This window comes from Enterobacter cloacae complex sp. 302F9, from assembly GCF_050030335.1.
GTDB classification, from domain to species: Bacteria; Pseudomonadota; Gammaproteobacteria; order Enterobacterales; family Enterobacteriaceae; genus Enterobacter; species Enterobacter hormaechei_C.
In genome coordinates, this window is sequence record NZ_JBLGUC010000001.1 from 4,739,715 (window position 1) to 4,797,385 (window position 57,671).

At 53.9% G+C, this 57,671-nt stretch carries 47 protein-coding genes, 1 tRNA gene and 3 rRNA genes (2 of these 51 cut by a window edge); 32 read left to right on the top strand and 19 right to left on the bottom strand.

Going from position 1 to position 57,671, the window contains the following annotated elements; genetic code table 11:
- A protein-coding gene (locus ACQG0T_RS22965) for an MFS transporter (protein ID WP_017382668.1) crosses the window boundary here: on the top strand, positions 1 to 1,256 show its 3' portion. 169 nt of this gene lie to the left of the window's left edge; the window shows 1,256 of its 1,425 coding nt (coding positions 170-1,425); its start codon lies off the left edge, out of view; the stop codon is at positions 1,254 to 1,256.
- A gap of 74 nt (positions 1,257 to 1,330) precedes the next feature.
- Positions 1,331 to 2,017, top strand: a complete 687-nt coding sequence (ompL, locus tag ACQG0T_RS22970; RefSeq protein ID WP_003861929.1) for a porin OmpL — start codon at positions 1,331 to 1,333, stop codon at positions 2,015 to 2,017.
- A gap of 80 nt (positions 2,018 to 2,097) precedes the next feature.
- On the opposite strand, the gene typA is transcribed toward ompL, so the two are convergent.
- Entirely contained in the window at positions 2,098 to 3,921 is a 1,824-nt protein-coding gene (gene typA, locus ACQG0T_RS22975) for a ribosome-dependent GTPase TypA (protein WP_006808726.1), read from the bottom strand.
- 377 nt (positions 3,922 to 4,298) lie between these two features.
- Here typA and glnA point away from each other — a divergent pair, with 377 nt between their 5' ends.
- From glnA to ACQG0T_RS22995, 4 genes are all read left to right on the top strand, one after another.
- Positions 4,299 to 5,708 (top strand): glutamate--ammonia ligase, encoded by a 1,410-nt coding sequence (gene glnA, locus ACQG0T_RS22980; protein ID WP_003861925.1) that lies wholly within the window; start codon positions 4,299 to 4,301, stop codon positions 5,706 to 5,708.
- 167 nt (positions 5,709 to 5,875) lie between these two features.
- Entirely contained in the window at positions 5,876 to 6,925 is a 1,050-nt protein-coding gene (gene glnL, locus ACQG0T_RS22985; protein WP_003861923.1) for a nitrogen regulation protein NR(II), read from the top strand.
- Positions 6,926 to 6,936: 11 nt separating this feature from the next.
- Complete coding sequence (gene glnG, locus ACQG0T_RS22990; RefSeq protein ID WP_003861919.1) at positions 6,937 to 8,349, top strand: nitrogen regulation protein NR(I); 1,413 nt, start codon at positions 6,937 to 6,939, stop codon at positions 8,347 to 8,349.
- A gap of 110 nt (positions 8,350 to 8,459) precedes the next feature.
- A complete protein-coding gene (locus ACQG0T_RS22995) occupies positions 8,460 to 8,570 on the top strand; it encodes a YshB family small membrane protein (protein WP_017382667.1) in 111 nt (36 codons plus the stop codon).
- A gap of 100 nt (positions 8,571 to 8,670) precedes the next feature.
- Here the strand turns inward: ACQG0T_RS22995 and hemN are convergent, their stop codons facing one another.
- Both hemN and yihI read right to left on the bottom strand, forming a co-directional pair.
- On the bottom strand, positions 8,671 to 10,044 hold the full coding sequence (gene hemN / locus ACQG0T_RS23000) for an oxygen-independent coproporphyrinogen III oxidase (protein ID WP_252051974.1): 1,374 nt from the start codon (positions 10,042 to 10,044) through the stop codon (positions 8,671 to 8,673).
- Positions 10,045 to 10,232: 188 nt separating this feature from the next.
- The gene (yihI, locus tag ACQG0T_RS23005; protein WP_015569898.1) at positions 10,233 to 10,748 is read right to left on the bottom strand and encodes a Der GTPase-activating protein YihI; all 516 of its coding nucleotides are present in this window, start codon (positions 10,746 to 10,748) and stop codon (positions 10,233 to 10,235) included.
- Between the two features lie 578 nt (positions 10,749 to 11,326).
- Here yihI and yihA point away from each other — a divergent pair.
- A complete protein-coding gene (gene yihA, locus ACQG0T_RS23010) occupies positions 11,327 to 11,956 on the top strand; it encodes a ribosome biogenesis GTP-binding protein YihA/YsxC (RefSeq protein WP_003861913.1) in 630 nt (209 codons plus the stop codon).
- Between the two features lie 312 nt (positions 11,957 to 12,268).
- On the opposite strand, the gene polA is transcribed toward yihA, so the two are convergent.
- The gene (gene polA, locus ACQG0T_RS23015; RefSeq protein ID WP_023304655.1) at positions 12,269 to 15,061 is read right to left on the bottom strand and encodes a DNA polymerase I; all 2,793 of its coding nucleotides are present in this window, start codon (positions 15,059 to 15,061) and stop codon (positions 12,269 to 12,271) included.
- A 439-nt stretch (positions 15,062 to 15,500) separates the two neighbouring features.
- On the opposite strand from polA, the gene ACQG0T_RS23020 reads away from it, so the two are divergent.
- Complete coding sequence (locus ACQG0T_RS23020; protein WP_032620765.1) at positions 15,501 to 16,409, top strand: acyltransferase; 909 nt, start codon at positions 15,501 to 15,503, stop codon at positions 16,407 to 16,409.
- 22 nt (positions 16,410 to 16,431) lie between these two features.
- On the opposite strand, the gene dsbA is transcribed toward ACQG0T_RS23020, so the two are convergent.
- From dsbA to ACQG0T_RS23035, 3 genes are all read right to left on the bottom strand, one after another.
- Positions 16,432 to 17,055, bottom strand: coding sequence for a thiol:disulfide interchange protein DsbA (gene dsbA, locus ACQG0T_RS23025; protein WP_023304657.1), 624 nt, complete (start codon positions 17,053 to 17,055; stop codon positions 16,432 to 16,434).
- Positions 17,056 to 17,082: 27 nt separating this feature from the next.
- Positions 17,083 to 18,069: a serine/threonine protein kinase gene (locus tag ACQG0T_RS23030; RefSeq protein WP_023304658.1), complete on the bottom strand. Its 987-nt coding sequence runs from the start codon at positions 18,067 to 18,069 to the stop codon at positions 17,083 to 17,085.
- 75 nt (positions 18,070 to 18,144) lie between these two features.
- Positions 18,145 to 18,414 carry a YihD family protein gene (locus ACQG0T_RS23035; RefSeq protein WP_003861904.1) on the bottom strand — a complete coding sequence of 90 codons (270 nt, stop codon included), beginning with the start codon at positions 18,412 to 18,414 and terminating at the stop codon, positions 18,145 to 18,147.
- 68 nt (positions 18,415 to 18,482) lie between these two features.
- Between ACQG0T_RS23035 and mobA the strand changes: the two genes are divergently transcribed.
- Complete coding sequence (gene mobA / locus ACQG0T_RS23040; RefSeq protein ID WP_017694040.1) at positions 18,483 to 19,067, top strand: molybdenum cofactor guanylyltransferase MobA; 585 nt, start codon at positions 18,483 to 18,485, stop codon at positions 19,065 to 19,067.
- A complete protein-coding gene (gene mobB / locus ACQG0T_RS23045) occupies positions 19,064 to 19,567 on the top strand; it encodes a molybdopterin-guanine dinucleotide biosynthesis protein MobB (protein ID WP_017694039.1) in 504 nt (167 codons plus the stop codon). The genes mobA and mobB overlap by 4 nt, the downstream gene beginning before the upstream one ends.
- A gap of 99 nt (positions 19,568 to 19,666) precedes the next feature.
- Here mobB and rrf read toward each other — a convergent pair.
- From rrf to ACQG0T_RS23065, 4 genes are all read right to left on the bottom strand, one after another.
- Positions 19,667 to 19,782, bottom strand: a 5S ribosomal RNA gene (gene rrf, locus ACQG0T_RS23050).
- A 70-nt stretch (positions 19,783 to 19,852) separates the two neighbouring features.
- Positions 19,853 to 22,758, bottom strand: a 23S ribosomal RNA gene (locus ACQG0T_RS23055).
- Positions 22,759 to 22,941: 183 nt separating this feature from the next.
- Positions 22,942 to 23,017, bottom strand: a tRNA-Glu gene (locus ACQG0T_RS23060).
- Positions 23,018 to 23,101: 84 nt separating this feature from the next.
- Positions 23,102 to 24,643 (bottom strand): 16S ribosomal RNA (locus tag ACQG0T_RS23065).
- The 16S, 23S and 5S rRNA genes sit together here with 1 tRNA gene alongside, the layout of an rRNA operon.
- A gap of 455 nt (positions 24,644 to 25,098) precedes the next feature.
- Here ACQG0T_RS23065 and ACQG0T_RS23070 point away from each other — a divergent pair.
- A complete protein-coding gene (locus tag ACQG0T_RS23070) occupies positions 25,099 to 25,806 on the top strand; it encodes a FadR/GntR family transcriptional regulator (RefSeq protein ID WP_003862405.1) in 708 nt (235 codons plus the stop codon).
- Positions 25,803 to 27,236: a multidrug transporter subunit MdtD gene (mdtD, locus tag ACQG0T_RS23075; protein ID WP_059295231.1), complete on the top strand. Its 1,434-nt coding sequence runs from the start codon at positions 25,803 to 25,805 to the stop codon at positions 27,234 to 27,236. The genes ACQG0T_RS23070 and mdtD overlap by 4 nt, the downstream gene beginning before the upstream one ends.
- Here the strand turns inward: mdtD and rbsR are convergent.
- The 7 genes from rbsR to kup form a co-directional block, all read right to left on the bottom strand.
- On the bottom strand, positions 27,202 to 28,194 hold the full coding sequence (rbsR, locus tag ACQG0T_RS23080) for a ribose operon transcriptional repressor RbsR (protein ID WP_017694038.1): 993 nt from the start codon (positions 28,192 to 28,194) through the stop codon (positions 27,202 to 27,204). The genes mdtD and rbsR overlap by 35 nt on opposite strands.
- 3 nt (positions 28,195 to 28,197) lie before the next feature.
- Positions 28,198 to 29,127 (bottom strand): ribokinase, encoded by a 930-nt coding sequence (rbsK, locus tag ACQG0T_RS23085; protein ID WP_015570155.1) that lies wholly within the window; start codon positions 29,125 to 29,127, stop codon positions 28,198 to 28,200.
- Positions 29,128 to 29,235: 108 nt separating this feature from the next.
- Positions 29,236 to 30,126, bottom strand: a complete 891-nt coding sequence (gene rbsB / locus ACQG0T_RS23090) for a ribose ABC transporter substrate-binding protein RbsB (RefSeq protein WP_003862397.1) — start codon at positions 30,124 to 30,126, stop codon at positions 29,236 to 29,238.
- A gap of 27 nt (positions 30,127 to 30,153) precedes the next feature.
- Positions 30,154 to 31,119 carry a ribose ABC transporter permease gene (rbsC, locus tag ACQG0T_RS23095; protein ID WP_252051638.1) on the bottom strand — a complete coding sequence of 322 codons (966 nt, stop codon included), beginning with the start codon at positions 31,117 to 31,119 and terminating at the stop codon, positions 30,154 to 30,156.
- 4 nt (positions 31,120 to 31,123) lie between these two features.
- Positions 31,124 to 32,629, bottom strand: a complete 1,506-nt coding sequence (gene rbsA, locus ACQG0T_RS23100) for a ribose ABC transporter ATP-binding protein RbsA (RefSeq protein WP_015570154.1) — start codon at positions 32,627 to 32,629, stop codon at positions 31,124 to 31,126.
- Positions 32,630 to 32,636: 7 nt separating this feature from the next.
- Complete coding sequence (gene rbsD, locus ACQG0T_RS23105; protein WP_003862392.1) at positions 32,637 to 33,056, bottom strand: D-ribose pyranase; 420 nt, start codon at positions 33,054 to 33,056, stop codon at positions 32,637 to 32,639.
- A gap of 214 nt (positions 33,057 to 33,270) precedes the next feature.
- Positions 33,271 to 35,139: a low affinity potassium transporter Kup gene (gene kup, locus ACQG0T_RS23110; protein WP_006808744.1), complete on the bottom strand. Its 1,869-nt coding sequence runs from the start codon at positions 35,137 to 35,139 to the stop codon at positions 33,271 to 33,273.
- Between the two features lie 222 nt (positions 35,140 to 35,361).
- Between kup and ravA the strand changes: the two genes are divergently transcribed.
- Together ravA and viaA are read left to right on the top strand one after the other, a co-directional pair.
- Positions 35,362 to 36,858 carry an ATPase RavA gene (gene ravA / locus ACQG0T_RS23115; RefSeq protein ID WP_032646645.1) on the top strand — a complete coding sequence of 499 codons (1,497 nt, stop codon included), beginning with the start codon at positions 35,362 to 35,364 and terminating at the stop codon, positions 36,856 to 36,858.
- Complete coding sequence (gene viaA, locus ACQG0T_RS23120) at positions 36,852 to 38,303, top strand: ATPase RavA stimulator ViaA (RefSeq protein ID WP_252051640.1); 1,452 nt, start codon at positions 36,852 to 36,854, stop codon at positions 38,301 to 38,303. Before ravA ends, viaA begins: the two co-directional genes overlap by 7 nt.
- Here viaA and asnA read toward each other — a convergent pair whose 3' ends face one another.
- Positions 38,304 to 39,296, bottom strand: a complete 993-nt coding sequence (gene asnA, locus ACQG0T_RS23125; RefSeq protein WP_003862385.1) for an aspartate--ammonia ligase — start codon at positions 39,294 to 39,296, stop codon at positions 38,304 to 38,306.
- Positions 39,297 to 39,447: 151 nt separating this feature from the next.
- Between asnA and asnC the strand changes: the two genes are divergently transcribed.
- From asnC to pstA, 18 genes are all read left to right on the top strand, one after another.
- Complete coding sequence (asnC, locus tag ACQG0T_RS23130; RefSeq protein ID WP_003862383.1) at positions 39,448 to 39,906, top strand: transcriptional regulator AsnC; 459 nt, start codon at positions 39,448 to 39,450, stop codon at positions 39,904 to 39,906.
- A 90-nt stretch (positions 39,907 to 39,996) separates the two neighbouring features.
- The gene (gene mioC, locus ACQG0T_RS23135) at positions 39,997 to 40,446 is read left to right on the top strand and encodes an FMN-binding protein MioC (protein WP_271040492.1); all 450 of its coding nucleotides are present in this window, start codon (positions 39,997 to 39,999) and stop codon (positions 40,444 to 40,446) included.
- A 374-nt stretch (positions 40,447 to 40,820) separates the two neighbouring features.
- Positions 40,821 to 42,710 carry a tRNA uridine-5-carboxymethylaminomethyl(34) synthesis enzyme MnmG gene (gene mnmG / locus ACQG0T_RS23140; protein WP_017383709.1) on the top strand — a complete coding sequence of 630 codons (1,890 nt, stop codon included), beginning with the start codon at positions 40,821 to 40,823 and terminating at the stop codon, positions 42,708 to 42,710.
- 107 nt (positions 42,711 to 42,817) lie between these two features.
- The gene (gene rsmG / locus ACQG0T_RS23145; RefSeq protein WP_017383708.1) at positions 42,818 to 43,441 is read left to right on the top strand and encodes a 16S rRNA (guanine(527)-N(7))-methyltransferase RsmG; all 624 of its coding nucleotides are present in this window, start codon (positions 42,818 to 42,820) and stop codon (positions 43,439 to 43,441) included.
- Between the two features lie 615 nt (positions 43,442 to 44,056).
- Positions 44,057 to 44,437 (top strand): F0F1 ATP synthase subunit I, encoded by a 381-nt coding sequence (gene atpI, locus ACQG0T_RS23150; RefSeq protein ID WP_003862375.1) that lies wholly within the window; start codon positions 44,057 to 44,059, stop codon positions 44,435 to 44,437.
- Positions 44,438 to 44,445: 8 nt separating this feature from the next.
- Entirely contained in the window at positions 44,446 to 45,261 is an 816-nt protein-coding gene (atpB, locus tag ACQG0T_RS23155; protein ID WP_003862373.1) for a F0F1 ATP synthase subunit A, read from the top strand.
- Between the two features lie 49 nt (positions 45,262 to 45,310).
- The gene (gene atpE, locus ACQG0T_RS23160) at positions 45,311 to 45,550 is read left to right on the top strand and encodes a F0F1 ATP synthase subunit C (protein ID WP_000429386.1); all 240 of its coding nucleotides are present in this window, start codon (positions 45,311 to 45,313) and stop codon (positions 45,548 to 45,550) included.
- A gap of 48 nt (positions 45,551 to 45,598) precedes the next feature.
- Positions 45,599 to 46,069, top strand: a complete 471-nt coding sequence (gene atpF, locus ACQG0T_RS23165; RefSeq protein WP_003862370.1) for a F0F1 ATP synthase subunit B — start codon at positions 45,599 to 45,601, stop codon at positions 46,067 to 46,069.
- A 14-nt stretch (positions 46,070 to 46,083) separates the two neighbouring features.
- Positions 46,084 to 46,617, top strand: a complete 534-nt coding sequence (gene atpH / locus ACQG0T_RS23170) for a F0F1 ATP synthase subunit delta (RefSeq protein WP_426723874.1) — start codon at positions 46,084 to 46,086, stop codon at positions 46,615 to 46,617.
- A gap of 12 nt (positions 46,618 to 46,629) precedes the next feature.
- On the top strand, positions 46,630 to 48,171 hold the full coding sequence (gene atpA / locus ACQG0T_RS23175; protein ID WP_003862367.1) for a F0F1 ATP synthase subunit alpha: 1,542 nt from the start codon (positions 46,630 to 46,632) through the stop codon (positions 48,169 to 48,171).
- A gap of 51 nt (positions 48,172 to 48,222) precedes the next feature.
- On the top strand, positions 48,223 to 49,086 hold the full coding sequence (gene atpG / locus ACQG0T_RS23180; RefSeq protein WP_003862364.1) for a F0F1 ATP synthase subunit gamma: 864 nt from the start codon (positions 48,223 to 48,225) through the stop codon (positions 49,084 to 49,086).
- A 31-nt stretch (positions 49,087 to 49,117) separates the two neighbouring features.
- Positions 49,118 to 50,500 (top strand): F0F1 ATP synthase subunit beta, encoded by a 1,383-nt coding sequence (gene atpD / locus ACQG0T_RS23185; protein ID WP_015570150.1) that lies wholly within the window; start codon positions 49,118 to 49,120, stop codon positions 50,498 to 50,500.
- A 20-nt stretch (positions 50,501 to 50,520) separates the two neighbouring features.
- Positions 50,521 to 50,940 (top strand): F0F1 ATP synthase subunit epsilon, encoded by a 420-nt coding sequence (locus ACQG0T_RS23190; RefSeq protein ID WP_006177560.1) that lies wholly within the window; start codon positions 50,521 to 50,523, stop codon positions 50,938 to 50,940.
- 138 nt (positions 50,941 to 51,078) lie between these two features.
- Complete coding sequence (gene glmU / locus ACQG0T_RS23195; protein WP_063624058.1) at positions 51,079 to 52,449, top strand: bifunctional UDP-N-acetylglucosamine diphosphorylase/glucosamine-1-phosphate N-acetyltransferase GlmU; 1,371 nt, start codon at positions 51,079 to 51,081, stop codon at positions 52,447 to 52,449.
- 225 nt (positions 52,450 to 52,674) lie between these two features.
- Complete coding sequence (glmS, locus tag ACQG0T_RS23200) at positions 52,675 to 54,504, top strand: glutamine--fructose-6-phosphate transaminase (isomerizing) (protein ID WP_252051642.1); 1,830 nt, start codon at positions 52,675 to 52,677, stop codon at positions 54,502 to 54,504.
- A 277-nt stretch (positions 54,505 to 54,781) separates the two neighbouring features.
- Positions 54,782 to 55,822, top strand: a complete 1,041-nt coding sequence (gene pstS / locus ACQG0T_RS23205; protein ID WP_017383706.1) for a phosphate ABC transporter substrate-binding protein PstS — start codon at positions 54,782 to 54,784, stop codon at positions 55,820 to 55,822.
- Positions 55,823 to 55,950: 128 nt separating this feature from the next.
- Positions 55,951 to 56,910, top strand: coding sequence for a phosphate ABC transporter permease PstC (gene pstC / locus ACQG0T_RS23210; RefSeq protein ID WP_015570141.1), 960 nt, complete (start codon positions 55,951 to 55,953; stop codon positions 56,908 to 56,910).
- Positions 56,910 to 57,671, top strand: partial view of a phosphate ABC transporter permease PstA gene (gene pstA, locus ACQG0T_RS23215; protein ID WP_003861156.1) — the 5' portion only. 129 nt of this gene lie beyond the right edge of the window; 762 of the gene's 891 nt are visible here — the first part of the coding sequence; it begins with the start codon at positions 56,910 to 56,912; its stop codon lies off the right edge, out of view. The genes pstC and pstA overlap by 1 nt, the downstream gene beginning before the upstream one ends.

Here is a 57,671-nt window from a genome sequence, read left to right on the forward strand (position 1 = left end):
TTCTGGTCGCCAAGTTCTTTACCGCGTTTACCGACATGCTGACCGGGGTGCTGCTGGACTCCCGGCGTAATATCGGCGCGCGGGGCAAATTCCGGCCATTCATTCTCTACGCCTCCGTTCCGGTGGCGCTGGTGGCCACGGCGCAGTTTATGGCCAACGACTTTAGCCTGACGGTGAAAACGGCCCTCGCCACCGTGCTCTTCATGATGTTTGGCCTCTGCTACAGCCTGATGAACTGCGCCTACGGTGCAATGGTTCCGGCCATCACCAAAAACCCGAACGAGCGCGCGCAGCTTGCGGCGTGGCGTCAGGGCGGCGCAACGGTAGGACTGTTGCTCTGTACTGTCGGCTTTATGCCGATTCAGGCGCTGTTCGTCAGCCAGCCCTCACTCGGCTATCTGGTGGCCGCGCTGGTGTTCGTCACCGGGGGACTGTTCTGCATGTGGTGGTGCTACAGCGGGGTGAAAGAGCGCTACGTCGAGCTTACGCCCGATCACCATAAGCCCGGCATTCTGAAATCGTTCTGCGCGATTTTCCGCAATCCGCCGCTGCTGGTGCTGTGCATCGCCAACCTGTGTACCCTCGCCGCGTTTAACATCAAGCTGGCGATTCAGGTCTATTACACCCAGTACGTGCTGAACGATCTGCATCTCCTGTCGTGGATGGGCTTTTTCAGCATGGGTTGCATTCTGATTGGCGTGTTTCTGGTGCCTGGCGCGGTGAAGCGCTTTGGCAAGAAGCCGGTCTATCTGGGCGGGCTGACGCTGTGGGCGGTGGGCGACGTGCTGAACTTCGTCTGGGGAACCAGTTCCCTGCTATTCGTGCTCTTTTCCTGCATGGCCTTTTTCGGCACCGCGTTTGTGAACAGCCTGAACTGGGCGCTGGTGCCGGATACGGTTGATTACGGCGAGTGGAAAACCGGGATCCGCGCCGAAGGGTCGGTGTATACCGGCTATACCTTCTCGCGCAAAATCTCCGCGGCGCTGGCCGGTTTTCTGCCCGGTATCATGCTGACCCAGATTGGCTATGTTCCCCATGCCGTACAGAGCGCAGGCACGCTGCTTGGGTTGCGCCAGCTTATTTTCCTCTGGCCGTGCGGCCTGGCGATCGTTGCCGCCGTGACCATGGGGCTGTTTTATAAACTCAACGAAGCGCGCTTCGCCTTTATTATCGAGGAGATTGGAAAACGGAAAAAACAGACAGCAAATACCCCTGAGATAACCACCAACAATAAAGCGTCAGCAGTCACTTTATAACAATAAATCCGGCCAGTATGTCCTTCCTGTTTATCAGGAGGGAGGCCTTTCTGTACCTGATACATGGACTAATTATGAAAAGAATCATCACCGTACTGATCGTGTCGTCTGTGTCCTGCCCGGTTTTTGCCGGGGCCTATGTCGAAACGCGCGAAGCCTACAACACCGCCTCTGAGCTGCACGAAGTGATCCTGCGTGCGGGCTATAACTTCGATATGGGCGCGGGACTGATGTTCACCAACGCTTATAACGTGGGGAAATGGGACGAACTGAAGCACAGCTATAACGAAATTGAGGGGTGGTATCCACTCTTCAAACCGACCGACAAACTGACCTTCCAGCCCGGCGGCTTGATTAATGACAGCAGCGCAGGATCAGGTGGCGCGGTTTATTTAGATACTAACTATAAATTTACGGACTGGTTTAATCTGACGTTCCGCTATCGCTATAACCATAACAATTACGATACGCCGGACTATAACGGGCAGATGGATAAGAACGACACACATGAATTTGCCAACTACTGGAATTTCAAAGTGACGGATGCGTTTTTCTACACCTTTGAGCCGCACTTTTTCCAGCGGGTGAATGATTACCACAGCAAAAATGGCAAAGACCATCACTGGGAAATTACCAATAAATTCAGCTATAAGATCGACAGAAACTGGCTGCCGTATCTTGAGCTACAGTGGCTGGACCGATGGAATGATTACAACCGCGAGCAGTACCGGATCCGTTTAGGGTTGCGGTATTCGTTCTAATAAAAAAAGCCGCTGATCGCTCAGCGGCTTTTTCGTTGCCGGGTGGCGCATGCGCTTACCCGGCCTACGGCATAACCGAATTACTCTTCTTTCGCACCGCGCATTGCACGTTTACGATCGTTCTCGGTCAGGTGACGTTTACGGATACGAATTGACTGAGGCGTCACTTCGACCAGTTCGTCATCATCGATGAATTCCAGAGCCTGCTCCAGGGTCATCTTGATCGGTGGAACCAGAACCGTTGCTTCGTCAGTACCGGACGCACGCATGTTGGTCAGTTTCTTACCGGTCAGGCAGTTTACCGTCAGGTCGTTAGAACGGCTGTGAATACCGATGATCTGGCCTTCGTAAACTTCAGCACCGTGACCCAGGAACAGCTTACCGCGATCCTGCAAACCGAACAGCGCAAACGCAACCGCTTTACCCTGACCGTTGGAGATCAGCACGCCGTTGTTACGCTGGCCCACTTCGCCCGGACGAACGTCGTCGTAGTGGCTGAAGGTGGAGTACAGCAGACCGGTACCGGAAGTCATGGTCATGAACTCAGAACGGAAGCCGATCAGGCCACGGCTTGGGATCACGTAGTCGAGACGTACGCGGCCTTTGCCATCTGGATTCATGTTTTTCAGGTCGCCTTTACGCTCACCCAGTGCCTGCATCACAGAACCCTGGTGCTGCTCTTCAACGTCCAGCGTTACGTTTTCGAATGGCTCTTGTTTACGGCCATCGATTTCGCGGAAGATAACTTTCGGACGGGAAACCGCCATCTCGAAACCTTCACGACGCATGTTCTCAATCAGAACAGACAGGTGCAGCTCACCACGACCCGAAACGCGGAATGCATCAGCGTCTTCGGTTTCTTCAACGCGCAGCGCAACGTTGTGCACCAGCTCTTTGTTCAGGCGGTCAAGGATCTGACGAGAGGTAACAAACTTACCTTCTTTACCACAGAACGGAGAGGTGTTGACGTTGAAGAACATGGATACGGTTGGTTCATCAACGGACAGGGCTGGCAGCGCTTCGACGTTCTGCGGATCGCAGATGGTGTCGGAGATGTTCAGTTCACCCAGACCGGTGATGGCGATGATGTCGCCCGCTTCAGCGATGTCGCTCTCGATACGCTCAAGACCCAGGTGAGTCAGAACTTTACCGACTTTACCGTTACGGGTTTTGCCTTCGCTATCGATGATAGTGACCTGCTGGTTAGGCTTCACTTTACCGCGCTTGATACGACCAATGCCGATTACGCCAACGTAGTTGTTGTAGTCGAGCTGAGAGATCTGCATTTGCAGGGTGCCTTCCAGGTCAACGTTTGGCGCAGGAACGCGGTCAACAATCGTCTGGTACAGCGGAGTCATGTCTTCCGCCATGTCTTCGTGATCCAGACCGGCGATACCGTTCAGCGCAGACGCATAAACGATAGGGAAGTCCAGCTGTTCGTCGGTCGCGTCGAGGTTAACGAACAGGTCGAAGACCTGGTCAACAACCCAGTCAGGACGCGCGCCAGGACGGTCAACCTTGTTGATCACAACGATAGGTTTCAGGCCGTGGGCAAATGCTTTTTTGGTCACGAAGCGCGTTTGCGGCATAGGGCCATCAAATGCGTCAACCACCAGCAGCACGGAATCCACCATGGACATCACGCGCTCAACTTCACCACCGAAGTCGGCGTGCCCTGGGGTATCAACGATGTTGATACGGTAGTCATTCCATTTGATAGCGGTGTTTTTGGCGAGGATGGTAATCCCACGCTCTTTCTCCAAATCGTTGGAGTCCATCACACGCTCTTGAGTTTCGGCACGAGCATCAAACGTACCGGACTGCTGTAGCAGCTTATCAACCAGGGTAGTTTTACCATGGTCGACGTGCGCGATGATGGCGATATTACGCAATTTTTCGATCACAACTTTGCCTCAGGCATTTAGAAATAGCGCGTTATTGTACACGGATTAATCGCACTACAAAACAGGATCACAAACATCCCCCGCAAACAAGTATTGCAGAGATGCTTTGTGATCGCTTTCACGGAGCGGTAAAAGGGCACTTTAACGTAAATTGCACCAATATGGTGCTCGATGTTCACACAGAAGCACTATAATGGTGCAACAAATCCAATGTGGTGCAGCCCTTCTGCACTATGGTGCGCATGATAACGCCTTTTTGGGGTGTTTTAAAAGTTGGCACAGATTTCGCTTTACAGAAATACAGTAAAAATATGGCAGCCCAGCCGATTTGAAGACCTCGTTACCACGACGACAATGACCAATCTGGAGAGTTAAGTATGTCCGCTGAACACGTTTTGACGATGCTGAACGAACATGAAGTGAAGTTTGTTGATCTGCGCTTCACCGATACCAAAGGTAAAGAACAGCACGTCACGATCCCTGCTCATCAGGTGAACGCCGAATTCTTTGAAGAAGGCAAAATGTTTGACGGCTCCTCCATTGGCGGCTGGAAAGGCATTAACGAATCCGACATGGTTCTGATGCCAGATGCAACCACTGCGCTCATTGACCCGTTCTACGAAGAACCTACGCTGATCATCCGCTGCGATATCCTGGAACCTGGCACGCTGCAAGGCTATGACCGTGACCCACGCTCCATCGCAAAACGCGCTGAAGAGTACCTGCGTTCTACCGGTATCGCAGACACCGTTCTGTTCGGGCCAGAGCCAGAGTTCTTCCTGTTCGATGACATCCGTTTTGGTGCTTCCATTTCTGGTTCCCACGTCGCTATCGATGACATCGAAGGCGCATGGAACTCTTCCACCAAATACGAAGGTGGTAACAAAGGTCACCGTCCGGGCGTGAAAGGCGGTTACTTCCCGGTTCCTCCGGTCGATTCTTCACAGGACATCCGTTCTACCATGTGTCTGATCATGGAAGAGATGGGCCTGGTTGTTGAAGCGCACCACCACGAAGTGGCAACGGCTGGCCAGAACGAAATCGCAACCCGCTTCAACACCATGACCAAGAAAGCGGATGAGATTCAGATCTACAAATACGTTGTGCACAACGTTGCGCACCGTTTCGGTAAAACCGCGACCTTCATGCCAAAACCCATGTTCGGCGACAACGGTTCCGGCATGCACTGCCACATGTCCCTGTCCAAGAACGGCACCAACCTGTTCTCTGGCGACAAATACGCGGGTCTGTCTGAGCAGGCGCTGCACTACATCGGCGGTGTTATCAAACACGCTAAAGCGATCAACGCCCTGGCGAACCCGACCACCAACTCCTACAAGCGTCTGGTCCCAGGCTACGAAGCACCGGTGATGCTGGCTTACTCTGCCCGTAACCGTTCTGCTTCTATCCGTATCCCGGTGGTGGCGTCTCCGAAAGCGCGTCGTATCGAAGTGCGCTTCCCGGACCCGGCGGCTAACCCATACCTGTGCTTCGCAGCACTGCTGATGGCCGGTCTGGACGGTATCAAGAACAAGATCCACCCGGGCGAAGCCATGGACAAAAACCTGTACGACCTGCCGCCAGAAGAAGCGAAAGAGATCCCACAGGTTGCTGGCTCTCTGGAAGAAGCCCTGCAAGCGCTGGACGCAGACCGTGAGTTCCTGACCGCTGGCGGGGTGTTCACCGATGAAGCTATCGACGCTTACATCGCGCTGCGTACCGAAGAAAACGACCGCGTTCGCATGACGCCGCACCCGGTTGAGTTCGAACTGTACTACAGCGTTTAATTGATTTGTTTTACCCGGCGCATACGCGTCGGGAGTAGTTGCCGTGGAAACTTTAGCCCATCTTCGGATGGGCTTTTTTCTCCACCAACAACCTGATCTCACGCGCTTTTTACCTCTAAAACGCTATACTGCACTAAAATAGTGCAACGACTCCAGGAGACTGCTGAATGGCAACTGGCACGCTGCCCGATGCTGGGCAGATCCTCAATTCTTTGATTAACAGTATCTTGCTGGTCGACGACGAGCTGGCGGTGCATTACGCCAACCCGGCGGCGCAGCAGCTGCTCGCTCAAAGCGCCCGTAAACTGTTTGGCACGCCGCTGCCTGAACTGCTGAGCTATTTCTCGCTGAATATTGGTCTGATGCAGGAGAGTTTGCAGGCGGGTCAGGGCTTCACCGATAACGAAGTGACGCTGGTGATTGACGGACGCTCGCATATTTTATCCCTCACCGCACAGCGCCTGCCAGATGGCATGATTCTGCTGGAAATGGCGCCGATGGATAACCAGCGTCGTCTCAGCCAGGAGCAGCTACAGCATGCTCAGCAGATTGCGGCGCGCGACCTGGTACGCGGGCTGGCTCATGAAATTAAAAACCCGCTGGGCGGCTTACGCGGTGCGGCACAGCTTTTGACCAAAGCGCTGCCTGACCCTGCCCTGGCGGAGTATACCAACGTCATTATCGAGCAGGCGGACCGTCTGCGTAATCTGGTCGATCGCCTGCTCGGGCCGCAGCAGCCGGGGATGCATGTTTCAGAAAGCATTCACAAGGTCGCGGAGCGGGTGGTGAAACTCGTCTCTATGGAGCTGCCGGATAACGTCACGCTGGTGCGTGATTACGACCCAAGCCTGCCGGAGCTGGCGCACGATCCGGACCAGATTGAACAGGTGCTGTTGAACATTGTGCGTAACGCGTTGCAGGCGCTGGGCCCGGAGGGTGGCGAAATTATTCTGCGTACCCGCACCGCGTTCCAGCTGACGCTGCACGGCGTGCGTTATCGTCTGGCGGCACGTATTGATGTGGAAGATAACGGGCCGGGGATCCCGCCGCATCTCCAGGACACCCTGTTCTACCCGATGGTCAGCGGTCGCGAAGGCGGCACCGGGCTGGGGTTATCCATAGCCCGTAATTTGATTGACCAACACTCCGGCAAAATTGAATTTACCAGTTGGCCGGGACATACCGAGTTTTCGGTTTTCCTGCCGATTAAAAAATAAAGGTGACGTTTATGCAACGAGGGATAGTCTGGGTAGTCGATGACGATAGCTCCATCCGTTGGGTGCTTGAACGCGCGCTCACAGGAGCGGGATTAAGCTGCACGACGTTTGAGAGCGGCAGCGAGGTGCTCGACGCACTCACCACCAAAACGCCGGACGTTCTGCTCTCGGATATTCGCATGCCGGGCATGGACGGACTGGCGCTCTTAAAGCAGATCAAACAGCGCCACCCTATGCTTCCGGTCATCATAATGACCGCTCACTCCGACCTGGATGCCGCCGTTAGCGCCTACCAGCAGGGGGCGTTTGATTATCTGCCAAAACCGTTTGATATCGACGAAGCCGTTGCCCTGGTCGAACGCGCCATCAGCCACTATCAGGAGCAACAGCAGCCCCGTCACGCGCCGGATTTCGGGCCTACGACGGACATCATCGGTGAAGCGCCAGCCATGCAGGACGTGTTTCGCATCATCGGGCGTCTGTCGCGCTCGTCTATCAGCGTCTTGATTAACGGTGAATCAGGGACCGGTAAAGAGCTGGTTGCGCACGCCCTGCATCGCCACAGCCCGCGGGCGAAAGCGCCCTTTATCGCCCTGAACATGGCGGCGATCCCCAAAGATTTGATTGAATCTGAGCTGTTCGGCCACGAAAAAGGGGCGTTTACCGGGGCAAATACCATTCGTCAGGGACGCTTTGAACAGGCTGACGGCGGAACGCTATTCCTGGATGAAATCGGCGATATGCCGCTGGATGTTCAGACCCGACTGCTGCGCGTGCTGGCAGATGGCCAGTTTTACCGCGTGGGCGGCTATGCGCCGGTGAAGGTGGACGTGCGTATTATTGCCGCGACGCACCAGAACCTGGAGCTGCGCGTGCAGGAGGGGAAATTCCGTGAGGATTTATTCCATCGTCTGAACGTGATCCGCGTCCACCTCCCGCCGCTGCGCGAGCGTCGGGAAGATATCCCGCGTCTGGCGCGCCATTTCCTGCAAGTGGCGGCCCGCGAGCTGGGCGTGGAAGCCAAGCAGCTTCATCCGGAAACGGATGCCGCCCTCACCCGTCTGGCGTGGCCGGGCAACGTGCGTCAGCTGGAAAACACCTGTCGCTGGCTGACCGTGATGGCCGCCGGACAGGAAGTGTTGATTCAGGATCTCCCCGCCGAGCTGTTTGAAGCCACCGTGCCCGAAAGCACCGCCGGACATGCGCTGCCGGACAGCTGGGCGACGCTGCTGGCGCAGTGGGCAGATCGCGCGCTGCGTTCCGGTCATCAAAATCTGCTCTCCGAAGCGCAGCCTGAGATGGAGCGCACGCTGTTGACTACCGCGCTTCGTCATACCCAGGGCCACAAACAGGAAGCGGCTCGCCTGTTGGGATGGGGTCGAAACACCCTGACGCGCAAGCTGAAAGAGCTGGGAATGGAGTGATCTTACTCCGCTGTGTAAAGGTTACTAATTGAGCGCAAAGTGCCGTTATTTTGCGCTTTACTGTTCCGATGAGTTTTGTATGATCGTGCCCGGAAACAGGGGGGAGCATCATGCTGGAATCATTAGTGACTTTGCTTTCGAGCGGAGCAGCAGAAAGCCACACGCCACAAACTGCCGTTGCGGCGGTATTGTGTGCGGCACTGGTTGGGCTGTTTAGCTAACGAGCTGTTGATGAAAAGCCGGGTGGCGGCTTCGCCTTACCCGGCCTACATAAGTGCGAGATGTAGGCCGGGTAAGCGAAGCGCCACCCGGCATTGCAGCTCAAATCACCCGCGAGAACTGCTGTAAACGCGCCTTCTGACGCAGATAGGCATCGAAGCACATGCAGATATTACGAATCAACAGACGTCCTTTCGGCGTGACGACAACCGCACTCTCCGACACATCCACCAGCCCGTCTTTCTCCAGCGGCGCCAGAAGCTTCAGGTCTTCGGCAAAGTAATCGCTGAATTGCAGATCCCATTGCGACTCCACCTCGCGAAATTCGAGACGGAAGTTGCAGATAAGCGCCTTAATCACGTCCCGACGGATGCAGTCGTCGCGCGTTAGCGCAATGCCGCGCCACAGCGCGTTGCCGGTTTCGTCTATCTGCTGATAGTACAGCTTCAGCTCTTTCTGATTCTGGGCGTAGCAGTCGCCAATCATGCTGATGGCGGAGACGCCCATTCCGAGCAGATCGGTATCGCCCTGGGTGGTGTAGCCCTGGAAGTTACGGTGGAGAACACCTTCGCGCTGGGCAATCGCCAGCTCATCGTCAGGGCGGGCAAAGTGATCCATTCCGATAAACTGATAGCCGGTTTCGGTCAGCGAGGCGATGGTCTCCTGCAAAATGTCCAGCTTCTGCTGGGCGGAAGGCAGATCCGCATCTTTGATTTTGCGCTGAGCGGCGAACAGCGTCGGCAGGTGCGCATAGTTAAAGACGCTCAGACGGTCCGGGTTAAGCTCAGCCACGCGTTTAAGCGTGTAGGCGAAGCTCTCCGGCGTCTGCTTCGGCAGGCCGTAAATCAGGTCTATATTCGTTGAGGTAAAGCCGATTTCACGCGCATGGTTGAGTAAGGCAAAGATAAACGCTTCGTCCTGCTCGCGGTTTACCAGGCGCTGTACTTCTTTGTTGAAGTCCTGTACGCCCATACTCAGGCGGTTGAAACCTTCGGCACGTAAATGATCCAGCACATCCAGCTCGATTTCACGCGGATCGACCTCGATCGAAATTTCGGCGTCGTCGTTAAAACTAAAATTGCCGCGCAGCAGCGCCATCAGGCGGCTGATCTGCGCTTTATTCAGATAAGTTGGCGTACCACCGCCCCAGTGAAGTTGGCTGACGTGACGCCCTTTAAACAGCGGTGCGCGGTGCAGAATTTCCTGTTCGAGCGCATCGAGGTATTGATCGGCTTTGTGCTGCTGGCGGGTAACGATTTTATTGCAGCCGCAGAAGTAGCAGAGCTTATGGCAGAACGGAATATGGACGTAGAGCGACAGCGGGCGCTCGGGATAGCGCGCCACAGCTTGCTGAAAATCCGCCTCGCCGAAAGCGTCAGAAAACTCCAGCGCGGTGGGGTATGAGGTATAACGCGGCCCGGAATAGTTATATTTCTGGATCAGGGCCAAATCCCAGTCGATAGATGGTACAGACATGCTCACTCCTTCCGTTGGTGTCGCGTTCGTATACAGCGGCCCGTTCTGGTCCCGTTGCGGGACATCATTCGGGTGCGCAGCCACTTCTGTCGCCGCGACAACCGCCGTAGTTTAACGAATAACCACACCAGATAACATATAACCGGAAGGGTTATAAGCAGGACGAGTGTACCTGCCGGGTGCAAATGTTAGTTTCCACCTTTCAGCAGACGCATCATATCTTCCTGCTTTTCATCTTCCTCTTCGTCTTCTTCATCATCGTAGGACAGACCCAGCTTCTGCATCAGTTCATCAATGCGGTCCAGTTTGGCGTCCACCCAGGACTGCTCTTCAGCGGTCAGGGTTTCACCCTCTTCAAGACGTTCCAGCAGCGCATCCAGGCGCTCATCGTTCTCCAGCATATCCAGCTCAGCCTGCGGTGAAAGCATAGGTTTCTCGCTCTTTGGTTTGTGCTGCTTAGTGACCGGCGTGTCTGTCACGCCCAGTGGAATGGGAGTTTTACTGCCGATACGAGGATCTTTCTGCTGTTTGCCTTTTGCAGAAGCGCCTGCGGCACCGCCACCGTTAGCACGGCTACCCGCAGCATGGCCACGATGTTTTTTATCGCGTTTGCGATCGCGCGCTTCCTGATTCAGTTCTTCGCGCGTTTTGCGGCGTGCTTTTGCAGGGCGTTTCACGCCCGCAGCGGAGGTCGGTTTTTTCATGATGTTTTATCTTTAAGTCGTTTTCTTCAGTATAGAATTGCGGCGAAATCTAGCAGAAAGCAAGCAAAGAAAAAAGGCGACAGAGCAATCTGTCGCCTTTTTTCCTGACTCACAACCCTTAACGGGTCAGACATTCCCTGTTTGCCTGCAACAAACCCTGTTTATCCCTTGGCTACTACCGTCCGTGATACGGTTCCGTTTCCTGTTAAAAACGCCTCCAGGCGCCGGTCGTCCTGACAATCCTGAGTCTTCGCCTCCTGGCGCTCCTGACCCTTATCCTTAAGTCGTTATCCTGTTGGCATCCTCGCCCTGGCACACTTTTACCTTGTTCCCTTAAACTAACAAGCTATGAAAAGGTACAAAACCGGATTTTCAGATAATTACTCATTAATAACTCTTTGAATTTTAATATTTTGAGTTTTTTAGCGCCTGCGATTTCTCTTAAATTTCTCATACGCTTTAGGGCAGATCTCTTACATTCCGTAGGGCTTTCACTTACATGTCAATGACGAAGGGAAAAGCCTTTTGCCCGCATTCAGGTATAATCCCCGCAGATTACGATTTTTGGAGACGACCACGTGACTACCTGGAACTACCAACAGACGCATTTTGTCACCAGTGCGCCCGATATTCGCCACCTGCCCTCAGACACAGGGATTGAAGTGGCATTTGCTGGCCGCTCCAATGCGGGAAAATCCAGTGCCCTGAATACGCTCACCAATCAGAAAAACCTGGCGCGTACCTCGAAAACACCTGGCCGTACTCAGCTGATTAACCTGTTTGAAGTGGCTGAAGGCAAACGCCTGGTCGATTTACCGGGCTACGGTTACGCGCAGGTACCGGAAGAGATGAAGATCAAATGGCAGCGTGCGCTGGGCGAATACCTGGAAAAACGCATGTGTCTGAAAGGTCTGGTGGTGCTGATGGATATTCGTCATCCGCTAAAAGATCTCGACCAGCAGATGATTGACTGGGCGGTGGCAAGCGATATTGCGGTGCTGGTGCTGCTGACAAAAGCGGATAAGCTGGCAAGCGGCGCGCGCAAGGCGCAGGTGAACAAGGTTCGTGAAGCGGTGCTGGCATTCAACGGTGATGTACAGGTTGAACCGTTCTCCTCGCTGAAAAAGCAGGGCGTGGATAAACTGCGACAGAAGCTCGACAGCTGGTTTAACGATCTGGAACCGGCGACTGAAGCGGAAGCAGAGTAACAACAGGCGCGGCGATGACCGCGCTTTTTTTCGCCTGAAACTTTCTTTGCCGCAATAAAAAACGCCCCAGTCATTACTGACTGGGGCGGCTAAAATATTCAGCCAAATCCGATTACGTGAAGTAAAAGGTCTGAAAGATAGAACATCTTACCTCTGTACCCTACGTCGTTAACTCTACTCTTTTTTTATCGCTGGACAAAGCACTTTTTGTAGTTTTTTTTCATTCTTTACATAGGGAATTCTAATGATCGTCACAAAACGCGCGTACTTATGTTGCTTACTTACATAAAACGCGCGTTATTCCGATAACCCTTAGTGAGCCTGATCCCAGTTTTCGCCGCTACCCACTTCCACCAGCAATGGTACGTCCAGCTTCATGCTGTTTTCCATCAGTTCATGGATCTTCTGAGAGACCGTCTCCAGATCGTCTTTATGAACTTCAAAGACCAGTTCATCGTGTACCTGCATGATCATTTTCACGCGCGGTTTCTCTTTTTCGAGCCAGGCATCGACGGCAATCATTGCGCGTTTAATGATGTCCGCCGCAGTGCCCTGCATAGGGGCGTTGATCGCAGCACGTTCAGCACCAGCCCGGCGCGCGGCGTTGCTGGATTTGATGTCCGGAAGGTAGAGACGACGGCCATCCAGCGTTTCAACGTAGCCTTTCTCTTTCGCCTGTGCGCGGGTACGTTCCATATATTCCAGCACGCCCGGATACCGCTCGAAGTAGAGATCCATATACTTCTGCGACTCTTTACGCGGGATATTGAGCTGGCGTGAAAGACCAAAGGCACTCATGCCGTAAATCAGACCGAAGTTGATCGCTTTTGCACTACGACGCTGCTCGTTTGTCACGCTCTCCAGCGGCAGCCCAAACACTTCGGCAGCGGTTGCCCGGTGGATGTCCTTCCCTTCGGCAAAGGCCGTCAGCAGGCCTTTGTCGCGTGACAGGTGCGCCATAATACGCAGTTCGATTTGCGAGTAGTCCGCGGAGACAATCAGGTAATCCTCTGGCGCAATGAAAGCCTGGCGAATACGACGGCCCTCTTCATTACGCACCGGAATGTTTTGAAGGTTGGGATCGGTTGACGAAAGTCGCCCGGTCGCCGCCACAGCCTGGTGATAGGAGGTGTGCACGCGGCCCGTTTTCGGGTTGATCATCAACGGCAGTTTGTCGGTATAGGTCGATTTCAGCTTAGCCAGACCACGGTATTGCAGAATAACTTTTGGCAGCGGATAGTCCAGCGCCAGCTCTTCCAGCACCTCTTCAGACGTTGAAGGGGCGCCACCCGGGGTTTTCTTCAGCGGCTTGATACCCTGTTTTTCAAACAGGATGGTTTGCAGCTGTTTCGGTGAAGACAGGTTAAATGCCTCGCCAGCAAGCTCATGCGCTTTCTGTTCAAGCTCGGTCAGGCGCTGCGCCAGCTCACCAGAGTGGTTATGCAGCACCGTTGGGTCGATTTTAACGCCATTGCGCTCAATGCGGGACAGCACAGGCACCAGCGGCATCTCAATGTTCTGGAACACATTCAGCGGCCCTTCGTGCTTCTGCAATTTCGGCCACATTTTGAGATGCAGCTGTAGCGTGACGTCAGCGTCTTCCGCGGCGTAGCGGCCTGCTTCTTCCAGCGCGATCTGGTTAAAGGTCAGCTGATTTTTGCCCTTCCCGGCAATTTCTTCAAAGGTGATGGTTTTGTGTTTCAGCCAACGATCGGATAAGGAATCCATATCATGGCGGCCCGCCACGCTGTCCAGAATGTAAGATTCCAGCATGGTGTCAAAAGCGATACCACGCAGCTCAATGCCGTAGTTTTGCAGAATACCGCGGTCGTACTTCAGGTTTTGCCCGACCTTCAGCGCTTTCTCGTCTTCCAGAATCGGCTTCAGCAGTTCTAAGGCGCGCTCGCGGGAGATTTGCTCCGGCGCATCCAGATAGTCGTGAGCCACCGGAACATAGGCTGCAATACCCGGCTCCGTTGCGAATGACAGGCCCACCATATTGGCCGTAATGTTATCGAGGCTGTCCGTTTCGGTATCGAAAGCAAATACTGGCGCTTTTTTCAGCTTTTCAATCCAGGCGACGAGCCGTGACTCTTCAAGGATGGTTTCATAGTTGTCGAAGGAGAGCGCTGCCGCCTCTTCTTCTGCCTGCTCTTCGGCATCGACAACAATGGTCTCTTTCGGCTTCGCCGCAGGTTTAGCCCCTTTCGCCTGAAGCCATTTCCCGGCTTCAACATCCGCGGTCCAGCGTTTAAATTCGTATTTTCTGAACAGGCCAAGCAGTTCGTCGGCGGCGGGTTCCTGCACTTCCAGCTGCTCGCAGGTAAGCTCCAGCTCTACGTCAGTTTTGATGGTGGCCAACTGATAGGAGAGATAAGCCACCTCTTTGTTATCGGCGAGCTTTCCGGCCATGGTTTTTGCGCCACGGAAGGTAAGACCGGCAATTTTGTCGGGTTCTGCATACAGCGTATCCAGCCCGCCCAGCCCTTGCAGCAGCGCCTGAGCTGTTTTTTCGCCTACGCCCGGTACGCCAGGAATGTTATCCGAGGAATCGCCCATCAGGGCGAGGAAATCAATAATGAGCTCTGGCGGCACGCCATATTTGGCGACCACTTCTTCCGGGCCAAGAATGGTGTTTGTCATGGTGTTGATCAGCGTGATCCCGGGCGTTACCAGCTGCGCCATGTCTTTATCACCGGTACTGATCAGAACCGGGCGGCCTGCTTTTTCCGCTTCGCGCGCCAGGGTACCAATTACGTCATCAGCTTCAACGCCTGAGACCGCCAGCAGTGGCAGCCCCATCGCTTTCACCATAGCGTGCAACGGTTCAATTTGCGCACGCAGATCGTCAGGCATAGGGGGACGGTGAGATTTGTAATGCTCAAATAATTCATCGCGGAAGGTTTTACCCTTCGCATCAAACACCACGGCCGCATGGGTTGGGTGGTATTGCAGAATCAGGCTGCGAAGCATATTCAGCACGCCGTACATTGCGCCGGTAGGTTCCCCTGCGCTGTTGGTCAGAGGAGGAAACGCATGATACGCCCGATACAGGTAAGAAGAGCCATCGACGAGTATAAGTGGGTTTTCTGGGATCTGAACCATAATGTCCGTGCCTTTTATGAATTTATGGGTAAAGGATGCCACAGAAGGATGAAAACATCAGGTTTTAGCGCTTTATACAGAAAAAGATTTTGCGATCGGGAAGATCGCTCGCAAAACAAAACTGTGGATAAGTTTGTGCATATTTTTAATACAGGTGAATAACAGCTTTATAAAAGTGATACTGAAAACTTATTTATATAATAAAATCAAAGCATTGCTATAAGATCACTTAAGATCGCGCTTCACTGATGTTTATTTAGTCTATGTGGATATAAGACTTAAGCACTCTGTCTATATGCAAAAATTCGCTGCCTGGCAGGAAAAACCGCAGCCTCCTGGTGTGAAACCGCCCTGGTCTGAGCGAATTTCTGATAAGATCGGCGCCCAGCACCGGATAGCCGGCTGCTCAATTACAGCTAACTATCTGAATAAATTCATTATGTCGAGAATACTCGCAGCGATAACATTATGGTTAAGCGTCATTTTAACTATTCTGGTTACCATCGCCTGTTCTGTGCCAATCATCGTTGCCGGAATAATTAAACTTCTGCTGCCTGTCCCTCCGGTATGGCGCGCGGTGTCTGCTTTTTGTAATTTTATGATGTACTGCTGGTGTGAAGGGCTGGCGATCCTGCTGCATCTGAACCCCTGGCTGAAGTGGGATGTTCAGGGGCTGGAGAAGCTGAACAAAAAGAACTGGTATCTGCTGATCTGCAATCACCACAGCTGGGCCGACATCGTTGTATTGTGCGTACTGTTTCGCAAACACATTCCGATGAACAAATACTTTCTGAAACAGCAGCTGGCCTGGGTGCCTTTCATTGGACTGGCCTGCTGGGCGCTGGATATGCCGTTTATGAAACGCTATTCACGCAGCTATTTAATTCGTCATCCGGAACGCCGCGGTAAGGACGTGGAAACCACGCGCCGTTCTTGCGAGAAGTTTCGCGCGCATCCCACCACCATTGTTAACTTCGTCGAAGGATCGCGCTTTACCGAAGAGAAGCGCCAGCAAACTCGCTCTCCTTATCAGAACCTGTTGCCGCCAAAGGCTGCGGGCATCGCAATGGCGCTCAACGTGCTGGGTGAGCAGTTCGATAAATTGTTGAACGTAACGCTCTGCTATCCGGAAAACGACAGGACGCCATTCTACGATATGCTCAGCGGCAGGCTGACGCGTATCGTTGTCCGCGTTGATCTGATGCCCGTCAACACTGAACTGCACGGGGATTATGTCAACGATAAAAACTTCAAACGTCGTTTCCAGCTTTGGCTTAATACACTCTGGAAAGAGAAAGACGAGCAGATAGCTAAGATTAAATCTTCATACAAAAACGCCGGTCAGTGACCGGCGTTTTTCTTTATGTTTGTTACTTTTTCTCAACCAGGTATTTCACGGTATCAGCGTACTGTTGTACGAAGATATCCATGCTGGTCGTGTCCATACCACGCATATTCACCTGGTATTTGCCGTTAACATACATCGCCGGCACGCCCTGCAACTGGAAGTCAGCGGCAGCTTTTTCCTGCTGTGCCACGAGAGATTTCACCACGAAACTGTTCCAGGCAGCGTCGTAGTCTTCACCTTTAACACCGGCATCCACGAACACTTTACGGATATCTGCCGTAGTTTGTACGGTCTGGGTTTTCTGTACGGCTTCAAACATAGGCGCGGTGATCTTATCTTCCACACCCAGCGCAATCGCGACCGCCCATGCCTGAGTCAGATCTTTACCCAGTGGGCCAAGGAACTCAACGTGGTATTTCGTCATTTTGGTGCTTTCCGGCAGCTTTTTCTTCACGTTGTCAGAAACATGAAGTACCTGCTCAAACTCGTAGCAGTGCGGGCAGTAGAAGGAGAAGAACTCCAACACCTGAGGCTCGCCAGCAACAGGCTTGTCCAGCGTAATGTACTGCTTGCCGTCGGTAAACTGCGCAGCAGTTGCGCTAAATGCCAGAATCATACCAGCCAGCGCCAGCCAAATTTTTTTCATGATTAACTCTCTCCTGGGTGTGTCCAATTAATACATCGGCGTTAATTGCAAAGGGGGTTCCTGTAGAACCTTAACCTGCGCGGTAAATGTGGATATCTGGTTGCGCCAGTAATCCTCCCCGGTAAGCCAGGGGAAATTTCGGGGAAAAGCCGGGTCTTCCCAACGCCTGATTAACCACGCGAGATAATAAACAAATCGCATCGCACGTAAAGGTTCTATCAAGGCAATTTCGTCTGAATTAAAGGGGCTAAATTCTTCATAAGCTTCAATTATGGTCTCAAGCTGCATGCGCTGCTCGGCTTTATCACCGTTGAGCAGCATCCACAGATCCTGCACCGCGGGTCCCATACGTGCGTCATCAAGATCGACAAATAGTGGGCCATCGCGCCAGAGAATATTCCCGGCGTGGCAGTCACCGTGCAGGCGCAGAGTAGTAATATCATCCAGCCAGCAGGCTTTTACAGCATCAATAAGCTTATCGGTCGCCGTGAGGAAATTATCCTTTAGCGCATTCGGGATCAGCGCCGATGTTTCGAATACCTGTCGCGGCTCAATAAGATATTCCTGAACACCAATCGTCGGACGGGCAACAAACGGTTTTTTACGTCCCGTCTGATGAATGCGCCCCAGATAGCGGGCAACCCATTCCATCTGATCGATATTATCTGCCTCAAACTGTCTTCCGCCCAGGCTCGGAAATACCGCGTAGTAAAAGCCCTGATGGGTCAGCAGCGTTTGGTTATTGAATTTAATGGGTGCCGCAACGGGAACATCGTCATCCAGCAGATCGTGGGCAAACTGATGCTCTTCCTGAATTTGTTCTGCGGACCAGCGCTGTGGACGGTAAAACTTTACGACAAAGCGCTGGCGCTCTTCGTCCTGAAATTGGTAGACACGGTTTTCGTAGCTGTTTAAAGGGGTTAACCCGGAATCCACCCGAATACCCTGTTCGAACAGCGCATCCATAATGGTATCCGGGTGTAGTGTCTGGAAAGTAAAAGCCTGGTCGTTCATCCGATCATCCGGAAATTATACGAATGATTCAGGATATCATCTTGTGGCGATTTCGGTGGCTCCGCTTACAAGCTTTTACTCTTTAATTACGCCTCGGGCACGCAGTAATGCGGTTTTAAAATCCTCTTCATAATCTTTCTGAATGCCAGGAATAACAGCATCTTTAGCCGAGTCACGCATTTTCAGGTGGTAGATCAGGATGTCGTCAGAAAGGTCTGCCAGTTCGCCATCAAAACCTGACTCTTTCGCCAGTTTCTGTAAAAATTGCATCAGATTCAGCTCTGGCTCTTTTTGCCAGGCCGGCTGGAGAAGCTCAATGACTTCATTAAGACGTTTACATTTCATGGTAGTGCTCCTTTCATTTAGAGAGACACGTTAGCAGGGTCAATCCCACAATAAAAGAGGCGATATTCGTGAATCAATGCCAGGAAATCATCGGAGTTGTTCTGGCCGGGGGCAGGGCAACGCGAATGGGCGGAAAGGATAAGGGGCTTCAGCTCCTGAACAACACACCATTATGGCAGCATGTTGCTGATACGCTTGCAGATCAGGTGTCCTCGATGGCGATCAGCGCTAACCGACATGTTGATATTTATCAGCGCAGCGGGTATCCGGTTTATCAGGATAACCTGGTGGACTACCCCGGTCCGCTGGCGGGAATGCTTTCCGTTATGCAGCAGTCGCATGGAGAGTGGTTTCTCTTTTGTTCATGTGATACGCCCTTCATCCCGTCCTGCCTGGTTGAACGTCTGGTGCAGCGGCGCGGTGGTGCTCCCGTCGTCTGGGTACACGACGGTGAACGCGACCATCCAACGATCGCATTGATTAATCGCTCGTTAATATCCGCGCTGGAAGATTACCTGGCCGCAGGAGAGCGGCGCGTCATGGTATTTATGCGTCAGTCCGGAGGGCATTCCGTTGATTTCAGCGACATGAAATCGGCGTTTGTGAATGTAAACACGACGGAAGATTTGCAGATAATGCAGGAGAAGAAATGATACCCGTATTAGCGATCTCTGCCTGGAGTGGCACCGGGAAGACTACGCTGCTAAAAAAACTAATACCTGCACTTTGCGCCAAAGGCATTCGTCCCGGATTGATTAAGCATACGCACCATAACATGGATGTCGATAAGCCGGGGAAAGATAGCTATGAGCTGCGTAAGGCTGGCGCTGCACAAACGATGGTGGCGAGTAACCAGCGCTGGGCGTTAATGACAGAAACACCGGATGAAGCACCGCTGGATCTCGCTTATCTTGTCAGCCGGATGGATCACTCCACGCTGGATCTGGTGCTGGTTGAGGGATTTAAGCATGAGGCCGTGCCTAAGATCTTGCTGTTCAGAAACGGCGCCGGGCATGATGTTAGCGAACTAATGCTGGATGAGCATGTGATTGCCGTGGCCAGTGACGTTGCATTGTCGCTGGAAGTACCGGTTCTGGATTTGAATAATGTGGAGGGGATTGCAGCGTTTATTTTGGCGTGGTGTGCAGTCTGAGATCTGCCGGGTGGCGGCTTCGCCTTGCCCGGCCTGCCGTTTTTCGACGTACAAACGCAAAAAGGCCATCCTTCCGGATGGCCTCTTCACTTGTTTGATGCCTGGCAGTTCCCTACTCTCACATGGGGAGACCCCACACTACCATCGGCGCTACGGCGTTTCACTTCTGAGTTCGGCATGGGGTCAGGTGGGACCACCGCGCTACAGCCGCCAGGCAAATTCTGTTTAATCTGTATCAGGCTGAAAATCGTGTCTGTCTCTTCGCCAAAACAGCTTCGGCGTTGTAAGGTTAAGCCTCACGGTTCATTAGTATCGGTTAGCTCAACGCATCGCTGCGCTTACACACCCGACCTATCAACGTCATCGTCTTTAACGTTCCTTCAGGAGACTTAAAGTCTCAGGGAGAACTCATCTCGGGGCAAGTTTCGTGCTTAGATGCTTTCAGCACTTATCTCTTCCGCATTTAGCTACCGGGCAGTGCCATTGGCATGACAACCCGAACACCAGTGATGCGTCCACTCCGGTCCTCTCGTACTAGGAGCAGCCCCCCTCAATTCTCCAGCGCCCACGGCAGATAGGGACCGAACTGTCTCACGACGTTCTAAACCCAGCTCGCGTACCACTTTAAATGGCGAACAGCCATACCCTTGGGACCTACTTCAGCCCCAGGATGTGATGAGCCGACATCGAGGTGCCAAACACCGCCGTCGATATGAACTCTTGGGCGGTATCAGCCTGTTATCCCCGGAGTACCTTTTATCCGTTGAGCGATGGCCCTTCCATTCAGAACCACCGGATCACTATGACCTGCTTTCGCACCTGCTCGCGCCGTCACGCTCGCAGTCAAGCTGGCTTATGCCATTGCACTAACCTCCTGATGTCCGACCAGGATTAGCCAACCTTCGTGCTCCTCCGTTACTCTTTGGGAGGAGACCGCCCCAGTCAAACTACCCACCAGACACTGTCCGCAACCCGGGTAACGGGTCTACGTTAGAACACCAGCCATTAAAGGGTGGTATTTCAAGGTTGGCTCCACGCAGACTGGCGTCCACGCTTCAAAGCCTCCCACCTATCCTACACATCAAGGACCAGTGTTCAGTGTCAAGCTATAGTAAAGGTTCACGGGGTCTTTCCGTCTTGCCGCGGGTACACTGCATCTTCACAGCGAGTTCAATTTCACTGAGTCTCGGGTGGAGACAGCCTGGCCATCATTACGCCATTCGTGCAGGTCGGAACTTACCCGACAAGGAATTTCGCTACCTTAGGACCGTTATAGTTACGGCCGCCGTTTACCGGGGCTTCGATCAAGAGCTTCGCGTTGCCGCTAACCCCATCAATTAACCTTCCGGCACCGGGCAGGCGTCACACCGTATACGTCCACTTTCGTGTTTGCACAGTGCTGTGTTTTTAATAAACAGTTGCAGCCAGCTGGTATCTTCGACTGATTTCAGCTCCACCCGCAGGGGCTTCACCTACACATCAGCGTGCCTTCTCCCGAAGTTACGGCACCATTTTGCCTAGTTCCTTCACCCGAGTTCTCTCAAGCGCCTTGGTATTCTCTACCTGACCACCTGTGTCGGTTTGGGGTACGATTTCGTGTTACCTGATGCTTAGAGGCTTTTCCTGGAAGCAGGGCATTTATCACTTCAGCACCGTAGTGCCTCGTCATCACACCTCAGCGTTAATAAGGTACCGGATTTACCTGGAACCTCCGCCTACATGCTTAAACCGGGACAACCGTCGCCCGGCTGACATAGCCTTCTCCGTCCCCCCTTCGCAGTAACACCAAGTACAGGAATATTAACCTGTTTCCCATCGACTACGCCTTTCGGCCTCGCCTTAGGGGTCGACTCACCCTGCCCCGATTAACGTTGGACAGGAACCCTTGGTCTTCCGGCGAGCGGGCTTTTCACCCGCTTTATCGTTACTTATGTCAGCATTCGCACTTCTGATACCTCCAGCATGCCTCACAGCACACCTTCAACGGCTTACAGAACGCTCCCCTACCCAACAACGCATAAGCGTCGCTGCCGCAGCTTCGGTGCATGGTTTAGCCCCGTTACATCTTCCGCGCAGGCCGACTCGACCAGTGAGCTATTACGCTTTCTTTAAATGATGGCTGCTTCTAAGCCAACATCCTGGCTGTCTGTGCCTTCCCACATCGTTTCCCACTTAACCATGACTTTGGGACCTTAGCTGGCGGTCTGGGTTGTTTCCCTCTTCACGACGGACGTTAGCACCCGCCGTGTGTCTCCCGTGATAACATTCTTCGGTATTCGTAGTTTGCATCGGGTTGGTAAGCCGGGATGGCCCCCTAGCCGAAACAGTGCTCTACCCCCGAAGATGAGTTCACGAGGCGCTACCTAAATAGCTTTCGGGGAGAACCAGCTATCTCCCGGTTTGATTGGCCTTTCACCCCCAGCCACAGGTCATCCGCTAATTTTTCAACATTAGTCGGTTCGGTCCTCCAGTTAGTGTTACCCAACCTTCAACCTGCCCATGGCTAGATCACCGGGTTTCGGGTCTATACCCTGCAACTTAACGCCCAGTTAAGACTCGGTTTCCCTTCGGCTCCCCTATACGGTTAACCTTGCTACAGAATATAAGTCGCTGACCCATTATACAAAAGGTACGCAGTCACCCCATAAAGAGGCTCCCACTGCTTGTACGTACACGGTTTCAGGTTCTTTTTCACTCCCCTCGCCGGGGTTCTTTTCGCCTTTCCCTCACGGTACTGGTTCACTATCGGTCAGTCAGGAGTATTTAGCCTTGGAGGATGGTCCCCCCATATTCAGACAGGATACCACGTGTCCCGCCCTACTCTTCGAGTTCACAGCATGTGTGCTTTCGTGTACGGGACTATCACCCTGTACCGTCGGACTTTCCAGACCGTTCCACTAACACACAAGCTGATTCAGACTCCGGGCTGCTCCCCGTTCGCTCGCCGCTACTGGGGGAATCTCGGTTGATTTCTTTTCCTCGGGGTACTTAGATGTTTCAGTTCCCCCGGTTCGCCTCGTTAACCTATGTATTCAGTTAACGATAGTGCAACGGATTGCACTGGGTTTCCCCATTCGGACATCGCCGGGTCAAGGGTTCATATCACCTCGCCGGCGCTTTTCGCAGATTAGCACGTCCTTCATCGCCTCTGACTGCCAGGGCATCCACCGTGTACGCTTAGTCGCTTAACCTCACAACCCGAAGATGTTTCATCTTCTGATTGCGAAAATTTGAGAGACTCGAACACACATGAGCTGTGTGTCGTTTCAATTTTCAGCTTGATCCAGATTTTTAAAGAGCAAATATCTCAAACATGACTCGCAAGTCAGTTTTGAGATATTAAGGCAGGTGACTTTCACTCACGAACCAGCAAGTGGCGTCCCCTAGGGGATTCGAACCCCTGTTACCGCCGTGAAAGGGCGGTGTCCTGGGCCTCTAGACGAAGGGGACGTACAGTCTCAATCGCAAGACGCCTTGCTATTTACTTTTCATCAGACAATCTGTGTGAGCACTACAAAGGCAGGTTCTTTAAGGTAAGGAGGTGATCCAACCGCAGGTTCCCCTACGGTTACCTTGTTACGACTTCACCCCAGTCATGAATCACAAAGTGGTAAGCGCCCTCCCGAAGGTTAAGCTACCTACTTCTTTTGCAACCCACTCCCATGGTGTGACGGGCGGTGTGTACAAGGCCCGGGAACGTATTCACCGTGGCATTCTGATCCACGATTACTAGCGATTCCGACTTCATGGAGTCGAGTTGCAGACTCCAATCCGGACTACGACGCACTTTATGAGGTCCGCTTGCTCTCGCGAGGTCGCTTCTCTTTGTATGCGCCATTGTAGCACGTGTGTAGCCCTACTCGTAAGGGCCATGATGACTTGACGTCATCCCCACCTTCCTCCAGTTTATCACTGGCAGTCTCCTTTGAGTTCCCGGCCTAACCGCTGGCAACAAAGGATAAGGGTTGCGCTCGTTGCGGGACTTAACCCAACATTTCACAACACGAGCTGACGACAGCCATGCAGCACCTGTCTCAGAGTTCCCGAAGGCACCAAAGCATCTCTGCTAAGTTCTCTGGATGTCAAGAGTAGGTAAGGTTCTTCGCGTTGCATCGAATTAAACCACATGCTCCACCGCTTGTGCGGGCCCCCGTCAATTCATTTGAGTTTTAACCTTGCGGCCGTACTCCCCAGGCGGTCGACTTAACGCGTTAGCTCCGGAAGCCACGCCTCAAGGGCACAACCTCCAAGTCGACATCGTTTACGGCGTGGACTACCAGGGTATCTAATCCTGTTTGCTCCCCACGCTTTCGCACCTGAGCGTCAGTCTTTGTCCAGGGGGCCGCCTTCGCCACCGGTATTCCTCCAGATCTCTACGCATTTCACCGCTACACCTGGAATTCTACCCCCCTCTACAAGACTCTAGCCTGCCAGTTTCGAATGCAGTTCCCAGGTTGAGCCCGGGGATTTCACATCCGACTTGACAGACCGCCTGCGTGCGCTTTACGCCCAGTAATTCCGATTAACGCTTGCACCCTCCGTATTACCGCGGCTGCTGGCACGGAGTTAGCCGGTGCTTCTTCTGCGGGTAACGTCAATCGACAAGGTTATTAACCTTATCGCCTTCCTCCCCGCTGAAAGTACTTTACAACCCGAAGGCCTTCTTCATACACGCGGCATGGCTGCATCAGGCTTGCGCCCATTGTGCAATATTCCCCACTGCTGCCTCCCGTAGGAGTCTGGACCGTGTCTCAGTTCCAGTGTGGCTGGTCATCCTCTCAGACCAGCTAGGGATCGTCGCCTAGGTGAGCCGTTACCCCACCTACTAGCTAATCCCATCTGGGCACATCCGATGGCAAGAGGCCCGAAGGTCCCCCTCTTTGGTCTTGCGACGTTATGCGGTATTAGCTACCGTTTCCAGTAGTTATCCCCCTCCATCAGGCAGTTTCCCAGACATTACTCACCCGTCCGCCACTCGTCAGCAAAGCAGCAAGCTGCTTCCTGTTACCGTTCGACTTGCATGTGTTAGGCCTGCCGCCAGCGTTCAATCTGAGCCATGATCAAACTCTTCAATTTAAAAGTTTGATGCTCAATGAATTAAACTTCGTAATGAATTACGTGTTCACTCGTTGAGACTTGGTATTCATTTAGTGTCCGAGGACATTAAGAATCCATGTCACTTTGAGTGCCCACACAGATTGTCTGATAAATTGTTAAAGAGCAGTGCCGCTTCGTTTTCGCTGCGGCGCGGGGTGTGCATATTACGCTTTCCCGCTTCAGAGTCAAGCGTTTGTTTTGCTTTTCTCTGCTGACCCGGCGGCTTGCGTGCCGTTGTTCCGTGTCAGTGGAGGCGCATTATAGGGAGTTCTTCTGAAGTGACAAGAGGAAATTTAAAAAAAGTTTCTGACCGTGTTTTTTTTCACCAAAAGCGATGAGTTCAAGCTACAAATTGTTCTATTTGATGTATCTGCAACCACAATCACACCTGAGATGGCATAATTAACCGCATCAATATTTAAGGAATAAAAGCGATGCCATTAAGCGCACAACAGCTGGCAGCTCAAAAAAACCTGTCCTATGTGCTGGCAGAGAAACTGGCGCAGCTGATCTTAGCGGGTAAATATGCTCCAGGTAGCATCCTGCCCAGCGAGATGGAGCTGGGAGATCAGTTTGGCGTTAGCCGTACCGCCGTTCGCGAAGCGGTAAAAACATTAACGGCGAAAGGGATGGTGCTTCCACGTCCGCGCATTGGCACCCGCGTTATGCCTCAGGGAAACTGGAACTTTCTCGATCAGGAGTTACTCACCTGGTGGATGACCGAAGATAACTTTAATCAGGTCGTCGATCACTTTCTGGTCATGCGCAGCAGTCTTGAGCCTCAGGCCTGCCTGCTTGCCGCCACGCTCGGCACAGCAGAGCAAAAAGCGCAGCTCAATACTTTGATGGAAGAGATGGTGGATCTGAAAAAGCACTTTAACCGCGAGCGCTGGATAGCGGTCGATATGGCCTGGCATGAACATATCTATAATATGAGCGGAAATCCTTTCCTGACCTCCTTTGCTTCTTTATTCCATTCTGTGTACCACACTTACTTTACCTCTATCACGCAGGATGAGGTGGTGAAGCTGGATCTGCATCAGGCGATAGTCGATGCCATTCAGGAGAGCGACGGGCAGCGAGCCCTGAGTGCGTGCCAGGCGTTGCTGGCCGCGCCAACCCACCAGCAGGTAAATAAATGACAGAGAAAAAAGCACGCAGTATGGCCGGACTGCCGTGGATTGCAGCCATGGCGTTCTTTATGCAGGCACTGGATGCCACTATCCTCAATACCGCCCTTCCCGCCATAGCCCAAAGCCTTAACCGCTCCCCGCTGGCGATGCAATCCGCCATCATCAGCTACACCCTGACAGTGGCGATGCTTATTCCGGTCAGCGGCTGGCTGGCCGATCGTTTCGGCACACGCAAAGTGTTCATGCTGGCGGTGACGCTGTTCACGCTCGGTTCTCTGGCTTGCGCCCTCTCCACCTCTCTGACGGAACTGGTTATCTTCCGCGTTCTACAGGGGATAGGCGGCGCGATGATGATGCCCGTCGCGCGTCTGGCGTTATTACGCGCCTATCCGCGCAGCGAACTGCTCCCGGTGCTCAACTTTGTGACTATGCCGGGGCTGGTCGGCCCGATACTTGGCCCGGTTCTCGGCGGCGTACTGGTGACCTGGGCTAGCTGGCACTGGATCTTCCTGATTAATATTCCGATTGGTGTGGCAGGGCTGATTTATGCCCGCAAATATATGCCGAACTTCACCACGCCAAGACGCAGCTTCGATATGGGTGGTTTCTTCCTGTTTGGCCTGAGCCTGGTCCTGTTCTCCAGCGGGATGGAGCTGTTTGGCGAGAAAATCGTAGCGACGTGGCTGGCGCTGGCCGTCATCCTCAGCGGTATTCTGCTGTTACTTCTATATATTCGTCATGCGCGTCGCCATCCGACACCGCTTATCTCTTTATCTCTGTTTAACACCCGAACGTTCTCCGTCGGGATCGCGGGCAATATTGCCTCGCGTCTGGGCACGGGCTGCGTACCGTTCCTGATGCCGCTGATGCTCCAGGTCGGTTTCGGCTATCCGGCCCTGATTGCTGGCTGCATGATGGCACCCACGGCGATGGGCTCAATTCTGGCAAAATCTACGGTCACGCAGGTGCTGCGCTGGTTTGGCTATCGTAAGACGCTGGTTGGCGTGACGATCTTTATCGGATTGATGATTGCGCAGTTCTCCCTGCAATCTGCGGCGTTACCAATCTGGATGCTGATCCTGCCGCTGTTTGTGCTGGGTATGGCCATGTCGACGCAGTTTACGTCGATGAACACCATCACTCTTGCGGACCTCACCGACGAGAATGCCAGCAGCGGCAACAGCGTACTGGCGGTCACTCAACAGCTGTCGATCAGCCTCGGGGTTGCCGTGAGCGCGGCGGTACTGCGGTTTTATGAAGGGTTCGAGGGAACTAATACCGTTGAGCAGTTCCACTATACCTTTATCACTATGGGCGCGCTTACCGTGGTATCGGCGGTGGTCTTTATGTTGTTAAAACCAAAAGACGGCCGGAACCTGATTAAAGAGCGTCACAAAGAGAAGGCTAAACCGAACCGCGTTCCATCAGAACAGGAGTAAGCTGCAAACGTTGCTGTTGCAGCGTGGGCTGGGCCATGCGGTGGATCAACACATCGATGGCCAGCTCGCCCAGTTCATCTTTCGGCTGATGGATGGTGGTCAGCGGCGGCGTCATGTAGCGCGCCAGTTCGATATCATCGTAACCGACGATCGCCATGTCGTCCGGAACACGTAATCCCGCCTGATACAGCGCCTGATAAGCTCCGAATGCCATCGCATCGTTACCGATAAACACCGCCTGCGGGCGCAGCTCTTGCGCCAGCAGTTTCTGCATTGCTTCAAATCCACCGTTAAATTCGAAATCGCCGGTGATGCGATAGCCATCAGGAATGGCAAGCCCCGCCCGTTCCATGGCCGAAAGATAGCCTTCCAGACGCAGGCGCGCCGGGGTTTTATCCAGCGGGCCGGTAATACAGGCAATGCGGGTATGACCTTTATCGATCAGATGCTGAGTCGCCATATCGCCGCCCAGCAGCGAGTTATCCTGGATCAGATCGCTGGTGCCGTCGAACGGCGCCCAGTCCATCATCACCGTGGGAATAGAAGGGTAACGCTGGATGATCTCTTTCGAAGGTTGATGCGTTTCGGTACAGAGCAGCAGCAGCCCGTCGACGCGTTTTTGCATCAGCGTTTCCAGGTTACGGTTCATGCGCTGCTCATCGCCTTCGGTATTGCACAGCACCAGGCTGTAGCCGCGCTCGAAGCAGCTGCGCTCCACGCCGCGCACCAGTTCAGAATAAAAAGGGTTGGTACTGGCCGTGATCAGCATGCCGATGGTGCGCGTCTGGTTGAGCTTCAGGCTGCGGGCCAGCGCAGACGGCGCATAGTTGAGTTCTTTAATTGCAGCGTCAACTTTCTCCCGAATCGCCTCGCTGACGAAGCGATCGTTATTGATTACGTGGGAGACAGTCGAGGTAGAAACGCCCGCCATACGGGCGACATCTTTCATTGTGGCCAAGCGTTACCCCTGCTGACTTAAGAATTCATCAATCTCTTTACGCCATGGAACAGAAGGCTGAGCGCCTTTACGCGTCACCGCAATCGCAGCGGCGGCATGCGCGAAGCGGATCGCGTCATCCATTGCTTTTCCTTCCAGCAGCGCCGTTACCAGCGCACCGTTGAAGGTGTCTCCTGCGGCGATGGTATCAATGGCTTTGACCTTAAAGCCCGGTACGCGACGGCCTTCGCCATTGACGCTAGCCCACACCCCACGGCTGCCGAGGGTGATGATTACGGTGCCGATGCCTTTTTCATGCAGTGCAAGCGCGGCACGCGCGGCATCGTCATCATTTTCGACACGGATACCCGTCAGCTTTTCCGCTTCGGTTTCGTTCGGGGTGATGATATCCACCAGCGCCAGCAGCTCATCTGATAATACACGGGCAGGCGCAGGGTTAAGTACGACAGACGTATGATTTTCATGCGCAATTTTCGCGGCGGCCAGCACGCTTTCAACCGGTGACTCCAGCTGCATCAGCAGGGCTTCCGCTCCGGCGATGATTCCACGCTGCGCTTCGACGCGTTCAGTCGTTAACGCGGCATTAGCCCCTGCATGAATACCGATGACATTCTCACCTTCCGCATTGACGAAAATCAGCGCCACGCCGGTAGATTCCCCTGCAACCACGCTGACGGGTGCAATGTCGATGTTGTCGCTTGCCAGCTGTTTGCGTACGCGCTCGCCGGTATCGTCATCACCCGTACAGGCGATAAACGCGATATTCGCCCCGCTGCGTCCGGCGGCAACCGCCTGGTTTGCGCCCTTACCGCCGAACGCCACCTGATACTGATTGCCAGTGACGGTTTCGCCCGGAGTGGGGAACGTTTCAAGGTTAAGAATGTGATCGGCATTGATACTGCCAAGGACGACGAGGTTGCCTGCGGTTTTCATGTATTGAGGTGTCCATCTGAGAGCGCCACCGGTATTACCCGGTGGCGTATGCCACACTTTTCTTTTATTTGGTGTCCCTCAGGCAGCCAGCGACTGCCTGAATCGCCTTTACTGCTTAATGACCAGTTTCAGGTCAACAGGATATTTGGCCTGAACTTTTTCGCCCTTCAGCACTTTATCGGCAGTTTGCACGCCAGTCGCGCCAATTTGCTCAGGCAGCTGAGCGATGGTCGCAGCCAGTTTGCCATCATTTACTGCTTTTTCACCATCCGGCGTGCCGTCAAATCCGACAACCATCACATCTGATTTACCCGCAGTCTGGAGCGCACGCAGCGCACCGAGCGCCATTTCGTCGTTCTGTGCGAATACCGCCTGCACATCAGGATGCGCGGTCAGCAGGTTCTGCATGACGTTCAGGCCCTTTGTACGGTCGAAGTCTGCCGGCTGGCTCGCCAGCACGTTGAATTTGTGCGCCGCTACAGCCTGCTGGAAACCTTCACCACGTTCACGGGCCGCGGAAGTCCCGGCGATCCCCTGCAACTCGATCACTTTCGCGCCTTCACCTGCTTTCTTCGCGATGTAGTCGCCAGCGATTTTACCGCCCAGTACGTTATCAGACGCAATGTGGCTGACCACATCCCCTTTCGTTGCCTGACGGTCAAGGGTGATGACCGGGATCTTCGCCTGGTTTGCCATCTTCACGGCGTTACCGACCGCGTCGGAATCGGTTGGGTTGATCAGCAGGATTTTGGTACCACGAACGGTTAAGTCCTGAACGTTAGCCAGCTCTTTCGCCGGGTTGTTCTGAGAATCCAGCACCACCAGGTTGTAGCCCAGTTTATCTGCTTCTTTCTGCGCGCCATCCTTCAGGGAGACGAAGAACGGGTTGTTCAGGGTAGAGACAACCAGCGCGATGGTGTCCTTCGCCATGGCGTTAGCACTTACGGTTGCGCTCAGCGCGACAGCAGAAACCAGGGTAGCCAGTTTTTTCATGTTCATATCTAAGATGTCCTGTAGTGTCGTCAGTTACTGTTTTTTGTTGTCTACCAGTACCGCCAGCAAAATCACCACTGCCTTAACGATCATCTGGTAATAGGAGGAAACACCTAACAAATTCAAACCATTATTCAGGAAACCGAGGATCAGTGCGCCGATCAATGTCCCAACAATGCGACCTTTACCACCCGCAAGGCTCGTACCGCCCAGAACCACTGCCGCGATGGCATCCAGCTCATAGCCCGTACCCGCCGTTGGCTGCGCGGAGGAGAGGCGCGCCACTTCGATGATGCCCGCCAGAGACGCCAGCAGGCCGCACAGGGAGTAAACGATAATTTTGACTTTATTAACGCTGATACCGGACAGGCGCGTTGCCGCTTCGTTACCGCCCAGCGCATAGATATAACGACCCAGACGGGTATGGTGCAGCATGTACCATGCCGCCAGGAAGACGATAGCCATGATCCAGACCGGGGTCGGGACACCCAGCGGGCGACCGATACCGAACCAGCCAAACAGATCGGCGTTATCGGTAAAACCGGTATTAATCGGGCTACCGTTGGTGTACACCATGGTCACACCGCGCAGCAGCAGCATCATCACCAGCGTGGCGATGAATGCCTGAACGCGACCTTTCGCCACAACCACGCCGGTTACGGCGCCAATTGCCGCACCTGCCGCCAGGGCAGCGGCAACGGCCACCAGCGCGTTGACCTCAATACCAACAATCGACGCGGCGATCGCGCCGGTGAGGGCCAGCAGGGAACCGACGGACAGATCGATACCCGAGGTCAAAATCACCAGCGTCATCCCCACCGCCATAATGGCGTTGACGGAGGTCTGCTGAAGAATGTTGAACAGGTTATTGACGGTAAAAAAGTTGGGGCTCATGGTCGAGACAATCGCGATCAGCACCAGCAGGGCAATCAGCGATTTTTGTTCCATCAGCCATGCCTTTGTGAAATAGCGGCGACCAGAAACAGCCTGGGTAGTCATCTTCTTACTCCTGATTCACGCGATTAAGCTTGCCCACAGCGGCAGCCATCAGAACTTCCTGGGTGGCCTGCTCGCGAGTGAATTCACCGCCGAGATGCCCTTCATGCATGACGATAATGCGATCGCTCATGCCTAATACCTCTGGCATCTCGGAAGAGACCAGAATGATGCTCAGACCGTCGGCCTTGAACTGGTTAATCAGCTGATAGATCTCTTTCTTCGCGCCCACGTCCACGCCGCGGGTAGGTTCATCAAGGATCAACACTTTTGGGCGCGTCATCAGCCCGCGGGCAATCGCCACTTTCTGCTGATTCCCGCCGGACAACAGGCCAATCGCCTGCTCCATCGATGGGGTTTTAACGTTAAAGAGACGGATAAAATCGCTGACCGCCTGCTGCTCATCTTTGTGTTTCAGGCTGCCGCCGCTGCGGCTGAAATAGCCTAGCGCCGTCAGGGACATGTTCTCTTTCACCGACATGCCCAGCACTAAGCCGTCGCGCTTACGGTCTTCGGAAATATAGACAATGCCGTTCGCCAGGCCATCCTGCGGCGAGCGGGTGACCACCTCATGGCCGTCAAGGGTAACGTAGCCGCTGGTGCGCGGCAGTGCGCCATAGAGCACTTTCATCAGTTCGGTGCGCCCCGCGCCCATCAGGCCCGCGACGCCAAGGATCTCGCCCTTGCGCAGGGTAAAGGAGACGTCATTCACGCCCGGCCCGCAGAGATTATCCACCTTCAGGCGGATTTCTCCCGGCGCTTTCTCCAGATGCGGATACTGATCTTCGAGCTTACGTCCCACCATCATTTCAATCAGGGTATCTTCGGTCAGGGTTGCCACTTCGCGCTCGGCAATAAACTGCCCGTCGCGAAAGACGGTGACGTCGTCGCAGATCTCGAAGATCTCTTTCATGCGGTGTGAGATATAGACAATGCCGCGGCCCTGGGATTTCAGCTCACGGATCACGCGGAACAGGGATTCGGTTTCGGTATCGGTCAGGGCGTCGGTCGGTTCATCCATAATGATGACCTTCGACTCGAAGCTCAGCACCTTCGCGATTTCCACCATCTGCTGATCGCCGATGGAAAGGTCGCCCACCAGTCGGTCGCTCTTAAAGCGCAGATTCAGCTTCGCCAGCAGTTTGTCAGCTTCGGCATACATGGTTTTCCAGTCGATTTTGCCAAACCGGTTCACGAACTCACGGCCGAGGAAGATGTTCTCCGCAATGGTGAGCTGCGGGATCAGGTTCAACTCCTGGTGGATGATGCCGATGCCCGCTTCCTGAGAGGATTTCGGGCCGTTAAAGGTGGTCTCTTTACCCAGCCACAGCAGCGAACCGGCATCGCGTTGGTAGATACCGGTCAGCACTTTCATCATGGTGGATTTGCCGGCGCCGTTTTCGCCCACCAGCGCCATGACGCGCCCGGAATAGACGTTCAGCGCCGCACCGGAGAGGGCTTTTACGCCCGGGAACGACTTATCGATCCCTTTGAGTTGCAGTAATGCGTCCATGATGGCCTCAGAAGGTGACGCCAGCACAGAGAATGATATTCGCATACGGGGAGCACTCCCCGCTGCGAATCACCGCCTGACTGTCTGCGGTTTGTTGTTTGAACTGCTCGTGCGTTGTGTAACGAATTTCTATGGTGTTTCCCTGGTGCTGTTGCAGTTGCTCAATGTGGCTGAGCAACGTTTCGTGGAGTTGCGGATTATGTTGTTTGATTTCCGCCGCGAGAATGGCCGCCTCAACCTGCATCTCCGCGGTGACCACTTCCAGTACCTGCATGAACGAGGGTACGCCCTGCGTTAACGCCATATCGATACGGGTTGTGCTGCGCGGAACCGGTAAGCCTGCATCGCAAACCACCAGCGTATCGGTATGCCCAAGACGGGAAATCACCGATGAGATTTCTGAGTTGAGTACTGTGCCTTTCTTCATTTTTTGCTCCACTAGCGAAACGTTTCGCTAAAAACAGTGTAGCCGCAGAAGTGTTCAGAAAACCATCATGACGTAACGGATTTGTGATCAACGTCGAAACGTTTCGCTAAGTGAAATGCAATAGAGGAAAATTGCCCGGCGGCGCTACGCTTGCGCGGGCCTACGGGTCTGGTAGGCCGGGTAAGCGCAGCGCCACCCGGCATATTCAGAAGGGTTAAATCTCGACCTGCGTCCCCAGCTCAATCACGCGGTTAGGCGGGATCTCAAACTGGTCAGGCGCACGCAGGGCGTTACGTTGCAGAATGAGATACAGCTTGCCGCGCAGGCGCAGATACCATGGGCGCTTGCCGATGATCAGCGACTCGTGGGACATAAAGAACGACGTCTCCATCATGCGGCAACTCAGGCCTTCCAGACCGCAGCGGTGGAACACCTCTTCCACGTTCGGCGTTTCGCGCCAGCCGTAGCTTGCCACCACGCGCCAGAAGGTTGGCGACAGCTGTTCAATCTGTACGCGACGCACGTTGTGAACGTACGGCGCATCTTCGGTACGCAGCGTCAGCAGGATCACGCGCTCGTGCAGCACTTTGTTGTGCTTGAGGTTATGCATAAGCGCAAACGGGATCACGTTCAGCGCGCGAGACATATACACCGCCGTGCCCGGCACGCGCACCGGTGGGGACTTCTCCAGCGAGGCGATCATCGCCTCAAGAGAGTTACCGTGCTCGTGCATACGACGCAGCAGGCGGAAACGTTCGCTCTTCCACGTCGTCATCACAATAAACATCACCAGACCCAGCGTCAGCGGCAGCCAGCCGCCGGAGACAATCTTGTCGAGGTTCGCAGAGAACAGCGGCACGTCGATGCAGAGGAAGCCAACCAGGATCAGCCCCACGAGGAACTTATTCCAGTGCCAGTTACGGTACGCCACGGTGGTGGAGAGAATAGAGGTCAACACCATCGTTCCGGTTACCGCGATACCGTACGCCGCCGCCAGATTACTGGAGTGCTCAAAGCTGACGATAACAATCACCACCGCGAAATAGAGCAGCCAGTTGACGAACGGAATGTAGATCTGGCCAGACTCCATCTCCGAGGTATGGATAATGCGCATTGGGGAGAGATAACCCAAACGCACGGCCTGACGCGTCAGGGAGAATACGCCGGAAATGACAGCCTGAGAGGCAATGACCGTCGCCAGCGTCGCCAGGATCAGCATCGGAACCAGCGCCCAGTCCGGCGCCAGCAGGAAGAACGGGTTTTTAATCGCTTCAGGGTGTGCAAGCAGCAGAGCGCCCTGACCGAAGTAATTCAGCACCAGTGAAGGCAAGACCACGCTAAACCAAGCGACGCGAATAGGGAGTTTCCCGAAGTGGCCCATATCCGCATACAGCGCTTCAACACCGGTAATGGACAGCACCACCGCGCCCAGCGCCACAAACGACACCACTTTATATTCAAGGAAGAAATGCACCGCCCACATTGGGTTCAGCGCGTGCAGGACATCCGGGTTGGCGATAATACTGCGTAAGCCCAGCGCCGCCAGGATCAGGAACCAGGCCAGCATAATAGGCGCGAACAGCTTACCCACCAGCCCGGTACCGTGTTTTTGTATGGCAAACAGCAACGTCAGCACGATAATAGCGAGTGGCACCACCCACGTATCAAGCTGTGGCGCGACAATCTCCAGCCCCTCTATGGCCGACATTACAGAAATCGCCGGCGTAATCACGACTTCTCCATAGAAGAAGCTGCCGCCAATCAGGCCGATGATGACCAGCACGGAGGTCATTCTTGCGGACGTATTGCGCCCGGCAAGGGACATCAGGGTCAGAATACCGCCCTCGCCCGCGTTATCAGCCCGCATTACGAAAGAGAGATACTTAAGGGAGACCACCAGGATCAGCAGCCAGAAGATGAGCGAGAGGAAACCAAATACGGCGTCACGCTCTACACCAAAACCAAACTGACCGGACAGACATTCACGAAGCGTATAAAGCGGGCTGGTGCCGATATCACCGTAGACAACCCCGATCGCCGCAAGCGTTACAGCGGGTAATGATTGCTTATTATCAGTGCTCATAGACTAGTCTTTTCGTTTGAATAACAAATGTGTGCTTAGTCCCTTGGCCCACAAAAAGCGCACAGTATGCACGATTCAATGCAAAATCGTACCCCTAAATGCAGCCGCATTAATGTAGCGCAAAGAAAATAGCGCCGCACTTCAGCCTATTACCAGGCCAGACCGAAACGTCTATACTCGCTTCAATTAGCCGCCACGACGGCGAAAGGATGCAAAACTATTATGGCTCACTCACATTTATTAGCAGAAAGAATTTCCCGCCTCAGCAGTGCGCTGGAGAAAGGCCTTTACGAGCGTAGCCACGCCATTCGCCTCTGTTTACTGGCGGCGCTGAGTGGGGAAAGCGTATTTCTGCTGGGCCCGCCGGGCATTGCCAAAAGTCTGATCGCACGCCGCCTCAAATTCGCTTTCCAGAACGCGCGCGCATTCGAGTATTTGATGACGCGCTTCTCCACGCCGGAAGAAGTTTTCGGCCCACTCTCCATTCAGGCGTTAAAAGATGAGGGACGCTATGAACGTCTGACGGCGGGCTATCTTCCGGAAGCGGAAATCGTCTTTCTTGATGAGATCTGGAAAGCCGGCCCGGCCATACTGAATACCCTGTTGACGGCAATTAACGAACGCCGCTTCCGCAACGGCGCCAGCGAAGAGAAGATCCCCATGCGCCTGCTGGTGGCCGCGTCTAACGAATTGCCCGAAGCCGACAGCAGCCTGGAAGCGCTGTATGACCGTATGCTGATCCGCCTGTGGCTGGATAAAGTCCAGGATAAATCAAACTTCCGTTCTATGCTGGTAAGCCAGCAGGATGAAAACGAAAACCCGGTGGCAGCGTCATTGCAGGTCACGGACGAGGAATACCACCAGTGGCAGGAGGAGATCGGCAAGATAAAACTGCCCGATCCCGTTTTTGAGCTGATCTTCATGCTGCGCCAGCAGCTTGATTTGCTGCCTTCCGCGCCGTACGTCTCCGATCGTCGCTGGAAAAAAGCCATTCGCCTGCTCCAGGCAAGCGCGCTGTTTAGCGGCCGCGATGCTGTCGCCCCAATCGATCTGATCCTGCTGAAAGACTGCCTGTGGCATGACGCAGAAGGGATGAACCTGATGCAACAGCAGTTGGACGTTTTGATGACCGGACACGCGTGGGGTCAGCAGTCGATGCTCAATCAGCTGGGCGCGATTGCCCAACGTCGCCTTCAGCTCCAGCAGCAGCAAAGTGACAAAACCGCGCTGAAGGTGAACCGTCTTGGCGGGATGTTTGCCCGTAAACCGCACTACGAACTGCCCGCCGGGCTGACTGACGCCTCGCTCACGCTTCTTCTTCAGCAACCGCTGAAGCTGCATGATATGCAGGTTGTGCACGTGACGATCGAACGCGTTGCGCTGGCTCAGTGGCTGGATAAAGGCGGTGAGATCCGCGGTAAACTCAACGGTATCGGCTTTGCACAGCCGCTGTCAATGGAAGTCGACAGCAGCCAGCACCTTGTGATCCGCGACGTCAGCCTTCAGGGATCGCGCCTGGCGCTGCCGGGCACGGCCTCCGATACTGTTCCGGAGGAGATCAAACAACAGCTCGACGCGCTGGATAACGAATGGCATCAGCAGCACACGCGCTTCAGCGAGCAGCAGAAATGCCTCTTTATCCATAGCGACTGGTTAGGTCGCATTGAAGCCAGCTTGCAGGATGTCAGCGCGCAGATCAAACAGGCGCGTCAATGCTAACGCTGGACACGCTTAACGTCATGCTGGCGGTTAGCGAGGAAGGGTTGATCGAAGAGGTCGTCATTACCCTGCTCACTTCACCGCAGCTGGCGGCCTTCTTTGAAAAATTCCCGAAGCTCCGAAAGGCAATGACGGACGATCTGCCCCGCTGGCGCGATAACCTGCGACAGCGGTTTAAGGAGACGGAAGTCCCGCCGGAACTGACAGAGGAAGTGGCTGGTTACCAGCAGTGCCAGCGGCTTTCAACACCGCAGTTTATTGCCCAGCTACAGCAAACCCTGACGCTGCTTGATAACGTTCACTCCCCGTTTGCCAGCCAGGCCAGAGCGCTGGTCACTGACAACCCCAGCTTTACTCCCGCCCTGCATACGCTGTTTTTACAGCGCTGGCGTCTGAGCCTTGTGGTCCAGGCCACGGCCCTTAATCAGCAGTTGCTGGACGAAGAGCGCGAACAGTTGCTCAGTGAAGTCCAGGAGCGAATGACCCTGAGCGGCCAGTTAGAACAGGTGCTGGTGGAGAATGAAAACGCCGCCGGTCGACTCTGGGATATGAGTGCCGGCCAGTTAAAGCGGGGCGATTATCAGCTGATCGTGAAGTACGGCGACTTTCTGGCACAACAGCCGGAGCTGATGAAGCTTGCAGAACAGCTCGGCCGCTCCCGGGAGGCCCGGTCGGTCCCAAAGAAAGATGCGCCGATGGAGACCTTCCGTACGCTGGTACGCGAACCCTCCACCGTACCGGAGCAGGTGGACGGGCTACAGCAAAGCGATGACATCCTGCGCCTGCTGCCCACGGAACTCAGCACGCTGGGAATGACCGAACTGGAGTATGAGTTTTATCGTCGGCTGGTGGAAAAACAGCTCATTACCTATCGACTGCATGGCGAAGCCTGGCGCGAGAAGATCAGCCAGCGTCCGGTAGTGCACCAGGATTTTGATGAGCAACCGCGCGGCCCATTTATTGTTTGCGTCGATACGTCCGGATCGATGGGGGGCTTTAATGAACAGTGTGCAAAAGCGTTCTGCCTGGCCCTGATGCGCGTGGCGCTTGCCGATCGTCGTCGCTGCTACATCATGCTCTTTTCCAGCGAAGTGGTGGGGTATGAACTGACCAGCCCACAGGGGCTGGAGCAGGCGATCCGCTTTTTAAGCCAGCGCTTTCGCGGCGGCACCGATCTGGCCAGCTGTTTTCGCAGCATCATTGAGCGCATGCAGGGCGGAGACTGGTACGACGCGGATGCGGTGGTGATTTCCGATTTTATCGCCCAGCGGCTGCCGGACGACGTCGTGAATAAAGTGAAGGAGATGCAGCGCGTGCACCAGCACCGTTTCCATGCCGTGGCGATGTCTGCACATGGAAAACCCGGCATCATGCGCATCTTCGATCACATCTGGCGCTTTGATACCGGGTTGCGTAGCCGCCTGCTCAGACGCTGGCGACGTTAATTAAAGAAGAGAACCGACGCTCTCACGTACCTGCTGCGGCCAGACCCCACACTGTACCTGACCAATGTGAGAGAGTTGCAGCAGCAGCATGGTCAGACGAGACTGGCCAATACCACCGCCGATGGTCTGCGGCATTTCACCGCGCAGCAGTGCCTGGTGCCACTCCAGTTGCAGACGATCTTCATCACCGGTCACGGCCAGCTGACGCTTCAGTGCTTCAGCATCCACGCGGATCCCCATCGAAGAGAGTTCAAACGCATCTTCCAGAACCGGGTTCCAGACCAGAATATCGCCGTTCAGACCGGCATATTCGCTTTCGCCCACGGTGCTCCAGTCATCGTAATCCGGCGCACGGACGTCGTGACGTTTACCATCAGACAATTTCCCGCCAATGCCGATAAGGAATACCGCGCCCAGCTCTTTGGCGATCGCGCGTTCACGGCCTTTGGCATCCAGATCCGGGAAACGGCTCAGCAATTCCTGACTGTGAACAAAGTGGATCGTTTCCGGCAGGAACGGTGCCAGACCAAACTCTTTGCTCACGGCCGCTTCGGTTGCTTTGATCCCGGCGTAGATCGCCTCAACGGTGGATTTCAGCGTACCGACGTGACGCTCGCCATCTCCCATTACGCGCTCCCAGTCCCACTGGTCAACGTAGACAGAGTGAATCGGGGAAAGGCGGTCTTCATCGGGGCGAAGGGCTTTCATGTGCGTGTAAAGCCCTTCGCCCGCGCTGAAGTCATGTTGTCCCAGGGTTTGACGCTTCCACTTCGCCAGGGAATGAACCACTTCGAACTGGGCGTCTGGCAGTGTTTTCACTTTTACCTGTACCGCTTTTTCGCAACCAGACAAGTTATCCTGCGTCCCGTCACCCACGCGGCTCAGAATCGGCGCCTGAACTTCAATAAGGCCAAGCTTCTCTTCCAGCTGGCGGGAAAAATGGGATTTTACGAAACTGATCTGGCGTTGTTTTGCGATGTAAGCGGTTTTCATTATTTATACTCCTGCGTCCTGTTGATACTGATTAAGCAACAGAACAGGCGCTTAATTCAATAACCCATCAACAAAAAGCCGCCTTCACTTTTGATTCGTTAAAATAAGACGCTAGAATAGAGGGAATCATTAATCTTCATAAGAAAAACCTATGGAAAATTATCAGATCGACAATCTGGACCGCGGCATTCTGGAAGCGCTAATGGCCAACGCACGCACCGCGTATGCCGAACTGGCGAAACAATTTGGCGTCAGCCCGGGGACCATTCACGTTCGCGTCGAGAAAATGAAGCAGGCCGGGATCATCACCGGCGCACGCATTGATGTCAGCCCGAAGCAACTTGGCTACGACGTCTGCTGCTTCATTGGCATTATTCTGAAAAGCGCCAAAGATTACCCCTCCGCGCTGGAGAAACTGAACGCGCTGGATGAAGTCACCGAGGCGTACTACACCACCGGGCACTACAGCATCTTTATAAAGGTGATGTGCCGATCCATTGACGCCCTCCAGCAGGTACTTATCAACAAGATCCAAACAATCGATGAAATTCAGTCCACTGAAACCCTGATCTCCCTGCAAAACCCGATCATGCGTACTATCCGCCCGTGATCGGGCAATTTCATTCCCACATTTTCCACAGGTAGATCCCAGCTCGTTCACAGCGTACAATGGCCGCCTCTTTATCTGAGCGAGCGATCAATGGCGGACATTACTCTTATCAGCGGCAGCACCCTGGGCGGTGCGGAATATGTAGCGGAACATCTGGCTGAGAAGCTGGAAGATGCGGGCTTTTCTACACAAACGCTGCACGGACCGCTGCTGGAAGATCTCCCGACTGACGGGGTCTGGCTGCTGATCACCTCCACGCACGGCGCGGGCGATCTGCCGGATAACCTGCAACCTTTATATGACGAACTGCTGGAACAACAGCCCGATCTGTCAAACGTCCGGTTTGGCGCTGTGGGGATCGGCAGCCATGAATATGACACTTTCTGTGGCGCCATAGAGAAAGTAGAAGCTGCGGTGACCGCCTGCGGAGCAAAACAGCTGGGTGAAACGCTGAAGATCAACATCCTCGATCATGACATTCCCGAAGATCCAGCCGAGATCTGGCTCGCGGAATGGAAAAATTTACTCAAAAACGATTAAAGATCGTGCGATCAGATGTGGATAACTCTGGTTAAAAGCTCGTATTAAGCCGTAGTTATCCAAAGAACAACGTTGGTTTAGTTTTTGACCTGTGTATAAAGTGGCGATCTGATCCCAGCTTATACGGTCCAGGATCACCGATCATTCACAGCAAACGATCTTTCCTAACTGCATGATCTTATTTATGGGATCGGACTTATCCACAAAGGTCTGCGATCCTAATAAGAGATCACAATAGAACAGATCTCTAAATAAAAAGATCTTCTTTTTAATAGCCCAGGATCCCAATGCTTTCTCGAAAGACTAAAGTTGAGTAGAATCCACGGCCCGGGCTTCAATCCATTTTCATACCGCTTTACGCGAGGCAGACCACCATGTTTTATCAGGATCCTTTTGACGTCATCATCATTGGCGGGGGTCACGCAGGCACTGAGGCCGCAATGGCCGCAGCGCGAATGGGTCAGCAGACCCTGCTTTTGACACACAATATCGACACGCTGGGACAAATGTCCTGTAATCCGGCGATTGGCGGCATTGGGAAAGGACACCTGGTAAAAGAAGTGGATGCGCTTGGCGGCCTGATGGCGAAAGCGATCGATCGTGCGGGCATTCAGTTTAGGATACTAAACGCGAGTAAAGGTCCGGCTGTTCGCGCCACCCGTGCACAGGCAGACCGCGTGCTTTACCGTCAGGCTGTGCGCACCGCGCTGGAAAACCAACCGAACCTGATGATCTTCCAGCAGGCGGTAGAAGATCTTATCGTGGAGAACGATCGTGTTGTTGGCGCCGTGACCCAGATGGGTCTTAAGTTCCGCGCAAAAGCGGTGGTGCTGACGGTCGGGACATTCCTGGACGGTAAAATCCATATTGGTCTGGACAACTACAGCGGTGGCCGTGCTGGCGATCCGCCGTCGATTCCGTTATCTCGTCGTCTGCGTGAACTGCCGCTGCGCGTAAGCCGCCTGAAAACCGGTACGCCGCCGCGTATTGATGCGCGCACCATTGATTTCAGCGTGCTCGCACAGCAGCACGGCGATAACCCGATGCCGGTGTTCTCGTTCATGGGCAATGCGGCGCAACATCCGCAGCAGGTGCCGTGCTACATCACGCACACCAATGAAAAAACCCATGACGTGATCCGCAATAACCTCGATCGCAGCCCAATGTACGCCGGTGTGATCGAAGGGATCGGCCCACGTTATTGCCCGTCGATCGAAGACAAGGTGATGCGATTTGCCGATCGTAACCAGCACCAGATCTTCCTCGAACCTGAAGGGCTGACCTCTAACGAAATTTATCCAAACGGCATCTCCACCAGCCTGCCGTTCGACGTGCAGATGCAGATTGTGCGTTCAATGCAGGGCATGGAAAACGCGAAGATCGTTCGTCCTGGCTACGCTATTGAGTACGATTTCTTCGATCCGCGCGACCTGAAGCCGACGCTGGAAAGCAAATTCATCCAGGGTCTGTTCTTCGCAGGCCAGATTAACGGTACCACCGGGTACGAAGAAGCTGCCGCACAAGGGTTGCTGGCCGGTCTGAACGCCGCTCGCTTCTCTGCCGAGAAAGAGGGCTGGGCACCGGCGCGTTCTCAGGCTTACCTGGGCGTTCTGGTCGACGATCTCTGCACGCTGGGGACCAAAGAACCGTACCGCATGTTTACTTCTCGTGCGGAATATCGCCTGATGCTGCGCGAAGACAATGCCGATCTGCGTCTGACTGAGGTGGGCCGTGAATTGGGTCTGGTGGATGACGAACGCTGGGCGCGCTTCAACGAGAAGCTGGAGCGTATCGAACAGGAACGTCAGCGCCTGAAAACCACCTGGGTGAATCCGCAGGCGGAAACCGCTGCCGAAGTAAACGCTCACTTAACAGCACCGCTGTCGCGCGAAGCCAGCGGGGAAGATCTGCTGCGTCGTCCTGAAGTCACTTACGAGAATCTGGTCAAACTGACCGCGTTCGCGCCGGGCCTTGAAGACGCGGAAGCGGCTGAACAGGTCGAGATCCAGGTGAAATACGAAGGCTACATCGCGCGTCAGCAGGATGAGATCGAAAAACAGCAGCGCAACGAAAACACGCTGCTGCCGGAAATGCTGGACTATCGTCAGGTGACGGGCCTTTCCAACGAAGTGATCGCTAAGCTGAACGATCACAAACCTGTGTCGATTGGCCAGGCCTCACGTATCTCCGGCGTCACACCTGCCGCGATTTCGATTCTGCTGGTGTGGCTGAAAAAGCAGGGTATGCTGCGCCGCAGCGCGTAATGCTCTGAAAATTGCCCGGTGGCGCTGCGCTTACCGGGCCTACTGAACCCGTAGGGCGGGTTAGCGAAGCGCCACCCGCCACTTAAGTTTCTCAACAGGTATCCACCGTGCTCAATAAACTCTCTCGTCTGCTGGAACAGGCAGGTATTTCGCTCACCGATCACCAGAAAAATCAGCTGGTGGCCTATGTCGATATGCTGAACAAATGGAATAAAGCGTACAACCTCACCTCCGTACGCGATCCCAACGAGATGCTGATTCGCCATATTCTCGATAGCATCGTCGTGGCGCCATATCTGAACGGGGAACGTTTTATCGACGTGGGCACCGGCCCGGGCTTGCCGGGCGTTCCGTTGTCTATTGTTCGACCGGAGAGTCAATTCACGCTGCTGGACAGCCTGGGTAAGCGCGTACGCTTTTTACGCCAGGTCCAGCATGAGCTGAAGCTGGAAAACATCACGCCCGTGCAGAGCAGGGTAGAGGAGTTCCCGGCTGAGCCACCGTTTGACGGCGTTATCAGCCGCGCATTTGCGTCACTCAATGACATGGTGAGCTGGTGCAAACACCTGCCGGCGGAGAAGGGGCGTTTTTATGCGCTGAAAGGGCAACTTCCGGGGGACGAAATCGAGCTGCTTCCGGACGGTTTTGCTGTCGAATCCATTGAGAAACTTCAGATCCCTCAGCTCGAAGGTGAGCGTCATCTGGTGATAATTAAGCCAAACACTTTTTAAAAATTAATAAAAAATGTGGAATTTGTGCTGTTCTGATCGTGTTAAAAAGCAGCACATCCCGTCTGTTTTGGCCGTTGTTAATTTAACCTTGTTGTTACCATGGGTTTTCTTATGGTTAACCTGAAGTGAGTTGTTCACTCTGAGGATAATCAACCATGAAAATATCAGCCTGCTAAAAGTGGGTAAAGGCAACAAGAATGGAATGTTAAATATTTATTAAGAATGTCAATAAAAGGTTTTTGTTGTATACGGCTCTGTTTTAAAAATAGTTGCGATTTTTTTGCTTTAATTTCATACAGATGAAATAAATCGTTTTACGTCTTTGATAAATACCACTTTATCGCAAATGTGTATTTTGTGATCTCGTGCACGCTTTATCACCAACGTTTCCGCGCTGTTTGCAGTTTTGCCTGAAGGTCGGCACTTAGGTCAAAAGTTGAAAAATAGGACTGGGGAAAAATATTTAAACATTTATTCACCTTTTCGCTACTTAATGTTTGAAATCACGGGTACGCACCGTATAATTTGACCGCTTTTTGATGCTTGACTCTGAGCCTTAAAGGACGTTTTATACGACACGCGGCATACCTCGAAGGGAGCAGGAGTAAAAACGTGATGTCTGTGTCGCTCTTGAGTAGAAACGTTGCTCGTAAGCTTCTGTTCATTCAGTTTCTGGCTGTGATAGCAAGTGGACTGCTGTTTAGCCTCAAAGACCCCTTCTGGGGCATCTCCGCCGCGTGCGGAGGTTTGGCGGTGGTTCTGCCAAACGTGTTGTTTATGATTTTTGCCTGGCGTCATCAGGCGCATACACCCGCCAAAGGCCGCGTGGCCTGGTCCTTCGCTCTCGGCGAAGTGTGTAAGGTGTTGCTGACCTTTGCTCTACTGGTGATGGCGCTGGCGGTTTTGAAAGTGGTATTCATGCCGCTGATAGCAACGTGGGTTTTGGTGCTGGTGGTACAAGTTCTGGCTCCAGCTGTAATCAATAACAAAGGGTAAAAGGCATCATGGCTTCAGAAAATATGACGCCGCAGGATTACATAGGTCACCATCTGAATAACCTTCAGCTGGACCTGCGTACATTCTCGCTGGTGGATCCACATAACCCCCCGGCCACCTTCTGGACGATCAACATCGACTCCATGTTCTTCTCGGTGGTTTTGGGTCTTCTGTTCCTGGCCATGTTCCGCAGCGTTGCTAAAAAGGCGACCAGCGGTGTTCCAGGGAAATTCCAGACGTTCATCGAGATGATCATCGGCTTCGTCCATGGCAGCGTGAAAGACATGTACCATGGTAAGAGCAAACTGATTGCTCCGCTGGCCCTGACCGTGTTCGTTTGGGTCTTCCTGATGAACCTGATGGACCTCCTGCCTATCGATTTCTTACCTTGGATCGGTGAGCACGTACTCGGCCTGCCTGCACTGCGCGTGGTTCCGTCTGCCGACGTGAACATCACCCTGTCGATGGCGCTGGGCGTATTTATCCTCATTCTGTTCTACAGCATCAAAATGAAAGGCGTAAGCGGCTTTGTGAAAGAGCTTACCTTGCAGCCGTTCAACCACTGGGCGTTTATTCCGGTCAACCTGATCCTGGAAGGCGTTAGCCTGCTGTCCAAACCTGTTTCACTGGGTCTGCGACTGTTCGGCAACATGTATGCGGGTGAGCTGATTTTCATTCTGATCGCGGGTCTTCTGCCGTGGTGGTCACAGTGGATTCTGAATGTGCCATGGGCCATTTTCCACATCCTGATCATTACGCTGCAAGCCTTTATCTTCATGGTTCTGACGATCGTCTATCTGTCGATGGCGTCTGAAGAGCACTGATTTTTTACCAACACTACTACGTTTTAATTGAAACAAACTGGAGACTGTCATGGAAAACCTGAATATGGATCTGCTGTACATGGCTGCCGCTGTGATGATGGGTTTGGCGGCTATCGGTGCTGCGATCGGTATCGGCATCCTCGGGGGCAAATTCCTGGAAGGCGCAGCGCGTCAACCTGATCTGATTCCTCTGCTGCGTACTCAGTTCTTTATCGTTATGGGTCTGGTGGATGCAATCCCAATGATCGCTGTAGGTCTGGGTCTGTACGTGATGTTTGCTGTCGCGTAGTAGTTGTTTTAAAACCCCAAGCCACAGAAATTTAAGAGGTATTGTGCTGTGAACATGAACGCAACAATCCTCGGCCAGGCCATCGCGTTTATTCTCTTTGTCTGGTTCTGCATGAAGTATGTATGGCCGCCTTTAATGGCTGCCATCGAAAAACGTCAGAAAGAAATTGCTGACGGTCTGGCTTCCGCAGAACGCGCTAAGAAAGATTTGGACCTTGCACAGGCCAACGCGACAGACCAGCTGAAAAAAGCGAAAGCTGAAGCTCAGGTAATCATTGAACAGGCTAACAAACGCCGTTCTCAGATCCTGGACGAAGCCAAAGCTGAAGCAGAACAGGAACGTACTAAGATCGTGACACAGGCTCAGGCTGAAATTGAAGCTGAGCGTAAACGTGCTCGTGAAGAACTGCGTAAGCAGGTTGCGATTCTGGCTGTTGCTGGCGCCGAGAAGATCATCGAACGTTCCGTGGATGAAGCTGCTAACAGCGACATCGTGGACAAACTTGTCGCTGAACTGTAAGGAGGGAGGGGCTGATGTCTGAATTTGCTACGGTAGCTCGCCCCTACGCCAAAGCAGCTTTTGACTTTGCTGTCGAACACCAAAATGTCGATCGCTGGCAGAATATGCTGGCGTTTGCCGCTGAGGTGACGAAAAACGAACAAATGGCCGAGTTGCTTTCTGGTGCGTTAGCGCCTGAAACCCTCGCCGCGTCGTTTATCGCCGTGTGCGGAGAGCAACTGGATGCCAACGGCCAGAACCTGATTAAGGTGATGGCGGAAAATGGTCGTCTCCGTGTGCTCCCGGATGTTCTCGAGCAGTTTGAGCACTTACGTGCCCTTAGTGAAGCTACCGCTGAAGTTGAAGTAACTTCTGCGACTGAACTGAGTAACGAACAGCTTGCGAAAATCACCGCCGCGATGGAAAAACGTCTGTCACGCAAAGTTAAGCTGAATTGCAAAATCGATAAGTCTGTAATGGCAGGCGTAATCATCCGCTCGGGTGATATGGTCATTGATGGCAGCGTACGCGGCCGTCTTGAGCGCCTTGCAGACGTCTTGCAGTCTTAAGGGGACTGGAGCATGCAACTGAATTCCACCGAAATCAGCGAACTGATCAAGCAGCGCATTGCTCAGTTCAATGTTGTGAGTGAAGCTCACAACGAAGGTACTATTGTTTCTGTAAGTGACGGTGTTATCCGCATCCACGGCCTGGCCGATTGTATGCAGGGTGAGATGATTTCCCTGCCGGGTAACCGTTACGCTATCGCACTGAACCTGGAGCGCGACTCCGTAGGTGCCGTTGTGATGGGGCCATACGCTGACCTTGCCGAAGGCATGAAGGTTAAGTGTACTGGCCGTATTCTGGAAGTACCGGTTGGCCGTGGCCTGCTGGGGCGCGTTGTTAACACCCTGGGTGCGCCAATCGACGGTAAAGGTCCGGTTGAGCACGATGGCTTCTCCCCAATCGAAGTTATCGCACCAGGCGTTATCGACCGTCAGTCCGTTGATCAGCCAGTGCAGACGGGTTATAAGTCCGTTGACGCCATGATCCCAATCGGTCGTGGTCAGCGTGAACTGATCATCGGTGACCGTCAGACCGGTAAAACCGCGATGGCAATCGACGCCATCATCAACCAGCGTGATTCCGGCATCAAATGTGTGTACGTGGCTATCGGCCAGAAAGCGTCCACCATTTCCAACGTGGTTCGTAAACTGGAAGAGCACGGCGCACTGTCTAACACCATCGTTGTGGTAGCAACCGCGTCTGAATCTGCTGCACTGCAATACCTGGCGCCATACGCCGGTTGCGCAATGGGCGAATACTTCCGTGACCGCGGTGAAGATGCGCTGATCGTATACGATGACCTGTCTAAACAGGCCGTTGCTTATCGTCAGGTTTCCCTGCTGCTCCGTCGTCCACCAGGACGTGAAGCATTCCCGGGCGACGTATTCTACCTCCACTCTCGTCTGCTGGAGCGTGCTTCCCGCGTTAACGCGGAATACGTCGAGAACTTCACCAAAGGTGAAGTGAAGGGTAAAACAGGTTCTCTGACCGCTCTGCCGATCATTGAAACCCAGGCGGGTGACGTTTCTGCGTTCGTTCCGACCAACGTAATCTCCATTACCGATGGTCAGATCTTCCTGGAAACCAACCTGTTTAACTCCGGTATTCGTCCGGCGGTTAACCCGGGTATCTCCGTATCCCGTGTGGGTGGTGCTGCTCAGACCAAGATCATCAAGAAACTGTCCGGTGGTATCCGTACCGCGCTGGCACAGTATCGTGAACTGGCTGCGTTCTCTCAGTTCGCATCCGATCTGGACGAAGCAACCCGTAAACAGCTGAGCCACGGTCAGAAAGTGACCGAGCTGCTGAAGCAGAAACAGTACGCGCCAATGTCTGTTGCTCAGCAGGGCCTGGTACTGTTCGCGGCTGAACGCGGTTACCTCGAAGATGTGGAACTGGCGAAAATCGGTAGCTTCGAAGCCGCTCTGCTGGCTTACGTCGACCGTGATCACGCTCCGCTGATGCAAGAGATCAACCAGACCGGTGGCTATAACGACGAAATCGAAGGCAAGCTGAAAGCTATCCTCGATTCCTTCAAAGCAACCCAATCCTGGTAATCGTCCGGCGGCTTGTCTCAGGACAAGCCGTCTGGCATTGAGGAGAAGCTCATGGCCGGCGCAAAAGAGATACGTAGTAAGATCGCAAGCGTCCAGAACACGCAAAAGATCACTAAAGCGATGGAGATGGTCGCCGCTTCCAAAATGCGTAAATCGCAGGATCGCATGGCGGCCAGCCGTCCTTATGCAGAGACCATGCGCAAAGTGATTGGTCACCTTGCGAACGGTAATCTGGAATATAAGCACCCTTACCTGGAAGAACGCGACGTTAAGCGCGTGGGCTACCTGGTGGTGTCGACTGACCGTGGTCTGTGTGGCGGCTTGAACATTAACCTGTTCAAAAAACTGCTGGCGGATATGAAAGGCTGGTCCGATAAAGGCGTTCAGTGCGATCTGGCACTGATTGGCTCTAAAGGCGTCTCTTTCTTTAACTCCGTTGGCGGCAACATTGTCGCTCAGGTGACCGGTATGGGTGATAACCCGTCCCTGTCCGAACTGATCGGCCCGGTTAAAGTGATGTTGCAGGCCTACGATGAAGGCCGTCTGGACAGACTGTACGTTGTCAGCAACAAATTTATTAACACCATGTCTCAGGTGCCTACGCTCACTCAGATGCTGCCGTTACCGGCATCAGAAGATGACGAGCTGAAACAGAAAGCCTGGGATTACCTGTATGAACCCGATCCGAAACCGCTGCTGGATACCCTGCTGCGTCGTTACGTTGAATCTCAGGTTTATCAGGGCGTTGTAGAAAACCTGGCCAGCGAGCAGGCCGCACGAATGGTGGCGATGAAAGCCGCGACCGATAATGGCGGCAGCCTGATTAAAGAGCTGCAGTTGGTTTACAACAAAGCTCGTCAGGCCAGCATTACTCAGGAACTCACCGAGATCGTCTCGGGGGCCGCCGCGGTTTAACCAGGTTTACGAATTACGTAGAGGATTCAAGATGGCTACTGGAAAGATTGTCCAGGTAATCGGCGCCGTGGTGGACGTCGAGTTCCCTCAGGACGCCGTACCACGCGTGTACGACGCGCTTGAGGTACAGAATGGTAACGAGAGCCTGGTGCTGGAAGTTCAGCAGCAGCTCGGCGGCGGTATCGTGCGTACCATCGCCATGGGTTCTTCCGACGGTCTGCGTCGTGGTCTGGAAGTAAAAGACCTTGAGCACCCGATCGAAGTCCCGGTAGGTAAAGCAACACTGGGTCGTATCATGAACGTATTGGGTCAGCCAATCGACATGAAAGGCGACATCGGTGAAGAAGAGCGTTGGGCTATCCACCGCGCGGCACCTTCCTACGAAGAGCTGTCCAGCTCTCAGGAACTGCTGGAAACCGGCATCAAAGTTATCGACCTGATGTGTCCGTTCGCGAAGGGCGGTAAAGTCGGTCTGTTCGGTGGTGCGGGTGTAGGTAAAACCGTAAACATGATGGAGCTGATCCGTAACATCGCGATCGAGCACTCCGGTTACTCCGTGTTTGCGGGCGTGGGTGAACGTACTCGTGAGGGTAACGACTTCTACCACGAAATGACCGACTCCAACGTTCTGGATAAAGTATCCCTGGTTTACGGCCAGATGAACGAGCCACCAGGAAACCGTCTGCGCGTTGCGCTGACCGGCCTGACCATGGCTGAGAAGTTCCGTGACGAAGGTCGTGACGTTCTGCTGTTCGTTGATAACATCTACCGTTACACCCTGGCCGGTACTGAAGTATCTGCACTGCTGGGTCGTATGCCTTCAGCGGTAGGTTATCAGCCTACGCTTGCGGAAGAGATGGGTGTTCTTCAGGAACGTATCACCTCTACCAAAACCGGTTCTATCACCTCCGTTCAGGCGGTATACGTACCTGCGGATGACTTGACTGACCCATCCCCAGCCACCACCTTTGCTCACTTAGATGCAACCGTGGTACTGAGCCGTCAGATCGCGTCTCTGGGTATCTACCCGGCCGTTGACCCGCTGGACTCCACCAGCCGTCAGCTGGATCCACTGGTTGTTGGCCAGGAGCACTACGACACCGCGCGTGGCGTACAGTCCCTGCTGCAACGTTATCAGGAACTGAAAGACATCATCGCCATCCTGGGTATGGATGAACTGTCTGAAGAAGATAAACTGGTGGTAGCACGTGCGCGTAAGATCCAGCGCTTCCTGTCCCAGCCGTTCTTCGTTGCGGAAGTATTCACCGGTGCTCCGGGTAAATACGTTTCCCTGAAAGACACCATCCGTGGCTTTAAAGGCATCATGGAAGGCGAATACGATCACCTGCCAGAGCAGGCGTTCTACATGGTTGGTTCCATCGAAGAAGCCGTGGAAAAAGCCAAAAAACTTTAACGCCTTAATCGGAGGGTGATATGGCAATGACTTACCACCTGGACGTCGTCAGCGCAGAGCAACAAATGTTCTCTGGTCTGGTCGAGAAAATCCAGGTAACGGGTAGTGAAGGTGAACTGGGTATTTTCCCGGGTCACGCACCGCTGCTCACCGCCATTAAGCCTGGTATGATCCGCATCGTTAAACAGTTCGGTCATGAAGAGTTTATCTATCTGTCCGGCGGCATTCTTGAAGTGCAGCCAGGCAGTGTGACCGTTCTGGCCGATACCGCTATTCGTGGCCAGGATCTCGACGAAGCGCGAGCCCTGGAATCGAAGCGTAAGGCTGAAGAGCACATTAGCAGCTCTCATGGTGACGTGGATTACGCTCAGGCGTCTGCGGAGCTGGCCAAAGCGATCGCGAAACTGCGCGTTATCGAGTTGACCAAAAAAGCGATGTAACACCGGCTTGAAAAGCACAAAAGCCAGTCTGGATCCCAGGCTGGCTTTTTTTTTCGGCCTTAATTCATGATGAAAAAGATGTAGAATTTTAAGCATCAAACGTTTTTACTTCTCACACAAACTACCGTCAGGATGCGTATGTTAAACAGTGCGATGAGCGTGGTGATCCTTGCCGCAGGCAAAGGTACCCGCATGTATTCCGATCTGCCTAAGGTGCTCCACACGCTGGCAGGAAAGCCAATGGTTCAGCATGTTATTGATGCAGCGAATGAATTAGGCGCCAGCCAGGTGCATCTGGTTTATGGACATGGCGGCGATCTGCTGAAAAAAACGCTGCATGACGACAATCTCAACTGGGTGCTACAGGCAGAACAGTTGGGTACAGGCCATGCGATGCAGCAGGCTGCACCCTTCTTCTCTGATGATGAAGATATCCTGATGCTCTACGGCGACGTCCCGCTGATCTCCGTTGAAACCCTCACTCGCCTGCGTGAAGCCAAACCGCAGGGCGGCATCGGTTTGTTGACCGTCGTGCTGGACGATCCAACCGGCTATGGCCGCATTACGCGTGAAAACGGCAAGGTAACCGGGATTGTTGAGCATAAAGATGCCACTGACGAACAGCGCCAGATTCAGGAGATCAACACCGGCATCCTGATTGCGAACGGTGCGGATATGAAGCGCTGGCTGTCCAGACTCAACAATAACAACGCGCAGGGTGAATACTACATCACCGACATCATTGCGATGGCTTACCAGGAAGGGCGTGAGATTGCCGCCGTTCACCCGGCTCGTATCAGCGAAACGGACGGGGTAAACAACCGTCTCCAGCTTTCTCGCCTGGAGCGTATTTACCAGTCCGAGCAGGCAGAAAAGCTGTTGCTCGCGGGCGTTATGCTGCGCGATCCGGCGCGTTTCGATCTGCGTGGCACGCTGACCCACGGGCGCGACGTTGAAATAGATACTAACGTTATCCTGGAAGGTAACGTCACGCTGGGCAACCGCGTCAAAATCGGCACTGGCTGCGTGATTAAAAACAGCGTGATCGGTGACGACTGCGAAATCAGCCCGTACAGCGTGGTGGAAGATGCCCATCTTGAGGCGGCATGTACCATCGGCCCGTTTGCGCGTCTGCGCCCGGGCGCTGAGCTGCTGGAAGGCGCTCACGTAGGTAACTTTGTGGAAATGAAAAAAGCGCGTCTGGGTAAGGGCTCGAAAGCCGGTCATCTGACCTATCTGGGCGATGCGGAAATTGGCGACAACGTAAACATCGGTGCTGGAACCATCACCTGTAACTATGACGGTGCCAATAAGTTTAAAACCATCATCGGTGATGATGTGTTTGTAGGCTCCGATACCCAGCTGGTGGCGCCCGTCACCGTGGGCAAAGGCGTGACCATTGCCGCCGGGACAACCGTTACGCGCGATGTGGCCGAGAACGAGCTGGTGTTAAGCCGTGTGCCGCAGGTCAGCAAGCAGGGCTGGAAACGCCCGGTGAAGAAGAAGTAACAACAAGGCGGGTGGCGCTATGCTTACCCGCCCTACGATTGAGTAGGCCTGATAAGGCGTAGCCGACATCAGGCAAACCCGGGAGAGGAGATAAATATATATCTCCCCCCACAAGCAGTACCCATAAAAATAACCCCACTCTCTACAAGGCTCGGGGCGCCCGGAAAGGGCAAATACAGGTCAGCGACAACGCATGGCATAACGCCATAATAAGGAAATCTAACTATGTGTGGAATTGTTGGCGCAGTTGCGCAGCGTGATATTGCTGAAATCCTTCTCGAAGGTTTACGTCGTCTGGAATACCGTGGTTACGACTCAGCCGGTCTGGCTGTGGTCGATGCAGAAGGTCATATGACCCGTCTGCGTCGTCTCGGTAAAGTGCAGATGCTGGCCCAGGCTGCGGAAGAACATCCGCTGCACGGTGGCACCGGTATTGCACATACCCGCTGGGCGACCCACGGTGAGCCATCTGAAGGCAACGCACACCCGCATGTGTCTGAACACATTGTGGTGGTGCATAACGGCATTATCGAAAACCACGAACCGCTGCGTGAAGAACTGAAAGCGCGCGGCTATACCTTCGTCTCTGAAACCGACACCGAAGTGATTGCTCACCTGGTGCACTGGGAGCTGGCAAAGGGCGGTACACTGCGTGATGCGGTGCTGCGCGCTATCCCTCAGCTGCGTGGTGCTTACGGTACGGTGATCATGGATTCCCGCGACCCGTCCATGCTGCTGGCCGCGCGTTCCGGTAGTCCGATGGTGATTGGTCTGGGCATGGGTGAAAACTTTATCGCTTCCGACCAGCTGGCGCTGTTGCCGGTTACCCGTCGCTTTATCTTCCTGGAAGAGGGAGACATTGCCGAGGTGACACGTCGCAGCGTGACCGTATTCGACACGAAAGGCGAGCAGGTTAAGCGTCAGGAGATCGAATCAAACCTGCAATACGACGCGGGCGACAAAGGTGCTTACCGTCACTACATGCAGAAAGAGATCTACGAACAGCCAAACGCCATTAAAAACACCCTGACCGGGCGCATCAGCCACGGCGAAGTGGATCTGAGCGAGCTGGGCGCCAATGCCAACGAACTGCTGGGCAAAGTCGAGCACATTCAGATCGTGGCCTGCGGTACCTCTTATAACTCCGGTATGGTCTCGCGCTACTGGTTTGAATCCCTGGCGGGCGTGCCGTGTGATGTGGAAATCGCGTCTGAGTTCCGCTACCGCAAATCTGCGGTGCGTCGTAACAGCCTGATGATCACCCTTTCTCAGTCTGGCGAAACGGCTGATACCCTGGCGGCGCTGCGTCTGTCTAAAGAATTGGGTTACCTGGGCTCGCTGGCCATCTGTAACGTGCCGGGCTCTTCGCTGGTACGTGAATCCGATCTGGCGCTGATGACCAAAGCCGGTACTGAAATTGGCGTGGCTTCCACCAAGGCGTTCACCACTCAGCTGACCGTTCTGCTGATGCTGGTGGCGAAACTGGCGCGTCTGAAAGGTCTGGATGCCTCCGTTGAACACGACATCGTGCATGGCCTTCAGGCGCTGCCGAGCCGTATCGAGCAGATGCTGTCTCAGGACAAACGCATTGAGGCGCTGGCGGAAGATTTCTCTGACAAACATCACTCCCTGTTCCTGGGGCGTGGCGATCAGTATCCGATTGCGCTGGAAGGCGCACTGAAGCTGAAAGAGATCTCTTACATTCACGCTGAAGCTTATGCGGCAGGTGAACTGAAACATGGCCCGCTGGCGCTGATCGACGCGGATATGCCGGTTATCGTGGTGGCACCGAACAACGAACTGCTGGAAAAACTGAAATCTAACATCGAAGAAGTGCGCGCCCGTGGTGGTGTTCTGTACGTCTTTGCGGATAAAGATGCCGGTTTCGCCAGCAGCGACAACATGCACATCATCGAGATGCCGCATGTGGAAGAGGTGATTGCGCCGATCTTCTATACCGTTCCGCTGCAACTGCTGGCTTATCACGTCGCGCTGATCAAAGGCACCGACGTTGACCAGCCGCGAAATCTGGCGAAGTCTGTTACCGTAGAATAACTCCTTCAGACTCCACCTTCGGGTGGAGTTTTTTTTATGACAACCTGTCATTTTCAGCTATTTTTTCAGTGTCACATAAAGAAAATATTACTGAAATCCTGCCGTCACGTTACCATTTAAGTGGATGATAATTAAAGATCTTTTTGGTTTTCTTTAAGTGAAACTTTCTTTGTCATAAAACTGTCATATTTCGTACATTTATCTGTCACCTGTTTGTCCTATTTTGCTCATCGTAGCCACTTAAACAATGATTTACGAAATCCTTGCAGGAGACATTATGAAAGTTATGCGTACCACTGTCGCAACTGTTGTCGCCGCGACCTTATCAATGAGCGCTTTCTCTGCCTTTGCAGCAGCAAGCCTGACTGGCGCTGGTGCAACCTTCCCTGCGCCGGTGTATGCCAAATGGGCGGATACCTACCAGAAAGAGACCGGTAACAAGGTCAACTATCAGGGTATCGGCTCCTCCGGTGGCGTAAAACAAATTACCGCGAATACCGTTGATTTCGGCGCATCCGACGCTCCGCTGTCTGATGAGAAACTGAATCAGGAAGGCCTGTTCCAGTTCCCGACCGTGATCGGCGGCGTTGTGCTGGCTGTTAACATCCCTGGCCTGAAATCAGGCGAGCTGGTGCTGGACGGCAAAACCCTGGGTGACATCTACCTGGGCAAAATCAAAAAATGGGATGACGAAGCCATCACTAAGCTGAACCCGGGCGTTAAGCTGCCTTCGCAGAATATCGCTGTGGTTCGTCGTGCTGACGGCTCTGGTACCTCTTTCGTGTTCACCAGCTACCTGGCGAAAGTGAACGAAGAGTGGAAATCTAAAGTCGGTTCCGGCTCTACCGTTAACTGGCCAACCGGTCTGGGCGGTAAAGGCAACGACGGTATCGCAGCCTTCGTACAGCGTCTGCCTGGCTCTATCGGCTACGTAGAATACGCTTACGCTAAGCAGAACAACCTGGCTTACACCAAACTGGTTTCTGCCGACGGCAAACCGGTTAGCCCGACCGAAGAGAACTTCGCCAACGCCGCGAAAGGCGCTGACTGGAGCAAATCCTTCGCGCAGGACCTGACCAACCAGAAAGGCGACGATGCATGGCCTATCACGTCTACCACCTTCATTCTGGTCCACAAAGAGCAGAAGAAACCTGAGCAGGGTGCTGAAGTGCTGAAGTTCTTCGACTGGGCATATAAAAATGGCGGCAAACAGGCTAACGATCTGGATTACGCCAGCCTGCCAGACAGCGTGGTTGAGCAGATCCGTGCTGCATGGAAAACCAACGTGAAAGACAGCAGCGGTAAAGCGCTGTACTAACAGGATATATTTAACGAAGATGGCGGGTGGCGCGCAGCGATCCCGCCCTACGGTTTACTCTGTAGGCCCGGTAAGCGTCAGCGCCACCGGGCATATTCGTAAAAACGTCTCAAACAGAAGAGTAATTTATGGCTGCAACCAAGCCTGCATTTAACCCTCCGGGTAAAAAAGGTGACATGATTTTCAGCGCGCTGGTGAAACTGGCTGCGCTGATTGTGCTATTGCTGCTGGGCGGCATTATCGTGTCCCTGATTTTCTCCTCCTGGCCGAGCATTCAAAAATTTGGTTTCGCCTTCCTGTGGACCAAAGAGTGGGATGCGCCGAACGATATTTACGGTGCGCTGGTGCCGATTTACGGCACGCTGGTGACCTCTTTTATCGCCCTGCTGATTGCGGTTCCGGTGAGCTTCGGTATTGCCCTGTTCCTGACGGAACTGGCGCCAGGCTGGCTGCGACGTCCGCTGGGTATCGCCATTGAACTGCTGGCGGCCATCCCAAGTATCGTTTACGGCATGTGGGGCCTGTTTATCTTCGCGCCGCTGTTTGCGACGTACTTCCAGGAGCCGGTCGGTAACGTTCTCTCTGCCATTCCGTTTGTGGGGGCGCTGTTCTCCGGCCCGGCATTCGGTATCGGCATTCTGGCGGCAGGTGTGATCCTCGCCATCATGATTATTCCGTACATTGCGGCGGTCATGCGCGATGTCTTCGAACAAACCCCGGTGATGATGAAAGAGTCCGCCTACGGCATCGGCTGCACCACCTGGGAAGTTATCTGGCGCATCGTCCTTCCGTTCACCAAAAATGGGGTGATTGGCGGCATTATGCTGGGCTTAGGCCGCGCGCTGGGTGAAACCATGGCGGTCACCTTTATCATCGGCAACACCTACCAGCTCGACAGCGCCTCGCTCTATATGCCTGGGAACAGTATTACCTCTGCGCTGGCGAACGAATTTGCCGAAGCGGAATCCGGGCTGCACGTTGCGGCGCTGATGGAACTGGGCCTGATCCTGTTTGTTATCACCTTTATTGTGCTGGCTATCTCCAAGCTGATGATTATGCGTCTGGCTAAAAACGAGGGGGCACGCTAATGGCGACTCTCGACATGCAAAATACCGCTCAGCTTGCGGAATCCCGTCGCAAAATGCAGTCAAAGCGCCGGATTAAAAACCGCATTGCGTTGACGCTTTCCATGGCGACGATGGCGTTCGGCCTGTTCTGGCTGATCTGGATCCTGATGTCCACCATCACCCGGGGTATTGATGGAATGTCCCTGGCGCTGTTCACCGAGATGACGCCGCCGCCGAACACGGCGGGTGGTGGTCTGGCAAACGCTCTGGCGGGCAGCGGCCTGTTGATCCTGTGGGCGACCGTTTTCGGTACGCCGTTGGGCATCATGGCGGGTATCTATCTGGCGGAATATGGCCGCAAGTCCTGGATCGCTGAAGTCATCCGCTTCATTAACGACATTCTGCTTTCTGCCCCGTCGATTGTCGTGGGTCTGTTTGTTTACACCATCGTGGTGGCGCAAATGGAACACTTCTCCGGCTGGGCGGGTGTGATTGCGCTGGCGCTGTTGCAGGTGCCTATCGTTATTCGTACCACTGAAAACATGCTGAAACTGGTGCCGGACAGCCTGCGTGAAGCGGCTTACGCGCTGGGTACGCCTAAATGGAAGATGATTTCGGCGATCACCCTGAAAGCGTCCGTCTCGGGGATCATGACCGGTATCCTGCTGGCTATCGCCCGTATCGCCGGTGAAACCGCACCGCTGCTGTTTACCGCCCTCTCCAATCAGTTCTGGAGCACGGACATGATGCAGCCGATCGCCAACCTGCCGGTGACGATCTTT

Coding starts and splice junctions, on each gene's coding strand:
- ompL (WP_003861929.1), top strand. CDS start 1,331: ATGAAAAGAATCATCACCGTACTGATCGTGTCGTCTGTGTCCTGCCCG.
- glnA (WP_003861925.1), top strand. CDS start 4,299: ATGTCCGCTGAACACGTTTTGACGATGCTGAACGAACATGAAGTGAAG.
- glnL (WP_003861923.1), top strand. CDS start 5,876: ATGGCAACTGGCACGCTGCCCGATGCTGGGCAGATCCTCAATTCTTTG.
- glnG (WP_003861919.1), top strand. CDS start 6,937: ATGCAACGAGGGATAGTCTGGGTAGTCGATGACGATAGCTCCATCCGT.
- ACQG0T_RS22995 (WP_017382667.1), top strand. CDS start 8,460: ATGCTGGAATCATTAGTGACTTTGCTTTCGAGCGGAGCAGCAGAAAGC.
- hemN (WP_252051974.1), bottom strand. CDS start 10,044: ATGTCTGTACCATCTATCGACTGGGATTTGGCCCTGATCCAGAAATAT.
- yihI (WP_015569898.1), bottom strand. CDS start 10,748: ATGAAAAAACCGACCTCCGCTGCGGGCGTGAAACGCCCTGCAAAAGCA.
- polA (WP_023304655.1), bottom strand. CDS start 15,061: ATGGTTCAGATCCCAGAAAACCCACTTATACTCGTCGATGGCTCTTCT.
- ACQG0T_RS23020 (WP_032620765.1), top strand. CDS start 15,501: ATGTCGAGAATACTCGCAGCGATAACATTATGGTTAAGCGTCATTTTA.
- dsbA (WP_023304657.1), bottom strand. CDS start 17,055: ATGAAAAAAATTTGGCTGGCGCTGGCTGGTATGATTCTGGCATTTAGC.
- ACQG0T_RS23030 (WP_023304658.1), bottom strand. CDS start 18,069: ATGAACGACCAGGCTTTTACTTTCCAGACACTACACCCGGATACCATT.
- ACQG0T_RS23035 (WP_003861904.1), bottom strand. CDS start 18,414: ATGAAATGTAAACGTCTTAATGAAGTCATTGAGCTTCTCCAGCCGGCC.
- mobB (WP_017694039.1), top strand. CDS start 19,064: ATGATACCCGTATTAGCGATCTCTGCCTGGAGTGGCACCGGGAAGACT.
- ACQG0T_RS23070 (WP_003862405.1), top strand. CDS start 25,099: ATGCCATTAAGCGCACAACAGCTGGCAGCTCAAAAAAACCTGTCCTAT.
- mdtD (WP_059295231.1), top strand. CDS start 25,803: ATGACAGAGAAAAAAGCACGCAGTATGGCCGGACTGCCGTGGATTGCA.
- rbsK (WP_015570155.1), bottom strand. CDS start 29,127: ATGAAAACCGCAGGCAACCTCGTCGTCCTTGGCAGTATCAATGCCGAT.
- rbsB (WP_003862397.1), bottom strand. CDS start 30,126: ATGAACATGAAAAAACTGGCTACCCTGGTTTCTGCTGTCGCGCTGAGC.
- rbsC (WP_252051638.1), bottom strand. CDS start 31,119: ATGACTACCCAGGCTGTTTCTGGTCGCCGCTATTTCACAAAGGCATGG.
- rbsA (WP_015570154.1), bottom strand. CDS start 32,629: ATGGACGCATTACTGCAACTCAAAGGGATCGATAAGTCGTTCCCGGGC.
- rbsD (WP_003862392.1), bottom strand. CDS start 33,056: ATGAAGAAAGGCACAGTACTCAACTCAGAAATCTCATCGGTGATTTCC.
- kup (WP_006808744.1), bottom strand. CDS start 35,139: ATGAGCACTGATAATAAGCAATCATTACCCGCTGTAACGCTTGCGGCG.
- ravA (WP_032646645.1), top strand. CDS start 35,362: ATGGCTCACTCACATTTATTAGCAGAAAGAATTTCCCGCCTCAGCAGT.
- viaA (WP_252051640.1), top strand. CDS start 36,852: ATGCTAACGCTGGACACGCTTAACGTCATGCTGGCGGTTAGCGAGGAA.
- asnA (WP_003862385.1), bottom strand. CDS start 39,296: ATGAAAACCGCTTACATCGCAAAACAACGCCAGATCAGTTTCGTAAAA.
- asnC (WP_003862383.1), top strand. CDS start 39,448: ATGGAAAATTATCAGATCGACAATCTGGACCGCGGCATTCTGGAAGCG.
- mioC (WP_271040492.1), top strand. CDS start 39,997: ATGGCGGACATTACTCTTATCAGCGGCAGCACCCTGGGCGGTGCGGAA.
- mnmG (WP_017383709.1), top strand. CDS start 40,821: ATGTTTTATCAGGATCCTTTTGACGTCATCATCATTGGCGGGGGTCAC.
- atpI (WP_003862375.1), top strand. CDS start 44,057: ATGTCTGTGTCGCTCTTGAGTAGAAACGTTGCTCGTAAGCTTCTGTTC.
- atpB (WP_003862373.1), top strand. CDS start 44,446: ATGGCTTCAGAAAATATGACGCCGCAGGATTACATAGGTCACCATCTG.
- atpE (WP_000429386.1), top strand. CDS start 45,311: ATGGAAAACCTGAATATGGATCTGCTGTACATGGCTGCCGCTGTGATG.
- atpH (WP_426723874.1), top strand. CDS start 46,084: ATGTCTGAATTTGCTACGGTAGCTCGCCCCTACGCCAAAGCAGCTTTT.
- atpA (WP_003862367.1), top strand. CDS start 46,630: ATGCAACTGAATTCCACCGAAATCAGCGAACTGATCAAGCAGCGCATT.
- atpG (WP_003862364.1), top strand. CDS start 48,223: ATGGCCGGCGCAAAAGAGATACGTAGTAAGATCGCAAGCGTCCAGAAC.
- atpD (WP_015570150.1), top strand. CDS start 49,118: ATGGCTACTGGAAAGATTGTCCAGGTAATCGGCGCCGTGGTGGACGTC.
- ACQG0T_RS23190 (WP_006177560.1), top strand. CDS start 50,521: ATGGCAATGACTTACCACCTGGACGTCGTCAGCGCAGAGCAACAAATG.
- glmU (WP_063624058.1), top strand. CDS start 51,079: ATGTTAAACAGTGCGATGAGCGTGGTGATCCTTGCCGCAGGCAAAGGT.
- glmS (WP_252051642.1), top strand. CDS start 52,675: ATGTGTGGAATTGTTGGCGCAGTTGCGCAGCGTGATATTGCTGAAATC.
- pstS (WP_017383706.1), top strand. CDS start 54,782: ATGAAAGTTATGCGTACCACTGTCGCAACTGTTGTCGCCGCGACCTTA.
- pstC (WP_015570141.1), top strand. CDS start 55,951: ATGGCTGCAACCAAGCCTGCATTTAACCCTCCGGGTAAAAAAGGTGAC.